The 54,718-nt window shown below is 65.6% G+C and carries 60 protein-coding genes (1 of these 60 cut by a window edge); 24 read left to right on the top strand and 36 right to left on the bottom strand.

Annotated features, from left to right (window positions below):
- Positions 1-253, bottom strand: the start of a protein-coding gene (locus tag AC1DQQ_RS01330) for a polysaccharide deacetylase family protein (protein ID WP_478027755.1). Its footprint begins 692 nt before the window's first position; only the first 253 of its 945 coding nucleotides appear in the window; its start codon is at positions 251-253; its stop codon lies off the left edge, out of view.
- A gap of 203 nt (positions 254-456) precedes the next feature.
- Entirely contained in the window at positions 457-885 is a 429-nt protein-coding gene (locus tag AC1DQQ_RS01325; RefSeq protein ID WP_478044056.1) for an organic hydroperoxide resistance protein, read from the bottom strand.
- 130 nt (positions 886-1,015) lie between these two features.
- Here AC1DQQ_RS01325 and AC1DQQ_RS01320 point away from each other — a divergent pair, with 130 nt between their 5' ends.
- Positions 1,016-1,447, top strand: a complete 432-nt coding sequence (locus tag AC1DQQ_RS01320; RefSeq protein ID WP_478044055.1) for a MarR family winged helix-turn-helix transcriptional regulator — start codon at positions 1,016-1,018, stop codon at positions 1,445-1,447.
- Between the two features lie 6 nt (positions 1,448-1,453).
- On the opposite strand, the gene AC1DQQ_RS01315 is transcribed toward AC1DQQ_RS01320, so the two are convergent.
- Complete coding sequence (locus AC1DQQ_RS01315; RefSeq protein ID WP_478044054.1) at positions 1,454-2,290, bottom strand: helix-turn-helix transcriptional regulator; 837 nt, start codon at positions 2,288-2,290, stop codon at positions 1,454-1,456.
- A 105-nt stretch (positions 2,291-2,395) separates the two neighbouring features.
- On the opposite strand from AC1DQQ_RS01315, the gene AC1DQQ_RS01310 reads away from it, so the two are divergent.
- Positions 2,396-3,301, top strand: a complete 906-nt coding sequence (locus AC1DQQ_RS01310) for an SDR family oxidoreductase (RefSeq protein ID WP_478044053.1) — start codon at positions 2,396-2,398, stop codon at positions 3,299-3,301.
- Positions 3,302-3,323: 22 nt separating this feature from the next.
- On the opposite strand, the gene AC1DQQ_RS01305 is transcribed toward AC1DQQ_RS01310, so the two are convergent.
- The 12 genes from AC1DQQ_RS01305 to AC1DQQ_RS01250 form a co-directional block, all read right to left on the bottom strand.
- A complete protein-coding gene (locus tag AC1DQQ_RS01305; RefSeq protein ID WP_478027750.1) occupies positions 3,324-3,746 on the bottom strand; it encodes an endonuclease domain-containing protein in 423 nt (140 codons plus the stop codon).
- Positions 3,747-3,835: 89 nt separating this feature from the next.
- On the bottom strand, positions 3,836-5,755 hold the full coding sequence (uvrC, locus tag AC1DQQ_RS01300; RefSeq protein WP_478044052.1) for an excinuclease ABC subunit UvrC: 1,920 nt from the start codon (positions 5,753-5,755) through the stop codon (positions 3,836-3,838).
- 44 nt (positions 5,756-5,799) lie between these two features.
- Positions 5,800-6,126 (bottom strand): hypothetical protein, encoded by a 327-nt coding sequence (locus tag AC1DQQ_RS01295; RefSeq protein ID WP_478027748.1) that lies wholly within the window; start codon positions 6,124-6,126, stop codon positions 5,800-5,802.
- A 73-nt stretch (positions 6,127-6,199) separates the two neighbouring features.
- Positions 6,200-6,499 carry a chorismate mutase gene (locus AC1DQQ_RS01290; protein ID WP_478027747.1) on the bottom strand — a complete coding sequence of 100 codons (300 nt, stop codon included), beginning with the start codon at positions 6,497-6,499 and terminating at the stop codon, positions 6,200-6,202.
- Between the two features lie 219 nt (positions 6,500-6,718).
- A complete protein-coding gene (locus tag AC1DQQ_RS01285) occupies positions 6,719-7,273 on the bottom strand; it encodes a F0F1 ATP synthase subunit B family protein (RefSeq protein ID WP_478044051.1) in 555 nt (184 codons plus the stop codon).
- On the bottom strand, positions 7,266-7,760 hold the full coding sequence (locus AC1DQQ_RS01280) for a F0F1 ATP synthase subunit B family protein (RefSeq protein WP_478040022.1): 495 nt from the start codon (positions 7,758-7,760) through the stop codon (positions 7,266-7,268). The genes AC1DQQ_RS01285 and AC1DQQ_RS01280 overlap by 8 nt, the downstream gene beginning before the upstream one ends.
- 21 nt (positions 7,761-7,781) lie before the next feature.
- Positions 7,782-7,994, bottom strand: a complete 213-nt coding sequence (locus AC1DQQ_RS01275) for a F0F1 ATP synthase subunit C (protein WP_066586696.1) — start codon at positions 7,992-7,994, stop codon at positions 7,782-7,784.
- A 58-nt stretch (positions 7,995-8,052) separates the two neighbouring features.
- Entirely contained in the window at positions 8,053-8,838 is a 786-nt protein-coding gene (locus AC1DQQ_RS01270) for a F0F1 ATP synthase subunit A (protein ID WP_478028233.1), read from the bottom strand.
- Positions 8,835-9,119, bottom strand: coding sequence for an AtpZ/AtpI family protein (locus tag AC1DQQ_RS01265; RefSeq protein ID WP_478044050.1), 285 nt, complete (start codon positions 9,117-9,119; stop codon positions 8,835-8,837). The genes AC1DQQ_RS01270 and AC1DQQ_RS01265 overlap by 4 nt, the downstream gene beginning before the upstream one ends.
- 247 nt (positions 9,120-9,366) lie before the next feature.
- Positions 9,367-9,738 (bottom strand): YdbL family probable chaperone protein, encoded by a 372-nt coding sequence (locus tag AC1DQQ_RS01260; RefSeq protein WP_478027743.1) that lies wholly within the window; start codon positions 9,736-9,738, stop codon positions 9,367-9,369.
- A gap of 14 nt (positions 9,739-9,752) precedes the next feature.
- A complete protein-coding gene (locus AC1DQQ_RS01255) occupies positions 9,753-9,935 on the bottom strand; it encodes a YnbE family lipoprotein (protein ID WP_478028232.1) in 183 nt (60 codons plus the stop codon).
- Positions 9,936-9,982: 47 nt separating this feature from the next.
- Positions 9,983-13,120 carry an intermembrane phospholipid transport protein YdbH family protein gene (locus AC1DQQ_RS01250; RefSeq protein ID WP_478044049.1) on the bottom strand — a complete coding sequence of 1,046 codons (3,138 nt, stop codon included), beginning with the start codon at positions 13,118-13,120 and terminating at the stop codon, positions 9,983-9,985.
- 95 nt (positions 13,121-13,215) lie between these two features.
- On the opposite strand from AC1DQQ_RS01250, the gene radC reads away from it, so the two are divergent.
- From radC to AC1DQQ_RS01225, 5 genes are all read left to right on the top strand, one after another.
- Positions 13,216-13,899, top strand: coding sequence for a RadC family protein (gene radC / locus AC1DQQ_RS01245; RefSeq protein ID WP_478040016.1), 684 nt, complete (start codon positions 13,216-13,218; stop codon positions 13,897-13,899).
- A gap of 112 nt (positions 13,900-14,011) precedes the next feature.
- Entirely contained in the window at positions 14,012-14,344 is a 333-nt protein-coding gene (locus AC1DQQ_RS01240) for a hypothetical protein (RefSeq protein WP_478040014.1), read from the top strand.
- 90 nt (positions 14,345-14,434) lie between these two features.
- Complete coding sequence (gene lepB, locus AC1DQQ_RS01235) at positions 14,435-15,289, top strand: signal peptidase I (RefSeq protein WP_478040012.1); 855 nt, start codon at positions 14,435-14,437, stop codon at positions 15,287-15,289.
- 160 nt (positions 15,290-15,449) lie between these two features.
- On the top strand, positions 15,450-17,120 hold the full coding sequence (locus tag AC1DQQ_RS01230; protein WP_478044048.1) for an ankyrin repeat domain-containing protein: 1,671 nt from the start codon (positions 15,450-15,452) through the stop codon (positions 17,118-17,120).
- Complete coding sequence (locus AC1DQQ_RS01225; protein ID WP_478044047.1) at positions 17,110-17,571, top strand: DUF5990 family protein; 462 nt, start codon at positions 17,110-17,112, stop codon at positions 17,569-17,571. Before AC1DQQ_RS01230 ends, AC1DQQ_RS01225 begins: the two co-directional genes overlap by 11 nt.
- On the opposite strand, the gene AC1DQQ_RS01220 is transcribed toward AC1DQQ_RS01225, so the two are convergent.
- The 6 genes from AC1DQQ_RS01220 to AC1DQQ_RS01195 form a co-directional block, all read right to left on the bottom strand.
- On the bottom strand, positions 17,546-17,842 hold the full coding sequence (locus tag AC1DQQ_RS01220) for a hypothetical protein (protein ID WP_478044046.1): 297 nt from the start codon (positions 17,840-17,842) through the stop codon (positions 17,546-17,548). The two genes, AC1DQQ_RS01225 and AC1DQQ_RS01220, sit on opposite strands and share 26 nt — an antisense overlap.
- A 307-nt stretch (positions 17,843-18,149) precedes the next feature.
- Positions 18,150-18,386, bottom strand: coding sequence for a hypothetical protein (locus AC1DQQ_RS01215; RefSeq protein ID WP_478027737.1), 237 nt, complete (start codon positions 18,384-18,386; stop codon positions 18,150-18,152).
- A complete protein-coding gene (locus AC1DQQ_RS01210) occupies positions 18,383-19,144 on the bottom strand; it encodes a DUF899 domain-containing protein (RefSeq protein ID WP_478040004.1) in 762 nt (253 codons plus the stop codon). The genes AC1DQQ_RS01215 and AC1DQQ_RS01210 overlap by 4 nt, the downstream gene beginning before the upstream one ends.
- Before the next feature lie 30 nt (positions 19,145-19,174).
- Positions 19,175-19,657, bottom strand: coding sequence for an SRPBCC family protein (locus tag AC1DQQ_RS01205; RefSeq protein ID WP_478040002.1), 483 nt, complete (start codon positions 19,655-19,657; stop codon positions 19,175-19,177).
- Entirely contained in the window at positions 19,654-19,983 is a 330-nt protein-coding gene (locus AC1DQQ_RS01200; RefSeq protein ID WP_478044045.1) for an ArsR/SmtB family transcription factor, read from the bottom strand. The genes AC1DQQ_RS01205 and AC1DQQ_RS01200 overlap by 4 nt, the downstream gene beginning before the upstream one ends.
- A gap of 142 nt (positions 19,984-20,125) precedes the next feature.
- Positions 20,126-20,692 carry an EF-hand domain-containing protein gene (locus AC1DQQ_RS01195; RefSeq protein WP_478044044.1) on the bottom strand — a complete coding sequence of 189 codons (567 nt, stop codon included), beginning with the start codon at positions 20,690-20,692 and terminating at the stop codon, positions 20,126-20,128.
- 330 nt (positions 20,693-21,022) lie between these two features.
- Here AC1DQQ_RS01195 and purB point away from each other — a divergent pair, with 330 nt between their 5' ends.
- The 4 genes from purB (at position 21,023) to AC1DQQ_RS01175 (ending at position 26,606) form a co-directional block, all read left to right on the top strand.
- Positions 21,023-22,339, top strand: coding sequence for an adenylosuccinate lyase (gene purB, locus AC1DQQ_RS01190; RefSeq protein ID WP_478039996.1), 1,317 nt, complete (start codon positions 21,023-21,025; stop codon positions 22,337-22,339).
- 472 nt (positions 22,340-22,811) lie between these two features.
- Entirely contained in the window at positions 22,812-24,509 is a 1,698-nt protein-coding gene (locus tag AC1DQQ_RS01185; RefSeq protein ID WP_478044043.1) for a DUF1800 domain-containing protein, read from the top strand.
- Positions 24,509-25,894, top strand: coding sequence for a DUF1501 domain-containing protein (locus tag AC1DQQ_RS01180; protein ID WP_478044042.1), 1,386 nt, complete (start codon positions 24,509-24,511; stop codon positions 25,892-25,894). Before AC1DQQ_RS01185 ends, AC1DQQ_RS01180 begins: the two co-directional genes overlap by 1 nt.
- Before the next feature lie 94 nt (positions 25,895-25,988).
- Positions 25,989-26,606 carry a hypothetical protein gene (locus AC1DQQ_RS01175; protein ID WP_478044041.1) on the top strand — a complete coding sequence of 206 codons (618 nt, stop codon included), beginning with the start codon at positions 25,989-25,991 and terminating at the stop codon, positions 26,604-26,606.
- A 167-nt stretch (positions 26,607-26,773) separates the two neighbouring features.
- Here the strand turns inward: AC1DQQ_RS01175 and dnaJ are convergent, their stop codons facing one another.
- A complete protein-coding gene (dnaJ, locus tag AC1DQQ_RS01170; RefSeq protein ID WP_478039989.1) occupies positions 26,774-27,898 on the bottom strand; it encodes a molecular chaperone DnaJ in 1,125 nt (374 codons plus the stop codon).
- A 128-nt stretch (positions 27,899-28,026) separates the two neighbouring features.
- A complete protein-coding gene (gene dnaK / locus AC1DQQ_RS01165; protein WP_478039987.1) occupies positions 28,027-29,952 on the bottom strand; it encodes a molecular chaperone DnaK in 1,926 nt (641 codons plus the stop codon).
- Positions 29,953-30,115: 163 nt separating this feature from the next.
- On the opposite strand from dnaK, the gene AC1DQQ_RS01160 reads away from it, so the two are divergent.
- The 4 genes from AC1DQQ_RS01160 (at position 30,116) to AC1DQQ_RS01145 (ending at position 32,623) form a co-directional block, all read left to right on the top strand.
- A complete protein-coding gene (locus tag AC1DQQ_RS01160) occupies positions 30,116-30,547 on the top strand; it encodes a copper chaperone PCu(A)C (RefSeq protein ID WP_478039985.1) in 432 nt (143 codons plus the stop codon).
- 10 nt (positions 30,548-30,557) lie between these two features.
- The gene (locus tag AC1DQQ_RS01155) at positions 30,558-31,040 is read left to right on the top strand and encodes a vgr related protein (protein WP_478044040.1); all 483 of its coding nucleotides are present in this window, start codon (positions 30,558-30,560) and stop codon (positions 31,038-31,040) included.
- Positions 31,041-31,274: 234 nt separating this feature from the next.
- Complete coding sequence (locus AC1DQQ_RS01150) at positions 31,275-31,775, top strand: PH domain-containing protein (RefSeq protein ID WP_478039981.1); 501 nt, start codon at positions 31,275-31,277, stop codon at positions 31,773-31,775.
- A gap of 74 nt (positions 31,776-31,849) precedes the next feature.
- Positions 31,850-32,623, top strand: a complete 774-nt coding sequence (locus tag AC1DQQ_RS01145) for an energy transducer TonB (RefSeq protein ID WP_478044039.1) — start codon at positions 31,850-31,852, stop codon at positions 32,621-32,623.
- 104 nt (positions 32,624-32,727) lie between these two features.
- Here AC1DQQ_RS01145 and AC1DQQ_RS01140 read toward each other — a convergent pair whose 3' ends face one another.
- The 3 genes from AC1DQQ_RS01140 to hrcA all read right to left on the bottom strand — a co-directional run bounded on the left by AC1DQQ_RS01140 (position 32,728) and on the right by hrcA (position 35,802).
- Positions 32,728-33,951 carry a threonine synthase gene (locus tag AC1DQQ_RS01140; RefSeq protein WP_478044038.1) on the bottom strand — a complete coding sequence of 408 codons (1,224 nt, stop codon included), beginning with the start codon at positions 33,949-33,951 and terminating at the stop codon, positions 32,728-32,730.
- 209 nt (positions 33,952-34,160) lie between these two features.
- Positions 34,161-34,721: a nucleotide exchange factor GrpE gene (gene grpE / locus AC1DQQ_RS01135; RefSeq protein WP_478044037.1), complete on the bottom strand. Its 561-nt coding sequence runs from the start codon at positions 34,719-34,721 to the stop codon at positions 34,161-34,163.
- 37 nt (positions 34,722-34,758) lie between these two features.
- Positions 34,759-35,802, bottom strand: coding sequence for a heat-inducible transcriptional repressor HrcA (gene hrcA / locus AC1DQQ_RS01130; protein ID WP_478039975.1), 1,044 nt, complete (start codon positions 35,800-35,802; stop codon positions 34,759-34,761).
- 128 nt (positions 35,803-35,930) lie between these two features.
- On the opposite strand from hrcA, the gene rph reads away from it, so the two are divergent.
- Together rph and rdgB are read left to right on the top strand one after the other, a co-directional pair.
- Complete coding sequence (gene rph / locus AC1DQQ_RS01125; RefSeq protein WP_478044036.1) at positions 35,931-36,650, top strand: ribonuclease PH; 720 nt, start codon at positions 35,931-35,933, stop codon at positions 36,648-36,650.
- Positions 36,647-37,291, top strand: coding sequence for an RdgB/HAM1 family non-canonical purine NTP pyrophosphatase (gene rdgB / locus AC1DQQ_RS01120; RefSeq protein ID WP_478044035.1), 645 nt, complete (start codon positions 36,647-36,649; stop codon positions 37,289-37,291). The genes rph and rdgB overlap by 4 nt, the downstream gene beginning before the upstream one ends.
- A 7-nt stretch (positions 37,292-37,298) precedes the next feature.
- On the opposite strand, the gene AC1DQQ_RS01115 is transcribed toward rdgB, so the two are convergent.
- Positions 37,299-37,823: a CAP domain-containing protein gene (locus tag AC1DQQ_RS01115; protein ID WP_478044034.1), complete on the bottom strand. Its 525-nt coding sequence runs from the start codon at positions 37,821-37,823 to the stop codon at positions 37,299-37,301.
- A gap of 48 nt (positions 37,824-37,871) precedes the next feature.
- Entirely contained in the window at positions 37,872-38,432 is a 561-nt protein-coding gene (locus AC1DQQ_RS01110) for a CAP domain-containing protein (RefSeq protein ID WP_478044033.1), read from the bottom strand.
- 27 nt (positions 38,433-38,459) lie between these two features.
- On the opposite strand from AC1DQQ_RS01110, the gene hemW reads away from it, so the two are divergent.
- Positions 38,460-39,620 carry a radical SAM family heme chaperone HemW gene (hemW, locus tag AC1DQQ_RS01105; protein WP_478044032.1) on the top strand — a complete coding sequence of 387 codons (1,161 nt, stop codon included), beginning with the start codon at positions 38,460-38,462 and terminating at the stop codon, positions 39,618-39,620.
- 22 nt (positions 39,621-39,642) lie between these two features.
- Here the strand turns inward: hemW and AC1DQQ_RS01100 are convergent, their stop codons facing one another.
- From AC1DQQ_RS01100 to AC1DQQ_RS01090, 3 genes are all read right to left on the bottom strand, one after another.
- Positions 39,643-40,113 carry an SRPBCC family protein gene (locus tag AC1DQQ_RS01100; protein WP_478044031.1) on the bottom strand — a complete coding sequence of 157 codons (471 nt, stop codon included), beginning with the start codon at positions 40,111-40,113 and terminating at the stop codon, positions 39,643-39,645.
- A 2-nt stretch (positions 40,114-40,115) separates the two neighbouring features.
- On the bottom strand, positions 40,116-40,466 hold the full coding sequence (locus AC1DQQ_RS01095) for an ArsR/SmtB family transcription factor (RefSeq protein WP_478027712.1): 351 nt from the start codon (positions 40,464-40,466) through the stop codon (positions 40,116-40,118).
- 176 nt (positions 40,467-40,642) lie between these two features.
- On the bottom strand, positions 40,643-41,833 hold the full coding sequence (locus AC1DQQ_RS01090; RefSeq protein WP_478027711.1) for a penicillin-binding protein activator: 1,191 nt from the start codon (positions 41,831-41,833) through the stop codon (positions 40,643-40,645).
- Between the two features lie 12 nt (positions 41,834-41,845).
- Between AC1DQQ_RS01090 and rsmI the strand changes: the two genes are divergently transcribed.
- The 4 genes from rsmI (at position 41,846) to AC1DQQ_RS01070 (ending at position 44,825) form a co-directional block, all read left to right on the top strand.
- On the top strand, positions 41,846-42,679 hold the full coding sequence (gene rsmI, locus AC1DQQ_RS01085) for a 16S rRNA (cytidine(1402)-2'-O)-methyltransferase (RefSeq protein WP_478044030.1): 834 nt from the start codon (positions 41,846-41,848) through the stop codon (positions 42,677-42,679).
- A gap of 100 nt (positions 42,680-42,779) precedes the next feature.
- On the top strand, positions 42,780-43,151 hold the full coding sequence (locus AC1DQQ_RS01080) for a YraN family protein (RefSeq protein ID WP_478028231.1): 372 nt from the start codon (positions 42,780-42,782) through the stop codon (positions 43,149-43,151).
- A 121-nt stretch (positions 43,152-43,272) separates the two neighbouring features.
- Positions 43,273-44,229, top strand: a complete 957-nt coding sequence (gene gshB, locus AC1DQQ_RS01075; RefSeq protein WP_478044029.1) for a glutathione synthase — start codon at positions 43,273-43,275, stop codon at positions 44,227-44,229.
- Complete coding sequence (locus AC1DQQ_RS01070) at positions 44,226-44,825, top strand: DedA family protein (protein WP_478044028.1); 600 nt, start codon at positions 44,226-44,228, stop codon at positions 44,823-44,825. The genes gshB and AC1DQQ_RS01070 overlap by 4 nt, the downstream gene beginning before the upstream one ends.
- Before the next feature lie 183 nt (positions 44,826-45,008).
- Here AC1DQQ_RS01070 and AC1DQQ_RS01065 read toward each other — a convergent pair whose 3' ends face one another.
- From AC1DQQ_RS01065 to AC1DQQ_RS01050, 4 genes are read right to left on the bottom strand one after another with little or no spacing between them, the layout of a single operon-like run.
- Positions 45,009-45,893 carry a tyrosine recombinase XerC gene (locus AC1DQQ_RS01065; protein WP_478044027.1) on the bottom strand — a complete coding sequence of 295 codons (885 nt, stop codon included), beginning with the start codon at positions 45,891-45,893 and terminating at the stop codon, positions 45,009-45,011.
- A complete protein-coding gene (locus AC1DQQ_RS01060; RefSeq protein ID WP_478039956.1) occupies positions 45,890-46,333 on the bottom strand; it encodes a hypothetical protein in 444 nt (147 codons plus the stop codon). The genes AC1DQQ_RS01065 and AC1DQQ_RS01060 overlap by 4 nt, the downstream gene beginning before the upstream one ends.
- A gap of 19 nt (positions 46,334-46,352) precedes the next feature.
- Positions 46,353-47,135, bottom strand: coding sequence for a hypothetical protein (locus AC1DQQ_RS01055; protein ID WP_478044026.1), 783 nt, complete (start codon positions 47,133-47,135; stop codon positions 46,353-46,355).
- Positions 47,135-49,774, bottom strand: a complete 2,640-nt coding sequence (locus AC1DQQ_RS01050) for a TonB-dependent receptor (RefSeq protein ID WP_478044025.1) — start codon at positions 49,772-49,774, stop codon at positions 47,135-47,137. Before AC1DQQ_RS01050 ends, AC1DQQ_RS01055 begins: the two co-directional genes overlap by 1 nt.
- A 200-nt stretch (positions 49,775-49,974) precedes the next feature.
- On the opposite strand from AC1DQQ_RS01050, the gene AC1DQQ_RS01045 reads away from it, so the two are divergent.
- Positions 49,975-52,143, top strand: coding sequence for a primosomal protein N' (locus AC1DQQ_RS01045; protein WP_478044024.1), 2,169 nt, complete (start codon positions 49,975-49,977; stop codon positions 52,141-52,143).
- A 91-nt stretch (positions 52,144-52,234) separates the two neighbouring features.
- Positions 52,235-53,767, top strand: a complete 1,533-nt coding sequence (locus AC1DQQ_RS01040; protein WP_478044023.1) for a S1C family serine protease — start codon at positions 52,235-52,237, stop codon at positions 53,765-53,767.
- Here AC1DQQ_RS01040 and AC1DQQ_RS01035 read toward each other — a convergent pair.
- Positions 53,743-54,633, bottom strand: coding sequence for a lysostaphin resistance A-like protein (locus AC1DQQ_RS01035; protein WP_478044022.1), 891 nt, complete (start codon positions 54,631-54,633; stop codon positions 53,743-53,745). The two genes, AC1DQQ_RS01040 and AC1DQQ_RS01035, sit on opposite strands and share 25 nt — an antisense overlap.
- Positions 54,634-54,718: the final 85 nt, after the last annotated feature.

Below are 54,718 nucleotides of genomic sequence, written 5' to 3'. Positions count from 1 at the left end.
GCATGTGCAGTTGCACCTCCTGCCCCGCCGCGAGGATCGTTTCAACCACTGGGCGGATCGCGTCGAGCCCGAACACCATGGTCGGCATCGGGTCGACGAAGAACGTGCCCTTGAGGCCGTGGCGGCCAAGCATATCGAGCTGATAGCGGATGCCCACGCCGGCGGGTTCGAGCGAGCGCGCGATTTGGGTCGCAAGGTCGCAGCCAGCGGCGTGATGGCGCCACATCAGCTCGGTATCGATGGTGAGGAACACGGCTGTCACGCCGCCGGGGATTAGCGGCAGACGGTGAAGATTTTGCCAATCCGCCAGGCGGCGGCTGTTACTAGCCCCTCCCCTTCAGGGGAGGGGTTGGGGGTGGGGGATGCCTCGCAGAGAGTGTCGCCTGCCGCACTACCCCACCCCAACCCCTCCCCTGAAGGGGAGGGGCTGACCGAGCTTCACCCTCATTCGCAGCCTCAGGCGTGCTCGACGACCGAAAGCCGGACCGCGAGATTGCCGCGAGTCGCTTCCGAATAGGGGCAGACGATGTGCGCGGCGTCGACCAATTCCCGCGCGGTGTCGGCATCGATCCCCGGCAGGTCGACCGCGAGCGCCACGTCGAGCCCGAAGCCGCGGCCATCGTCGCGCTTGCCGATGCCGACATTGGCGGTGACCTTGGCGTCATCGGCGATACGGATCTTGCGCTGCCCGGCGACGAAGCGGACCGCGCCGAGGAAGCAGGCGGCATAGCCGACGCCGAACAATTGCTCCGGATTGGTGCCGCCACCGGCCCCGCCGAGTTCCTTGGCGGTCTGCAACTCGACGTCGAGCAAGCCGTCTTCGCTGCGGCCATGACCCGTGCGGCCACCGGTGACAGTGGCGCTGGTGCGATAGAGAATGTCCATGACTGAGGCTCCTTACATATATCGCGATAACTATTGTCGCGATGGCCGAAATAGCGTCGAGTCTGCCCTTGTCAAGATAAAACTTATCGCGATATACGTCTGCAAAGAAATTTAACGGCGGACGCGACCGATGGATGTGATGAAGCTCGACGACCAGCTCTGCTACGCGCTCTATTCGGCGAGCATGGCGGTGCAGCGTGCGTACAAGCCGCTGCTCGACCGCATGGGGATTACCTATCCGCAATTCCTGGTGCTAAACCTGTTATGGCATGACGGGCGGCAGAATGTCGGCGGATTGGCCGACAAGCTCGCGCTCGAATCGAGCACGCTGACCCCGTTGCTCAAGCGGCTGGAGGCGGCCGGGCTGGTGACGCGGACCCGCAACCCCAAGAACGAGCGCGAAGTGCTGATCGAGACCACGCCCGAGGGCGAAAAACTCAGATCGGAAGCGGGGTGTCTGGCCGAACGGCTGGTCGAGGCATCGGGTGCACCGGTCGCCGGGATCATCGACCTGAACGCGCGCGTGAAGGATTTTCGCGATCGGGTCTATGCCGGGCTGTGACCCTGGCTACGCATCACCCGATCGAGCGGCCATCAGCGATCGGATGCGGTCCGCACTCTCGGACGTGACGGGATTGTAGACGATCATCCCCAGATCGGGGCGCCCATCCACCGCGAAGATCGAGAATTCCAGTTCGATCAGCCCGATTTTGGGATGCCGGATGCGCTTCACGCCTTCCGCATGGCCGACGACGTCGTTGGCCCGCCAAAGAGCCGCGAATTGGGGGCTGGTCTGCGACAGCTCGTCGACCAACTGCGCGATCTCCGCGCCCGCCCCGGCGCGCATCGCGTCGGCGCGGAACGACGCCACCACGAACCGCGCGACGGCCAGCCAATCGTCCTGCGCCGCCTGCACCCGTTCGTCGGAAAACATCATCCGTAGGATATTGCGCCGATCCGGGGGTAGCTTGGCATAATCGGTCAGCAACGCGGCCGCCGCGTCGTTCCATGCCACGACGTCCCAGGTCGCGGTCTTGATCAGCGTGGGGCTGGGCGACAAGGCATCGAGCACGCGTTGCAACCGCGGCGTCACACCCTCGGCGCCGCGGTATCGCGCCTCCGGCGGGCGGCCGAGGCCGAGGATGAACAGATGCTCGCGCTCGGGCTCGGTCAGCATCAATCCGGCAGCGATGCGGTTGAGCACGTCGGCGGACGGCGCGCCGCCCCTGCCCTGTTCGAGCCAGGTGTACCAGGTCGGGCTGATATTGGCGCGCTGCGCGACTTCCTCACGGCGCAGACCCGGAGTGCGGCGGCGCCCTCCACCCAATCCAAACGCCGCCGGATCGAGCCGGGTACGACGATCGCGCAGGAAGGTGCCGAGCGGATTGGCGGGTTCGGCGGGCATGAGCTGGGCGATCCTGTTGATGATTATACCATGATAAGATCACTACTTTTACAGGATGGAGGATAACCCGACATAGCCCGTCGAACAATATCGAAAGGCTGTTCCATGCGTGTCTTCCTCACGGGCGCCACCGGCTTCATCGGCTCTCGCATCGTCCCCGAACTGCTGGCGGCAGGGCATGAGGTGCTCGGCCTGACGCGGTCCGACGCCGGCGCGCGCGCGCTCGAAGCGGCTGGTGCGCAGGTCCATCGCGGAGATCTGGAACAGCCCGACACGCTGCGCGCCGGCGCGGACCAGGCCGATGCCGTGATCCACACCGCGTTCGATCACGATTTCTCGAATTTCGTGGCGAATTGCGACAAGGACCGCCGCGTCATCGAGGCGATGGGCGCCGCGCTCAAGGGATCGAACCGACCGCTATTGATCACCTCGGGCACCGGCATCGGCAATCCCGAGTCGGGCGGACCCGCGACCGAGGATGTGCTGAACAGAAACCACCCCAACCCGCGCGCCGCGTCGGAACTGGCGGGTCAGGCATTGCTCGACGCGGGCGTGAACATCGTCTCGATGCGCCTGCCGCAGGTCCATGACACCGTGAAACAGGGTCTGGTTTCGCCCTTCATCGACCTTTCGAAGGCGAAGGGTGTTGTCGCCTATATCGGCGAGGGTACCAACCGCTGGCCCGCGGCGCATGTGCTCGATGTGGCAAAGCTCTATGTCCTCGCGGTCGAGCGGTCGGCGCCCGGCGCGCGCTATAACGCCGTGGCCGAAGAAGGCATCCCGGTCCGCGACATCGCCGAGGTCGTTGGCGCGGGCCTGAACCTGCCCGTCATTTCGCTGACTCCCGAAGAAGCGCCGACGCATTTCGGCTGGCTCGCGATGTTCGCCGGACTCGACCTTCCTGCGTCCAGCGCCAAAACGCGCGAGCTGCTCGGGTGGGCGCCGACCGGGCCCGGACTGATCGAGGACCTGAAGCGGATGGATTATTCTAAGGTTGCGACGGCCGGCTGAGACAGGACAAACTGCTTCACACTCATCGTTCAGCACTACGCGTACGTGGCACCCGGATTCTCCCCTCCCTGCAAGGGAGGGGCTGGGGGTGGGTGCCGCCGAGGCACTCGGCGGCCTGCAACAGAATATACTCGGCGGCTCCGTCGGGATTAGCCAGCACGTCGGAATTCCACAGGCGAATGACGGTCCAGCCTCGGCGCCTGAGATATACCGACCGCCTCTCATCATAAGGCACGCGATCGATGTGCTGACTGCCGTCGAACTCGACGGCCAACCGAGCGCCACGGCACGCCAGATCGATGATGAACGGCGCAACGACGAGTTGCCGGGTCAAAGCCGGCCGGTGCCGCGAAACGCGATGCCAGATCGCGAATTCAGCCGGCGTGGGATTGTTGCGCAATTCGCGCGCTCTTCGCGTCAGCTCTGGATCGATACGGCGGCGCATGTGGCAAGCGTATCGTGGCGCGCTGCGCGCGCCAACCCACCCCCATCCCCWCCCTTTCAGGGAGGGGAGTTTAGTAGGGCGAGCCGCCTCTACCGCGAATGGTAAAAGTCGTAGACCTGTTGCGCGACGGCGGCCGACACGCCTGGCGTCTTCTTGAGGTCATCGAGACTCGCCCCCCGCACCGATCGCGCAGTGCCGAAATGCATCAGGAGTGCCTTCTTGCGCGCCGGGCCGATGCCGGGAACCTCGTCGAGCGGTGATGCGCCAATCGCCTTGGCGCGTTTCGCGCGATGCGCGCCGATCGCGAAGCGGTGGACCTCGTCGCGTAGCCGCTGGAGGTAGAACAGGACGGGCGAATTGACCGGCAGCATCAGCTCGCGGCCGTCCATCAGATGGAACACCTCGCGCCCATCGCGGCCGTGATGCGGCCCCTTGGCGACGCCGACCAGGCAGACGTCCTCGATGCCCATTTCCTCGAGCACGCCCTTGGCCGCGTTCAATTGCCCGCGGCCGCCGTCGATCAACACGAGATCGGGCCAGTCGCCTGCGTCGCGGTCGGGATCCTCGGCCTGGGCACGCGCGAAGCGGCGGCCGAACACCTCGCGCATCATGGCGAAATCGTCGTCAGTCGCAGCATGTTTGATATTGAACTTGCGATACTGGCCCTTGCGGAAGCCCTCCGGCCCCGCGACGACCATCGCGCCGAGCGCGTTGGTCCCCTGGATATGGCTGTTGTCGTAGATTTCGATGCGGTTGGGCGGCTCGGCCAGCTCGAACAGGTCGGCGACTTCGCGCAGCAATTTCGCCTGGGTCGTGCTTTCCGCCAGCCGCCGATCGAGCGCTTCCACCGCGTTGCGCTTGGCCTGTTCCATCAGTCGGCGGCGGTCGCCACGTTGCGGTACCGACAGGGCGACCTTGTAGCCCGCGCGCTCGGCGAGCGCCTCGCTCAGCAGCGCGCCTTCAACCAGTTCGCGGTCGAGCAGCACGTTCCGCGCAGGCGGCACTTCTTCGTAGAATTGGGTGAGGAAACTGGTCAGCACCTCGTCCTCGGGCACCTCGTTGGTATGCGCGGGGAAAAAGCTGCGATGCCCCCAATTCTGCCCGCCGCGGATGAAGAAGGCCTGGATGCCCATCACCCCGTCGCGGCAGGCGAGCGCGAAGACATCGGCGTCTCCGACCCCTTCAGCGTTGATTGCCTGCGTCCCTTGGATGAAGGTCAGCGCCTTCAACCGGTCGCGCAGCACCGCGGCGAGCTCGAAGTCCATCGCTTCGGCCGCGGCGGTCATCTGCGCGCCGAGCTTGGTCTGCACCTTGGTCGACTTGCCCGCGAGGAAGTCCTTCGCGTCGCCGACCAGCTCGGCATAGTCATCGACCCCGATCCGCCCGACGCACGGCGCCGAGCAACGCTTGATCTGATAGAGCAGGCACGGCCGGTCGCGCGTCTTGAAGAAGCCGTCGGTGCACGAGCGTAGCAGGAACAGTTTCTGCAGCGCGTTGAGCGTGTTGTTGACCGATCCGGCGCTGGCGAAGGGGCCGTAGTAATTGCCCTTGGCGCGGCGCGCACCGCGATGCTTCTGGATGCGCGGAAAGTCGTGGTCGGCGCGCAGCAGGATGAACGGGAAGCTTTTGTCGTCGCGCAACAGCACATTGTAGGCGGGACGGAAACGCTTGATCAGCTGCGCTTCGAGCAGCAACGCCTCGGCCTCGTTGTTGGTCGTGACGATCGTCATCGACCGCGTCTGCGCGACCATCCGCTGCAGGCGCTTGGGCAGCCGGTCGACCTGGGTGTAATTGGTGACGCGGTTCTTGAGCGCGCGCGCCTTGCCGACATAGAGCACGTCGCCGCGCGCATCCTGCATGCGATAGACGCCCGGGCGAGCCGGCAGGGTCTTCAACACATTGCGGATCGCCGCCACGCCGGCGGCAAGGTCGGGCACCTCACCACCGCCGCGGACGGTGTAGGTGGCTTTGTCTTCGTTGAATCGGGTCGGCGAATTGGGGTCGGACATGCCCGGCGAATCTAGGGACTCGCCGGGCGTGAAGCTACCCCATGTTACTGGATCGCGGCGAGGTCGGTGGCGATCTTCTTGAGCACGTCGTCGGTGATCTTGCCACCCGACATCGGCGCGACCTGGTTGAGGCTCATCGACTTGAAGCTCTCATACATCGGATGCTGCGAGACGTCGCCGCCGAGATCGGCAGTGAGCACTTCCTTGGCCTTGGCGTCGGCTTCGATCGTCTCGATCGGAGTGTCGAGGGTGAACTTGCCGGCGGCGGCCGGAGCAGCGGCCGCGGGCGCGACCGGCGCGGGCGCGGGCGTAGCGGTAGGAGCCGGCGCGGTCTGACCGGCGAGCAGAGCGATAGCGATCAGCGACATCATGTTTTCGTTCTCCCCTAAAGGTTGGGCCGGTGTGGCGGCGATTGGCGTCGGAATTATGGCAGCCACCCTGCCATCAGGCGCGATGCTGATCCCAGCGATCGAATTCATAGGCGATCGAGCCTTCGACCAGCCGTTCCCACAAGTCGCCGACGAGCTGGGACGGCACGCCCGCGGTTTCGGCGGCGGCTTTGGCGTTGGCGATGACTTGCGCCTTGCGGCCTTCGTCGCGGACCGTGCCGCGATCTTGCTTGATCCGCGCGGCAGCGGTCATGAAGCGGAACCGGATCGCCAGCAGGTCGACGATCTGTCGGTCCACCGCATCGACGCCGGCACGGACGTCGGTCATCGTCTGGCAGTCTTCGGGGGAAATCATGACGGCGTCCCCTAAGGGGTAAGGCAGTCAGCGGCAATGGTTCGGGATGACCGCGCCTCTCTTCCTCCGTCATCCCGGCCTTGTGCCGGGATCCAACGGGCCGCGAGCTGGAAGCTGGAGCCTCTCGTCCAGGGCTTGCGRCACCTTGGATCCCGGCACAAGGCCGGGATGACGACGGAGGTGGAAGTATCGCAGCCCGTCTTAACGGGCCGGGAAAGCTCAGTTGAGCCGCGACAGTCCGGCGATGGTCTTGTCGACCAGCTTGGCGTCGGCGGCGGCGCCATGGCTGTCGGCGATGATCGACGTGGCGGCGCGGGTCGCGACATCGGCGGCCTTGGCACGAACCTCGGCGACCGCGGCGCGCTCGGCGGCGCCGATCTTGTCCTCGGCCATCTTGCCGCGGCGCGCGACCAATTCGGTCGCGTCGGTTTGCGCCTTGGCGACTAGAGCGGCGGCTTCCTGTTCGGCATGGGCGACGATCGCCGCGGCATCGGACGCCGACGACGCATCGCGCTTCTTCGCTTCGACAAGCAATGCCTCGGCCTCGGCGCGCAACGCGGCGGCCTCATCGAGTTGCTGGCGGATCGTCGCGATCTTGCCGTCCAGGATGCGGCCGATCAGCGCCGGCACTTTCTGCCAGAGCATGATGCCGATCACGCACAGCATCGCCAGCGCCACCCAGGCCGGCGGGGTCAAGCCCAATGCCGACGGCTCATGGTGAAGCTCGGTGGTGCCGGTTTCCTTGGCCAGCGTGGTCGCCTGGAGATTAGCCATTGGCCAGTTCCGCTTTCACTCGTGCCGCCACCGTCGCGCGGTCGGGCGTGACGCCCGACAGCTTGGCGACGATCGCCTCGACCGCATCCACCGTGGCATCCTCGATCCCGGCGAACGCGGTCGCCTTGGCCGTATTGATGCGCGCGGTGGCCTCGGCCAGCGCCTTTTCCTGGTCGGCATTGCCCGCCTTGATCGCCTGTTCGGTCGATGCGGTGGCTTTCGCCTTGGCCTCGCCGACCAGCTTCAGGGCCTGGCTGCGCGCGCCGTCGAGGCTGGCGGTATAGCCTTCCTCGGCTGCGCGCGCGGTGTCGCGCGCTTCCTCCGCCGCGGCGATGTCGGCCGAGACGCGAGCGTTACGATCGTCGATCGTCCGCTCGATCTTCGGCACCATCGCCCGGCCGATCCCGAAATAGACCGCCGCGAACACGATCGCGAGCCAGAACAGCTGCGACGCGTAGATGGAGGCTGCTTGGGATATCTGAGGCATCGGAAGCGCTCGTTTTGCTGCTTACTTGACGACGAACAGGATCAGGATCGCGACGACGAACGCGATCAGACCCAGAAGCTCGGCGGCCGCGAAGCCGATGAACAGGCGCCCCTGCTGGCCGTCGGCGGCCGACGGGTTGCGCAGCGCGCCTTCGAGGAACGAGCCGAACACGTTGCCCACGCCGAGCGCGGCCGCGCCGACGCCGATCGCCGCGAGACCGGCACCGATGTACATCAAACCATGATCAGTCATTTTAAACTCCCAGAATAATCTACAGCATTGAAAACGGGACTTAGTGCAGGTGCACCGCGTCGTGGAGATACAGCGAGGTGAGCAGCGCGAACACATAGGCCTGGATCGCGCAGACCAGCAGTTCGAGCGCCGAAACGCCCAGGATCATCAGGAAGCTGCCGATCCACACGACGAAGCCGATCGGGCTGCCGCTGAGGCCGGCATTGAGCCCCTGGACCGCGAAACTGCCGAACACTTCGAGCAGGATGTGCCCCGCGGTCATCGCGACGAACAGCCGCAGACCCAGCGAGAACGGGCGCACCAGGAACGAGATCAGCTCGACCGGGACGATCACCGGCAGCAGCACCAAAGGCGCGCCGTGCGGCACGAACAGCGAGAAGAATTTCAGGCCATGCTTCCAGAAGCCGACCGCCAGCACGATCCCGAACGAGAAGAACGCCAGCACCGCGGTCACCGTGATGTGGCTGGTGACGGCGAAGGTATGGAGGTGCGGAATGATCGCCAGCGGCAGCACGCCGACCAGATTGGCGAACAGGATGAAGAAGAACAGCGAGAACACGTACGGCGCGAACTTCTTGCCGCCCTTGCCGATGTTCACATTGACCATCGAATCGATGAACGACACCGCGCTTTCGGCCGCGACTTGCCAACGGCCGGGGATCAGCTGACGCTTCAGCCCGCCTGCCATGAAGACGGCCAGCAGCACGAACACGACGACCATGAACAGCGCCGAGTTGGTGAACGAGACGTCGTAGCCGAAAAGCTTGAGATCGATCAGGTGACCGACCTCGAACTGTTCCATCGGGTTGATGTCGCCGGCCATTATTCGGCTCGCTCCTTAGAAATGCGGTAGATGTTGCGGAACGCGACGATGATCGCGAGCGCGAGGAAGGTCAGCAGCAGCCAGGGGCTGGCCCCGAGCCAGTAATCGAGCGCCCAGCCGACGATGCCGCCGCCGAGCGGGGCGCCGATCAGTTCCATCAGGACGCGCGAGCCCTGGCCGTACCCCTTGGAGGGTTGCGGCCCGGCGCCCGAACGCGCCTCTTCAGCGGCGCGCGCTGCGGCGATCCGGCTGTCGAGGTCAGTATTCTGGCGATCGTCGGCCAAGGCGCTGAAACATCCTGATAAAGAAACGCCGCCACGCTCTGGCAAGCGGGCGACGATCGGGGCAGCGGAAAGGCCACAGCCCCCGTTTGCTGAGCGCGCGTTTAGGAAAGCGGCCGGACCGAGTCAACCGTCCGAAGGGATAAGCAAAAGCGGAGTGCCTGATTTCTGAATCAGGCACTCCGCTCTAGTTATTTGTGATCGCATCGCTGTTTGCGGAAAACCGGCACCCACTTTTCCGCGCGATACTCTAGATGCAGCGCGGATCGCGCTTCGGCGCGGCGGCAGTGCGCGTCTGCCAATTACCCGCGGGATCGCGATATTTCTCGCCCGGCGCGGTCTTGAGGATCAGGTTGCACCCGGTGGTGAAGGCCATTTCCTCGACCGTCGAGCCGCTCGCCGCGCTCTTCTGGGTATAGACCGCCTTGCGCTGGATGTTGATCTTGTTGACCAGCGCGGACAGGTCCTTGGTCGGGGCACCGACCGCGCCGATATAGCCATCGGGCAGTTCGCCGATCTGTCCCGCGGCGCGCGCCGCGGCATAAGCGGGGTCGCGCTCCTGCGCCGTCGCCGGCAGCGCGATCGCGATCAGGGTGCCCAGCAGCAGGGCGGAAGCAGTCATGGTCCGTTTCATCGTCAGAATATCCCCGGATTCTCGTCGATCAGCGCCTTGGCCTGGCCGTCCAGTTTATACACCACTTGCTGAGTGATGTTGATGTTCAGATTGATCTCGATCGGCTTGTCCGGCGCGGTCACGTTGACGCAACCGCCCAGCAATCCGGTGGCGCAGGTCGCGCCGATCAATACCATCCGTCGCATCTTCCTGGTGGTCAGGCTCAATCGCTCCATCGTCAATCCTGTTCGTATCATGGCTTGGTCTCGCTTGCGGGAGGCTGAACGGGTCGCACACCCGGCTGGATCTTGTTCTGCTCGCGGATCAGCGCGGGCAGGTTGCGCTTTATCAGCAGCGTGGGGTCGTAGAAGCTCTGCGCCGAATCGAGCAGCGAGCGGAAAGGCGCGCGGATCTTGACGTTGAACACGAATGGCAGCCGCTGCAACCGGCGGATCAGGAAGTTGGACTTGGTCCCTTCCCCCTGACTGACCCCGGCGAAATGCGCCTCGGTGATGACTTCGCCCGCCAGCGGGCCGTTCAAGGTCAAATCGAGGTTGCGATAGCGCAGCGACTTCAGGGCCTGGAACGCCAGATTGCCCCACACGCCGACATCCTCCTTGGTGACCTGACCGACATAAGCCAAAGTGCCGCCGCCGGGACGCACGTGCAATTCGCCCTTTTCGATCCGCCCGCCGGTGATGTCGAAAGTCATCGGCAGCGTGCCGTCGAACACGCCGGTCGCGTTCAGATTCTTGAAGTTGAATTGCTGCAGGAATTGCGCGGCATCGACCGCGGTCAGGCGGAAGGTCAAATGCCGGCCGCCGGGATCCGCGAAATCGAGCAAGGTCGGGGCGAGATCGAGCCGCCCGCCGGCAAACGGCCAGCGCGCGTCGGTGACCTGGATGCGCTGCGGGCCGAGCAACTGATAATGGACCACTCCGTCACTGACGGTGATGCCGGTATCGATCGTCTTGACCGTCGCGACCTGATCGGGCGCGGACACCATCCCCAGCAAATCGGTGAAGCGGATTTCGCCCGACAAGCCGGCGACCGGGCCGAACGCGGCGGCAAGATTGGCGTTCTGCGTGCGGAACACGCCATTGCTGGTCACCGCCTGCGGGATCCAGGCGATATGGCCGTGGCCGGTCACCGTGCCCGCGACATCGGCGATTACGCCTTCTGTCACTGGCGTCAGCGCTTCGGGCTGGAATCCTTTGGTGAAGGTCAGGCCGGTGACGTCGATATCGGCCGAGCCCGAGCCGCTCGACAAATCGTGGGCGATCGCGACGTCGGCGACCTTCACCGCGCCGTTGGTCGTGGTCAGCTTGCCGGTCGCGGCGAGGCGATTGTCGGCGAGCGTCAGCGACACGTCGCGGCCAGCCAACTGCCTGAAGCGCCGATCGTGCGCGGCATCCGCCACCGTCAGCGCGCCGCCGACCAGCAACCGCCCGTTCTCCATCCGCCACGTCCCCGCCGCTTGCGACAGGATCAGCGGCACCGCGCCGATTTGGCCGCCGGCATCGTCGAACTTGCCGCCGATCGATTGGCCGAAGCTGCCGTCGAGCGTCGCGATATCGAGCCGGGTCAGTCGCTCAGGCGCGCCGAGCCGCACCGCCAGGCGATCGAGGACGAAATGGCGGTCGCCGAGCCGCAAGGTCGCCTGTGCTACAGCGAGCGCAAGCGGGCTGCTGCCAAGTGCACCGTTGAGCCGAAGGTCGCGCGCCACCGCGCCGCCGCCGATCCGCCCGCCCGCGATCCGCAGCATCGCGCCGTCGACCGGGCAAAGCTGCGTCCGGAACCCGCGCGCATCCAATCCGGAGAGGCGCAGCCGCGCGATCGCCACCGGCGCGCAGGCCGGGTTGACCGCGAGGCTCCCGCGCCCATCCCATTGCGCGAGCAGCGGCAGCCGCAGCCCGTCCACCGCGCCGCCGGGGAGCGGGCCGGACACTGTCGCTTCGCTCTCGATCCGCGTCCGCCCGTCGAGCCCGGCGCTGAACCGGACCGGCGCGAGCGCGAGGCGCGCATTGCCGGCCTCGTAGGGCTCCATCGTCGCGGTGCCGGTGATCGGCGCGCCGGCGCGCTGCTGATCGAGATGCGCGCTGAGATCGGGCAATCCGCCGCCGCCGGCGACGAGATCGCCGCGCAGGATGACGCCACCGTTGGGCCAGACGATCTGCGCGCCGTCGCGGCTGGTCAGCGTGATGCTCGCGCCGCTATCGGCGACCGCGAGCAGACGCGACAGCTTGACCGCGCCCCGCCCGCCATCGGTTGCCGCCGACAGTTCGGCGGACAAGGCGAACTCGCGCGCCGCATCGTCCAGCGCGCGGGCAAGCTGGGCGCCCAGCGGCGCGAGCGGCGTGCCCGCGCCGGACGATCCCCATGACCGGAAGTTGGCACGGATCGCGTCGGGCAAGGCGGCACGTCCCAGCTGCGCCTTGCCGGTGAACGCGCTTTTTGCATCGGCATAGCGATAAGCGCCGTCGATCGCCGCCGCCTGACCGGCAATGCCGCCGCCGGTCAACCGGTCGGCAGTGAGCCGGGCCGTGCCCTGGATTCCATGCGCAGTGCCGGCAAAGCCGAGCGATCCGGCGATCGCTTCGGCGTTCAGCGACGGCGCGGTCACCCGATCGGCGACGAGATTGGCATGGCCGTTCCAGCGATCGAACGTCTGCGCGACCGCCGCGTCGATATCGGCGCGAAACCGGGTCGCGCCGTTGCCATTGCAGCCCGCTTCGCCCGCGCGCACCGGACCGCGGAGATGGATCGCGTCCGAGCGGATATCGATCCTGAGCGCGGCGACTGCCTTGTCGGCCGCGCAGGCGCCGCTCGCGATCCGCGCGCTGATCGCCGCCACTTGCCCCTGGAACCCGCCGTCGAGCCGACCGCTGCCTGACGCCTTCAGGCCCACCACGCCCTGCGGCGCCTCCAATCGCATGCGGCCGTCCTGAAGGTCGAGCTGGATCGCGGGCAATCGAAAGGCGCCGCCTGCCCCCTTGGGAATCAGCCGGTCGAGCGCCCCCAGCGACAGCGCGCCGTCAACGATCCGCGCGCGCGTCCGCACATGCCCGGCGCGGACCCCGGTGACATGCGCGCCGCCGAAATCGACCGAGGTCTGCACTTCCACCCAATCGGCGATGAGGTCGGGATGCGCGGGATCGCCGATGACGATATTGGTGAGGCGCTGATGGCCGAGCGCAAGGTCCTCGATCGTATAGCGCGCCGGGACCTTTGCCTGCGACAAGACATCGTCAATGAAATGCTCGGCGACCGGCTTGCGCGCCAGCCACAGTCCGGCGAGCACGACCAGCAGCAGCCCGAGCGCGACGCCGAGCCGAAACCGGATACGACGGGCGCGCGACGGGCGGGCAATATCCGGCTCGCTCTCGGTCATCGGGCCCTTGCTTGTTGTCATTAACCACCACGCTACACGCCGCAACGGCACCGGGGCAATTGCGTCGCCCCGGATCGCCGATTAACCCGTGACAGATGGGGGACGTTCCGGAACCGGATCATCTTGGTCACCGCGCGCGGTTGCGGCAACGGCTGCTCGCCGATGCCGACGGCCTGCTCGACCACGAATTGATCGAATATCTGCTCGCGCTCGCCATCCCGCGGCGCGACACCAAGCCGCTGGCTTATGCCTTGCTGCGCGAGTTCGGCGGGATCGCCGGCCTGCTGACCGCCGCGCCCGAGGAACTGGCGCGGGTCAAGGGCATGGGCGAGACGTCGGTCGCCGCGCTCAAGATCGTGCAGGCGACCGCGTTGCGCCTGCTGAGAGCGGAAGTGGCGGAGAAGCCCTTACTGTCCAATTGGCAAGCGGTGCTCGATTACCTCCGCGCCGACATGGCGCATCACGGCAACGAGCGGGTCCGCGTGCTGCACCTGAACACGCGCAACATGCTGATCCGCGACGAGCTGATGAACGAAGGCTCGATCGACGAGGCCCCGGTCTATGTCCGCGAAGTCATCCGCCGCGCGATCGACCTCAAGTCCGCGTCGATCATCCTGGTGCACAACCACCCCTCGGGCGATCCATCCCCGAGCCGTGCCGATATCGACCTGACGCGTGCGGTGGTCGAGGCGGGCAAGAAGATGGGGATCGCAGTGCACGATCATATCATCGTCGGGACGAAGGGATTTGTGAGTCTGCGGGGTCAGGGGTTGATTTAGGAGCGGCGACCATTCCGTTGCGCAGTCGCAGCGGCGTGTTCGATATGCTAGGCTGTAAGAAGCTGCAGACCCGCAAGGGCCATCGCGCAACGGAGCATGCAAGGTGACGGATATGCGGACGCCGAAAAAGAGCGAGACGATCGAAATCCGGCTGTCTTACGACGCCAAATCCGCCTTTGTCCGCCGCTGCCACGAGGATGGGGTTTCGGCCAGCGAAGCGATCAGGACGATGATCGACGGCAGGATGGCGGATCGCGACGATAGGACGGTCGTACGCCGGGCGCATCGGCGCACCATCGCCGCGATCATCGCCGGGATGGTGCTTGGCGCGGGTGTGGCTGTCCCTGCCCTGGCGCATGGAAACCAGACCAGCCATGCCGCTTTCGATCAGCTTGATCGCAACCATGACGGGGTGTTGAATTACGGCGAATTCAGCGCCCGTTGAGGCACTGAGCTTTCTGTCCGGACCATAATTCGGGCGTGTCCGGACACGACATTGCTGGAGCTGAGGGCCATCTTGCGGCCTTCTCGGGGCATGACAAAAGCCGCCTCCGCACAGTCCCGCCGCATCCACTGGTTCAGGGAAATCCGCAGCCTCGCAGGCCTGGTGCTCCTTGTTGCGGCCGTTCAGAGCCTCATCGCCAAGCCCTTTTATATCCCTTCCGAATCCATGATGCCCACCCTGCTGGTCGGAGATCGGCTCGTGGTCAGCAAATGGCCATATGGCTGGTCCTACACCTCTCCGATCCTGCACCTGCTCCCGTTCGTGCATGGGCGGCTTCTGGGCGGGCTGCCCGGTCGCGGCGACGTCGTCATCGTGACGCCGCCGGACGCTGGTCGACGCGGGGAGGACTTGATCAAACGGGTGATCGGCCTGCCTGGAGACGTCGTCCGGGTAACCGGTGGTCGCCTTTGGCTCAATGGACAGCCGGTCGCCGTTCGCGATGAAGGCTATCTACTGATGCCCGTCGACGGAAACTTTCGCTGCGATGCGCACGATGCGGATCCGGAGCGAGCGTTCCCCGGCTTCGCGATGGCGCGGATCACCGGCGCCGACGGACAGCCCTATTGCCGGCTCCATATCATCCGGGAAACGCTGCCCAATCGCCGATCCTATGACACAATCGATTTTGGACCCAGCGCCGGAGACGATTTCCCGGCCTATAAAGTACCGGAGGGACACGTCTTTCTGATGGGCGACAACCGGGACATGAGCGCGGACAGCCGAGTGCCGACCGAGCTGAACGGTCTGGGCGGCGCCGTGCCGATCGAGAATATCGGAGGAAGAGCCGAGTTCGTCACCTACTCGCTCAATGGACGCGCAACGTGGAATCCCCCGAGCTGGTTTTCGATGTTCCGCGGCGGCCGGGCCGGCACATCGCTCCGTTGACAGTCCCAACCGTATCCCCGATACTCCCGCCCAGAGCGCATCTGGAGCGCCACCTGTCCGCGGCAAGGGAGCTTCTCCCATCCAGCTAAAAACGATACTTACGAACCCTTCTTCCGGCCTTTCGTAAGCGGACGTCTGGCATTTGGAAGGAAGGTTTCCGATGCGTCGTACGCTCACGCCCAAGACCAATCTCGATACCCTGCGCAAGGACGCCAAACGCTGGCTGAAAGCCATTCGCGCGGGCGATGTCGCCGCGATCGCGCGGCTGCGCGACGCCGGCGCGAAACCGTCCGGCGATCCCGGACTGCGCGACGTGCACCAAGCGCTCGCGCTCGAATATGGCTACGAAAGCTGGGTCGCGCTCAAGGCGGCGATCGCCGATCTCGCGCTCGATCGCCAAAGCTATGCCGAACGACTCGACCAGGTGTTGCTGCACGGCTGGGACGGCGATCCCGCCGTCGCTCGGCGGATCGTCGATCGCCATCCGGTCATCGCGCGCGACAGCGTGTTCACTGCTGCTACGTGCGGCGATATCGGCGAGGTCGAGCGGCGATTGGCGCGCGACCCCGGTGCCGCGCTCGCAGTGGGCGGCCCGAAGAATTGGACCGCGCTCGCTTATGTCGCTTACGGCCGGCTCGATCCCACGAACGGCATGGCGATTGCGCGGCTGTTGCTGGCGGCGGGCGCGAATCCGAACTTCTCGTTCAACGATGGCTGGGACAATTCCTTCACCCTGGTGACCGGCGCGATCGGCCTGGGCGAAGGCGCCAAATCGAGCCATCCCCAGGCGACCGAGTTGGTCGACCTGCTGGTCGCCGCCGGCGCGTCGCCGTTCGATACCCAGGCGCTCTACAACATCTCGATCGTCGGCCACGACGTCTATTGGTACGATCTGCTGTGGCGGCATTGCGAGGCGCAAGGGGTGACCGAGCGCTGGCGCGATGCGGTCAGCTATCGCATCGGCGGGAACCGGCCGCTCAACCCGCTCGACTATCTGCTAGGCAATGCGGTCGGGCAGAACCATCTGGAGCGCGCCGAATGGCTGCTGGAGCGGGGCGCCAACGCCGATACGCCGCATGCCTATACCGGCCAGCCGGTCCATGCGCTGGCGCAGCTTTCCGGGTTCGTCGACATGGCCGCCTTGCTCGAGCGCCACGGCGCCACGCCGGTGGCACTGAGCGGCGCGCAGGCGTTCCGAGCGGCGTGCCTGCGCGGCGACGAAGCGAGCGCGCGGGCACTGCTCGCGGGCAATCCGCAATTGGTGACCAATCCCGCCCTGCTGCTGGCGGCCGCGGAGTTCGGCAATGCGCCCGCCATTGCTTTGTTGCTATCGTTGGGTGCCGATGTCGGCGGAGGCGATCATGAGGGGATCAGCCCGCTACACCGCGCGGTGCAGTCGGGATCGCTGGAGGCGGCGAATCCGTTGATCGCCGCGGGTGCCGAGATCGATCGCCGCGAGCGCAAATGGAACGGGACGCCGCTCAGTTGGGCAGTCGTGCTCGGGCAACCGCAGATGGTGGATCTGCTCGCACCGTTGAGCCGCGATATGTGGCCGCTGGTGCATCTCGGCCTGACCGAGCAGCTCGCTGCCGTGCTGAGCGCCGATCCCGATCTCGCCAATCGAGCGCGGGTGAACAAAGATACCCCGACGCCGCTTTTCTTCCTGCCCGACGACGAGGACAAAGCGGTCGACGTCGCGCGCATCCTGTTGCGCCATGGCGCCGATCCGCGGATGCGCAACAAGAGCGGCCAGACCGCGATCGAGGCGGCGCGGTGGCGCGATCTCGACGAAGCGGCGGATTTGATGGAGGGCTGGCGCCATGACGGCTGAACGATCGGCGCTGCCGCTGCGTATCGTGGTCGACCGACCCGTGCCGGGTGTCGCGCTGGCGCTTCAACGCGGCGCCAGCGGCAAGGCGACGCTAATCGGGCCGGTTGATCGCTCGGCCGACGCGCTCGTGTTCGAGCTCGACGTCACGCTGGACGGCAGCACTGCCACCGGCGGGCCGCGCTTGCTCGGGCCGTTCGTCCAGGGGCCGCCGACCGCGCGGTTCGTCTATCTCAGTATCGGTGCAAGCGCCGGCCAGATCGGCTCGCCTTGGCAGCGCCGCGCCAAGGTGCCGCTTGGCGCGATCGACTGGCAAAAGATCGAGGCGCTGGCGCCGGGCGAGCGCCTGACCGCGCATTTCAACGGCACCGCGCGCGACGGCAGTCCCGCCTGCGCCACCGTGCCGATCCTGCCGCCGGGCTGGGTGGCTAGGCGATCTTCTGCGCCCGGATGACGTTGAATTTGTCCTTGCTGATGGTCAGACGCAGCACTGGTCCTGGTCTTGGTGGGGGTTCGACTTCGACCACCCAGGTGTCCGCGGTATCCTTGATCGAATAATGTTCGCGGGGTCCGGGCGTTAGGCAGTCACCGGCCATCCCGATCTTGCGTGCGAACAATTGGGCCGACGCCAGCGCCTTTCGAGTCTCCGGCCCCAGCGATGCCGTGGGCTGGGGCTGCGAACATGCCGTTGCAGCGAGCACGACAAGGAGGAGGACGCGCCTCATGCAGATATGAGATCACATTACATTTCATTACGCAAGCTGGCTCGTGCCCCGGGGTTCGATGCAGCAAGCCGAAGGCCGATGAATCGCTATTTCCCTCTCCCGCTTGCGGGAGAGGGAGGGGCCCGCCGCCGGTGGCGGTGGGAAGGTGAGGGTCTTCTTTCTTCTCCCAAGCGGAAGGGCCAAAAAAAGAAGAAAGAAGACCCTCACCCAACCCTCTCCCGCAAGCGGGAGAGGGCAATCAACGAAGCACAGACAACGCCCCGCGCTCGGACTCGCAACCAAAGCCCGTGACCGCGCGACGTAAGGTCTAACCCGCCACCGATCGCCCGGCGATCACCTTCAGCCAGGGCGCCGCATGGAAGACGCTCATCAGCAGGTACATTGGCACCATGCCGCCCAGGGGAAAGCCCGTCGTGCCCGAGCATAACACCATCGGGCCGCTGCCCAGGCTCGTCAGCACGGCCATCGCCGCGAAGGTCGGCGATGCCGCCAGGCCCAGCCATTTGGCGAGCCCCGCGCTGCCGGCTGCGCCCGCGGTGATCATGCCTTATCCCCGTTGCGGAGCGCGGCCTCGCCGGAATCGGACACTTCGACCCATTTGGGATCGGGCGCGGCTTGCTCGGCCTCGTAATTGTCGTGCCAGTTCCACCATTTATAGGGCGGCGTCTGGGGATAGCCCTCGGGCGAATCCTCCCACGCTTCCTGGCGACCGAGCGGGGTGATGTCGAGAAAGTTCCAGGTCGAGCCCATCGCCTCGTCGCCGCGATTGTTGATGTAATAGGTGCGATAGATCTGCCCGTCCTCCCGGATGAAGACGTTATGGCCATGCCATTCGTCCACCCCGAAATCGGCATCGAAGCTGTCGGTGATCGTGTACCAGGGCATGTCCCAGCCCATCCGCGCCTTCAGCCGCGCGATATCGGCTTGCGGCGCGCGCGAGGCGTAGGCCAGCGTGGTGTCGCGGGCATTGAGATGCGCGAGATGCGCGACCTGATCGGCACCGAACGAGCAGCCGCGACAACCATGATCGGGCCAGCCGAACACGCCGGGTTCGAAAAAGGCGCGATAGACGATGAGCTGGCGCCGGCCCTCGAACAGGTCGAGCAGGCTCACTGCGCCATCCGGCCCCTCGAACCGATAGTCCTTGTCGACCAGCATCCACGGCATCCGCCGACGCTCGGCGGCGAGCGCGTCGCGGGCGCGGGAGAAGACCTTCTCCTTGACCAGCATGCGCTCCCACGCCGCGGTCCAGTCGGATGCCGGCACCGTCGGTGGGCGGTTCTCGAGTTTGCTGTCTTGCATGACATTCCTCCTGATCAGAAAGGCTTGCGATCACTGCGTCTTGGTCGACGCCTCTTCCTCGGTCACCGCGCCGATCCGGCCAATGACTTGGGTCCAACCGCCGCTCATGTTGCGATAGGCAGTCTCGTTCTTCGGCAGGACGAAGCCCGAATGGACGACGCGCAGCCGGGTGCCGCCAGCGACTTCCTCCAGCGTGAAGGTCACGATCGTGTCGAGCCGCGATCCGTAGCCGACATTGGCCTCGTCGCCGCCCTTCCACGAATAGGATAGGCGCTCGCCCGGCACGACCTCGATCACTTCACACTGGATCGTCCCGTCCCAGGCGCCCGCGGGCGAGGTCTTGTAGGTGAAACGATTGCCGACCACCGGCTCGTAGCCATTGGGCGTCATGTTGAGCCAGCGCCCCATCAGGTCGCTGGTGGCCAGCGTCTTCCACACCGTGGCCGGCGCATGCGGGAACACTTCGTCGATCACGATGTCTCGCGTGTCGGCGTGCAAGATGGCGTCGGTCACGAATCGATCTCCTTGAGCAAATCACGCAGATTGGCGAAGCGGTTGCGCCAGAAGGCGTCGTAATGGCTCAGCCAGTCGAACAGCGGCGCGAGCCCATCGGGCGTCGCGCGATAGAAGACGTTCCGCCCTTGCGGGCGTTCGGCGACGAGCCCGGCCAGCTTCAGCGATTTGAGGTGTTGCGAAATCGCGCCCTGGGTGACGCCGCTCGCGCGGGTCAGTTCGGCGACATTGACCTCTCCGCCGCGCGCGAGTTGCTCGAACACGGCCCGGCGGGTCGGGTCGGCCAGGGCGCGCATGACGGCGTCGACGGGCAAGGCAGGAAGCATGCGAATCGATTAGCCAATACTAATCAATTAGTCAATACTAATGTTTTATCCGCTCGCGGCGGAGATAGATGCGCACGAAAAAGGGCCGCCGCGCCAAGGGGAAAACGCGGCGGCCCTCTGCGTGGGCGTCGTGGGAGTTAGATTACGACGCCTTTTGACCCGAAGCCTGTGAGAGGAAATTGGTCAGCTCATCCTTCGATACCGACTTGGACTTGTCGGTGTCGGCCTGGGTAAAGGCCTGGGCGACCCAGCCCTTGTTCGCGGCATCGTCCTTCACCGACGGATCGGCCTTGGTGCGCAGCGCGGTCATCCACGCGCCGAACTCGGTCTTGCTCAGCGAGCCGTTCTTGTTCCTGTCGTAGGTGCCGAACTCGCCGTTGACGACATCGGCGACCTGCGCGCCCTGGCCGGACGGCGCCGGATTGGCCGCCTGAGCGTCGGCTGGGGGCGCAGTCGGCGCGGGTGCCGTTTGCGGCTGAGCATCGGCAGTGGTCGGCGCCGGCGGCGTCGTCGGAGCCGCGGTGGTTGGTGCCGACGTGGTCTGTGGCGCCGGATTGGTCGCGGTCGGTGTCTCCGGCACCGGCGCGGTCTGCGGCTGCGCAGGTGCAGCGTTAGTATCCGGCTGCGGTGTTGCAGTCTGCGGCTGGTTCTGCGCCAATACAGGCGTAGAAATCAGAAAGGCACTAGCTAATAATACATGCTTCAGCATGGCAAATCTCCTTGCAATTTGGACCTGTTTCTGCGAAGCGGTTGTTCACCACCCCATGCGAATTGCTCTAGTAGAACATTCGACTTTCGATATGGGTCCGAAATTTCCAATATGGAAGGCCGATTTGTCCCGCGATTGGCGCAGGTCGTCGTGGACTTGTGCTTTGGTTGCGACGAGCTGACTCACGATTTTAGGGAACCGTCACTTCGGCACCACAGTGGGCAACCGGGAACCCCTTTCCCCGGTTGGCCCGTAAAGGCGATTGAGGGTCGGGACCGCGCTTGCTATCGGCGCGGACATTCCCGGCATCCCGTTTTCGAAAGGCCCTTCATGGTCCCGCGCTATTCCCGTCCCGACATGACCGCGATCTGGGCCCCGGAGGAGCGCTTCAAGATCTGGTTCGAGATCGAGGCGCACGCCACCGACGCGCTGGCCGAGCTCGGCGTGGTACCCAAGCAAGCCGCCGCCGCTCTATGGGCGTGGTGGGCAACCAATCCCAAGATCGACGTCGCAGCGATCGATGCGATCGAAGCAGTGACCAAGCACGACGTCATCGCCTTCCTGACCTGGGTCGCCGAGAATGTCGGCGATGAGGCGCGGTTCATGCACCAGGGCATGACCTCGTCCGACGTGCTCGACACCTGCCTGGCGGTGCAATTGGCGCGCGCGTCGGATATCCTGCTGACCGATATCGATGCGCTGCTGGTGGTGCTCAAGCGCCGTGCCGAGGAGCACAAGCTGACCCCGACGATCGGGCGCAGCCACGGCATCCATGCCGAGCCGGTGACGTTCGGGCTCAAGCTGGCAGAGGCTTATGCCGAATTCGCGCGCAATCGCGAGCGGCTGGTCGCGGCGCGCAAGGATATCGCCACCTGCGCGATTTCAGGCGCGGTCGGCACCTTCGCCAATATCGACCCGCGCGTCGAAGCGCATGTCGCCGAGAAGCTCGGCCTGGCGGTCGAGCCGGTCTCGACCCAGGTGATCCCGCGCGACCGCCATGCGATGTTCTTCGCGACCCTGGGCGTGATCGCCTCGTCGATCGAGCGACTGGCGGTCGAGATCCGTCACCTCCAGCGCACCGAAGTGCTCGAGGCGGAGGAATATTTCTCGCCCGGGCAAAAGGGCTCGTCGGCAATGCCGCACAAGCGCAACCCGGTGCTGACCGAGAATCTGACCGGGCTCGCCCGCATGGTGCGCAGCGCGGCGATCCCGGCGATGGAGAATGTCGCCCTGTGGCACGAGCGCGATATCAGCCATTCCTCGGTCGAGCGCTATATCGCCCCCGACGCCACGATCACGCTCGACTTCGCGCTGGCACGGCTGACCGGGGTGATCGACAAATTGCTGATCTATCCGGCGCGGATGGAGAAGAACCTCAACAAAATGGGTGGCCTGGTCCATTCGCAGCGAGTGCTGCTGGCGCTGACCCAGGCTGGGGTCAGCCGCGAGGATTCGTACCGGCTGGTCCAGCGCAACGCGATGAAAGTGTGGGAATCGGACGGCGAGCTCTCGTTGCTCGAATTGCTCAAGGCCGATCCCGAAGTGACCGCGGCGCTGTCGCCGGCCGAGATCGAGGAGAAGTTCGACCTCGATTACCACCTCAAGCATGTCGACACGATCTTCGCGCGGGTGTTCGCGGACGCCTGAGCATGGGCCGACTGTGCCCTTTTAGGCACATCCGGATGCAACATGGCAACACAAGTGCAAATGCTGCAACTGCGAAGGATTGAAACAATATTGCGTGTTAGCGCAACTATTTCCATATGCCTCCCAGCCGGACTGATCCGGCTCTAAGGAGAAGCAACCATGCGTATCATGGAAATGCTGGCCACCGCGATGGTGAGTGTCGGCAGCCTGGCGCTGGTGGCGGGGGTCCTTTCCCTCTAAACCATCGGCCCAACCGCACCCCGTGAAAGTCGGGGGCGGTCAGGGCGGGTTGGGTGGACGACCCACCTCACATCCCTACCGAAATTTTAGCCTACCGAAATTTTAGCGACGTCTGTTGCGACTCCGGTACGTCGTACCGGGTATTCCTGGCGGCAGGGCGATCGCAGCGACGATTGGCGAAGGGAATCCCGCCGATCTACGTTGTGACCCTAAAGGGGCACGGCGGGGACCAGTGGACAATATCGATTTTGACGGGCGTGCTACGCCCGAACCGGAGCGGTCGAGCGCGACCGGCCCCGCTTTGCCGACCATCACGGTGGTCGGTTCGGCGCTGGCGCTCGCCGCCTGCGGTGGCGGCAGCGATGGCGGCGGCGCCTCCGGCGGTTCGCCGCCCCCGCCCGCCCCGCCCCCGGTCATTCCGCTGAGCGACATCCAGGCGAGCCGTTTCCTCGGCCAGGCCACGATGGGCGCGACGCGCAGCACGATCAACGCACTGGTCACCCGTGGCATCACTGGTTGGCTGAACGATCAGTTCGCGATGCCGCGTGCGACCACGCATTGGGACTGGCTGGTCGCCAACGGCTATTCGGCCGCGACCAATATCAACAACGAAGCAGGGTTCGACGCGACGATGTGGCGTCAGATGATCGTCGAGCCCGATCAATTGCGCCAGCGCGTCGGCATGGCGCTGCTCGACATGTTGGTGGTCGGGATCGACGGGCTCAACCTCAATTGGAAACAATTCGCGATGGCCGCCTATGTCGACGTGCTGCTCGACAATGCGTTCGGCAATTTCCGCGACATCCTCGACAAGATCACCACCAACGCGGCGATGGCGTCGTTCCTGACTTTCCTGGGCAACCGCAAGGCGAACGCCTCGACCGGCGCCCAACCCGACGAGAATTACGCGCGCGAGCTGATGCAGCTGTTCACTTTGGGCCTCTACCGGCTCAACACCGACGGCACCTTGGTCGGCGGCGCGACCCCGACCGAAACCTATACTCAGCTCGACGTCACCGGCCTGGCGCGCGTGTTCACCGGCCTGGTGCTGGCGAACAATACGAGCACGACGCCCGATCGCTACCGCCTGCGGCTGGTGATCAATGCGGCGATCAACGAGACCGGACCGTCGAGCTTTCTCAACGCGAGCACGACCGGGGGCGGCATGGCGGCGATCAAGACCGCGCTGGACGCCATCTTCGCGCACCCCAACGTACCGCCCTTCGTCTCGAAGCAATTGATCCAGCGGATGGTCACCAGCAACCCGACCCCCGGTTATGTCGGCCGCGTCGCCAGCGCATTCGCCGATAACGGCGCGGGTATACGCGGCGACATGAAGGCGGTGATCCGCGCGATCCTAACCGACAGCGAAGCGCGCGCCGACAGCATGATGGCCGATGCGACCTTCGGCAAATTGCGCGAACCGGTGATGCGGCTGACCGGCTGGGCGCGCGCGTTCAACATGACCTCGCCCGCCAACACCTGGCCGATCGGCGACACCAGCAGCCCGTCGACCCGGCTGGGCCAGTCGATGGGCCGCGCTCCCTCGGTGTTCAATTTCTTCCGGCCCGGCTACACGCCGCCAAGCACTGCGATTTCCAATGCCGGACTGGTCGCCCCCGAATTCCAGATCACCAACGAGCAATCGGTGGTCGGCTATGTCAATTTCATCAACGCCCTGGTCAACAATGGCAGCGGCGATGCAAAGCCCGATTATACCGACATCCTGACCAAGGCAGCGGACAGCGCCGCTCTGGTCGACGAAGTGAACGTCGTGCTGGCCGCCGGCCAGCTGTCGACCGCGACGTTGTCATCGATCCGCGCCGCCGTCGACAGCGTGTCGGCGACGGCGACCAACGGCCCCACCAATCGCGCGAAGATCGCCATCCTGCTGACGCTGGCGTCGCCCGACTATTTGACGGTGAAGTGATGAGCTGTTTCGAGCACGATCAATCGCGCCGCGCCTTCCTGAAGCGGAGTGCCGCGCTCGGCATGGCCGGCGTCGCGGCGCCCTTCGTCACCAGCCTGGCCGCGATCGGCGAGGCGGCCGCCGCGGTCTCGAGCGATTACAAGGCGCTGGTGTGCGTGTTCCTGTACGGCGGCAACGATTACGCCAACACGCTGCCGCCTTACGATGCCGCCAGCTACGCGCTCTATCAGGCGGCGCGGTCGAACATCGCCTTGCCGCGCGACGCTCTGACCGCCACCGCGCTCAACCCGGCCAACAGCCTCGGCGGACGGCAATATGCGCTTGCTCCCGCCATGGCATCGCTGCTGCCGGTGTTCGACGCCGGGCGGATGGCGGTGGTGCTCAACGTCGGCACCTTGGTGATGCCGACGACCAAGGCGCAATATCAGTCGAACGCGGTGCGGCTGCCGCCCAAATTGTTCAGCCACAACGACCAGCAAAGCTATTTCCAGGCGTCGAATCCCGAAGGCGCGACGAGCGGCTGGGGCGGCCGGATCGGCGATCTGTTCCAGAGCGGCAACGGATCGGCGACACTGACCTGCGTCAACGCCAGCGGCAATGCGGTCTACCTCACCGGGCGCAGCGCGGTGCAATATGCGGTCGGTTCGGGCGGCCCGATCGCGTTGCTCAACAATGCGGCGTCGCTCTATTCGTCCTCGACCGCGATGGCGACGCTCAAGGCGCTGATGACTGGCGGCAGCGCCAACATCCTGGCCAACGAACATGCCCGGGTCAGCCAGCGGTCGCTCGACACCTATACCCAGCTGAGTGCCGCGCTGGCGGGAGCTCCGGCGGCCAATTTTCCCTTATTCCCCAGCGGCAACAGCCTGGCCGACCAGTTGAAGATCGTGGCGCGGATGATCTCGGTCTCGGCCACGCTCGGGGCGCGGCGGCAGGTGTTCTTCGTCTCGCTCGGCGGGTTCGACATGCACGACAATCTCGCGACCGATCATCCGCGCCAGATCGGGCTGGTCGCCGACGCGCTGAAGGCGTTTTACGACACGACCGGCGCGATGGGCGTCGCCGACAAGGTGACGACGTTCACCGCGTCCGATTTCGGCCGCACGCTGACGTCGAACAGCGATGGCGCCGACCATGGCTGGGGATCGATGCATTTCGTGATCGGCGGCGCGGTGCGCGGCCGGACGATCTACGGCACGCCGCCCGCTATCGGCAGCAACACGCCCGACGATGTCGGCCAGGGCCGCCTGCTCCCGACGATCGCGGTCGACCAATATGCGGCGACCTTGGCGAACTGGTTCGGCGTCAGCGGTGGCGACATGGCGACCGTGCTCCCCAATATCGGCAATTATGCGCCATCGAGCTGGAATATCGGCTTCGTTTAAGACGAGCCGGACTCCTCCGGAGACTATCCCCAATTCGGATATATTTCCGCATACGCGCCGGCGAGCTATGCCGGTCTTTTCGTGGGAGGCACGCGTGAAGAAACCGCAAACGGTCGCCAAGCTGACCGAACTGGGCCGTGTCCAGTTGTCGCGAACCTTTTTCATGCGCGATTTCCTCTATTCGGACATTGCCGAGATCCATGGCCTGTCGAACATTCCCGACGATCCCGATCTGGCGATCGCGGCAGGAACGCGGCTATGCGAGGATTTGCTCGAGCCGCTGCAGGACGTATTCGGGCGGATCGCGATCCGATCGGCCTATCGCTCGGCCGAGGTCAATCGGCTGGGCAACGTCAAAGGCTATAATTGCGCGTCGAACGAACGCAGCGCCGCCGGCCATATCTGGGACCAGCGTGACGCCCAGGGCCAGATGGGCGCCACCGCGTGCATCGTCGTCCCGCGCTTCGCCAACGAATGGACCGGCCCCGACGACTGGAAGCGCATCGCCTGGTGGGTGCACGACCATTTGCCTTATTCGACGATGGAATTCTTCCCCATCCGCTGGGCGTTCAACCTGCAATGGCACGAGCGGCCGCTACGGATGATCTACAGCCATATCCCGGACGCGCGCGGGTATCTGACCAAGGCGGGGATGCCGGGGTTCGATGAGGATCACAGCGAACTATGGGGGCCGATCGTTCCCCAACTCTAATCCCTTCTCCCGGTGGGAGAAGGATAGCGTAGCTTGGCGGCGTGCCGCCTAGCGAAGCTTGGATGAGGGTAGTTTGAGAGGCGGACGACGCGAGCAACGCGCGTCTGCCCTCACCCTTCCGCGCCTTTGGCGCTCCCTCCCTCTCCCTAAGGGAGAGGGATTGGAACTCACCCCCCGACCGCCTTCTTCACCTTCTGGAAGAAACCCTGCGTCTGGGGACATTCATCTCCGGTCTCGGTGCAGCGGAATTCCTCGAGCAGTTCGCGCTGCTTGGCGGTCAGCCTGGTCGGCGTCTCGACCGAGATGCGGACCACCAGGTCGCCACGGCCCTTGCCCTGGAGCACCGGCATGCCGGCGCCGCGCTGGCGGACTTCGCGGCCCGATTGCGTCCCGGCGGCGACCTTGACGTCGTGCTGCTCGCCATCGAGCCCGGGAATGGTGATCGATCCGCCGAGCGCCGCGGTGGTGAAGCTGATCGGCGCGTGCGCGAACAGGGTCGTCCCCTCGCGCTCGAAGATCGCGTGCCGTTTCACATGGAGGAAGATGTAGAGGTCGCCCGCGGGCGCGCCGCGCGGTCCGGCCTCGCCTTCGCCGGTCAGGCGCACGCGCGTGCCTTCGTCGACCCCGGCGGGAATGTTGACGGTCAGCGTCTTCGTCTTTTCGACGCGGCCTTCGCCGCGGCATGACGAGCACGGATCGGCGATCACCTGGCCGGCGCCGTGGCAGGACGGACAGGTGCGTTCTACAACGAAGAAGCCCTGTTGCGCGCGCACCTTGCCATGGCCGGCGCACGTGCCGCAGGTCTTGGCCGAGGTACCGGGCTTGGCGCCCGAACCGTCGCACGCCTCGCACAAAGCGGCGACGTCGATGGTGATCGGCTCGGACTTGCCGTGAAAGGCTTCCTCCAGGCTGATTTCCATATCGTAGCGCAGATCGGCGCCGCGCTGCGGCCGGCGCTGGCCGCCACGGCCACCGCCCATGAACTCGCCGAACACACTTTCGAAAATGTCGGAAAAGCCCGAGAAATCGTTACCCCCGCCGAACCCGCCGGGTCCGCCGCCCTGCTGGAACGCGGCATGGCCGAAGCGATCGTACGCGGCACGCTTCTGCGGGTCCTTCAGGCATTCATACGCCTGACTGACCGCCTTGAACTTCGCTTCGTGGTCTTTGCAGCCCCCGTTCTTGTCGGGGTGGTATTTCATCGCGAGCTTGCGGTACGCCGACTTGATCGTCGCGTCGTCGGCGTCGCGCTCGACTTCGAGCAGCTCGTAAAAATCAACTTCGGTGGTCATTTACCCGGCCCCCGCCGACTTTCCCCGCCACCCCCACCAAGGCGGGAGCCCATCTCCTGATCCTGCCTCGGTCGAAGCGAGGGAGATGGGTTCCCGCTTTCGCGGGAATGACGGGTAAAGTCCATCACTTACGCCTTGTGGTCGTCCACTTCGGAGAATTCGGCGTCGACCACATCCTCGCCGCCGGCTTCGCTGCCCGCGGCAGCACCATCGGCAGCGGGCGAGGCTTCGGACGCCGCCTGCTTCTCGTAGATCGCCTGGCCGAGCTTCATCGCGACCTGGGCAAGCGCGCTGGCCTTTTCCTTCATTGCCTCGGGATCGCCGCCCTCGACCGCGGTCTTGGCCTCGGCGATCGCCGCCTCGATCTCGGACTTCAGGGCCTCGTCGACCTTGTCGCCATTATCGGCCAGCTGACGCTCGGTGGTGTGGATCAGGCTCTCGGCATTGTTCTTCGCCTCGGCGCCTTCACGCCGCTTCTTGTCCTCGTCGGCGAAGCGCTCGGCGTCCTTGACCATCTGTTCGATGTCGGCGTCCGACAGGCCGCCCGAGGCCTGGATGCGGATCTGCTGCTCCTTGCCGGTGCCCTTGTCCTTGGCACTGACATTGACCAGGCCGTTGGCGTCGATGTCGAACGTGACCTCGATCTGCGGCACGCCGCGCGGCGCCGGCGGAATGCCGACCAGGTCGAACTGACCCAGCAGCTTGTTGTCCGCCGCCATTTCGCGCTCGCCCTGGAACACGCGGATCGTCACCGCCTGCTGATTGTCGTCGGCAGTCGAATAGGTCTGCGCCTTCTTGGTCGGGATCGTGGTGTTGCGGTCGATCATCCGGGTGAACACGCCACCCAAAGTCTCGATGCCAAGCGACAGCGGAGTCACGTCGAGCAGCAGCACGTCCTTGACGTCGCCTTGCAGCACGCCGGCCTGGATCGCGGCGCCCATCGCGACAACCTCGTCCGGGTTGACGCCGGTGTGCGGCTCCTTGCCGAAAAAGTCCTTCACGACCTCACGGACGCGCGGCATGCGGGTCATGCCGCCGACCAGCACGACTTCGCTGATGTCCGACGCCTTGACGCCGGCATCGGCCAGCGCCTTCTTGCACGGATCGAGCGTGCGCTTGATCAAATCCTCGACCAGCTTTTCGAGATCGGCGCGAGTGATCGTCTCCACCAGATGCAGCGGGGTCGACGAACCGCCTTCCATGCGCGCGGTGATGAAGGGCAGGTTGACCTCGGTCGTCGCGGCCGACGACAGCTCGATCTTCGCCTTCTCGGCGGCTTCCTTCAGCCGCTGCAGCGCGAGCTTGTCGGTGCGGAGGTCGAGACCTTCCTTCTTCTTGAACTGGTTGGCCAGGAATTCGACCAGCTTGTTGTCGAAATCCTCACCGCCCAGGAAAGTGTCGCCATTGGTCGCCTTCACTTCGAACACGCCGTCGCCGATCTCGAGGACCGAAATGTCGAACGTGCCGCCGCCAAGGTCATAGACCGCGATCGTCTTGCCGTCCTGCTTCTCCAGGCCATAGGCCAGGGCGGCCGCGGTCGGCTCGTTGATGATACGCAGCACTTCGAGACCCGCAATCTGGCCGGCGTCCTTGGTCGCCTGGCGCTGCGCGTCGTTGAAATAGGCCGGCACGGTGATGACCGCCTGGGTCACCGTCTCACCGAGATACGATTCGGCGGTTTCCTTCATCTTCTGCAGGATGAAGGCCGAAATCTGCGAGGGGCTGTAATCCTGGCCGCCGGCCTGGACCCAAGCGTCGCCATTGGCGCCCTTGACGATATGATACGGGACCAGTTCGGTGTCCTTCTTGGTCACCGGGTCGTCGAAGCGGCGGCCGATCAGGCGCTTCACCGCGAATACCGTATTGTCGGGATTGGTCACCGCCTGGCGCTTGGCCGGCTGGCCGATCAGGCGCTCGCCATCCTTGGCGAAGGCGACGATGGAGGGCGTGGTACGCGCGCCTTCCGCATTTTCGATCACCTTGGGCTTGCCGCCTTCCATTACGGCAACGCAGCTGTTGGTCGTACCCAGGTCGATACCGATTACTTTTGCCATTGGTCCTCTGTGGCCCCTCAATCAAAATAAAACCCAGCCCGCGCCCCTCACGAGAGGCGACGCAAGCACCAAATACCCCGGCGATATAGGGGGGGATTCGCTTGCCGCAAGATTGCGTCGTGCCTAGGGATTTCAAGTGTTCCCAAAGTGGGAAGGAGAAGGAATGAAGTCCGCGCTGCTGCTGGTTCCCGCGATCGTCGCTTTGTCGGCCTGCCAACAGCCCAAGGAGGTGTCCGTCGGCAAGGCCTGGATCCGGCTCGCCGCGGTGCCATCGAACCCGTCCGCGGCCTATTTCACGCTGAAAGGCGGTCCCAAGGACGCAACGCTGACCGGCGTCTCGACGACCGCCGCGGTCCGCAGCGAGATGCACGAGAGCATGAACGCCGGGGGCATGATGTCGATGGCCCCGCTCAAGCTCGTCGCGCTGCGCGCCGCCGGCGAGGTCACGTTCGCACCCGGCGGCAAGCACGTCATGCTCTATGGTCTCAAGGCGACCGCCGGCGGAACCGTGCCGCTGACCTTCACTTTCGCCGACGGCCATAGCCTGACCGCACCCGCAAAGGTGGTTGGCGCGGGCGACCCAGCGCCGGAATGAGTAACTTGGCGTGAGGCAGGAACTCCGCCCGCTGACCACCGGCGAGATCGATCTGGCACGGTCGGTGTTTGGCGACGCGATCGACTTCACGCCGGTACGCGTGGTGCTTGGCAAATGGGCGTTCTTCCAGCCCAGGAGCGTGGTGATGAGCCCGCGCGGCCGGATCCATTTCCATCCGCACGGCACGGCCTATCGCGACGATTTCAGCCATACCGAATTGGGCGAACAAGGGCTGTTCGTGCACGAAATGGTGCATATCTGGCAGCACCAATCGGGCATCTTCCTGCCACTCCGCCGCGTGCCGTGGGCAAGGTACGACTACGCCGTGAAGCCCGGCTGGGAGCTGCGCAAATACGGAATCGAGCAACAAGCCGAGATCGTGCGGCACGCGTTTCTGTTGGGCCATAACGCACTGATCCCGGGCGCGCCGCCGTTGCAGCAGTTGAAGACGATCTTGCCGTTTCGGGCGGTGCATGAGGATGCGCACCACTGATACTCCGTCACCCCGGCCTGGTGCCCGTTCGAGCTTTGGCTTGCCCCCGGCAAGCCAAGATCGTGTCCGGGGGACACGATCTCGCTCGAACGCCACCGGGAGGCACGTCCGAAGCAAGAGACTCCATAGACTGGGCTCGACGCCCGGTGGATGCCGGCACAAGGCCGGCATGACGTCGGTGGGTCTGGCCTATCCCTTCGGCTGCGCTAAACTACTCCGCCCAGGGAGATGCCAATGTCACAGACGCTTGATCGTTTCCGTTCTTCGACCTGGGGCTGGCTGCGCGGCACGCTGGCTGGTTGGGGAACGCTGTTGCTCGTGCCGATCGGCGTGGTGGGTACCCTGGTGACGGGCACGCCATTTCCGCTCGGCTTCGTCGCCCTAGCGGCGCTGATCGCAGCGGCGAAATGGGTCCAGAATCTCGCCACCACGTACGAAGTGACCGAAGACCGGCTGATCCTGCACCGCGGCATCCTCCGAAAATCGATCGACGAGATCGAGCTCTATCGAATCAAGGATATCCGGATCGACTTTTCGCTGATCAACCAATGGGCGGGGATCGGTACCGTTACCTTGCTGTCGAGCGACGAGACCACCGCCGGCCGCCCGTTCGTGATCCGCTATGTCGAACAGGCGCAGCCGCGGCGCGAGAAATTGCGCGACCTCGTCAATGCCGCCCGGCGCGCGCGGGGCGTGCGCGAGTTCGACATGGTGCAAGAAGCAACCATGCCCTGACAGGCGCACGCATTCAGGCAACCGGGAGCGGACAGCGCGCGTTCAGTTGGTCGCGTGCATAGGCCCGCTCGATAATGACGACAGCGATAACTCCCGAACGCCTCAAGGGCCTGATCGGCGCCGCTCTGGTGCAGGCGGCGATCCTGTATCTGTTAGTCGCGGGGCTGGTCGTGAACCTGCCGACGATCGGGGCGGTCGAAAACGACTTGCTTGCGTTCGTGCCGCCACCGCCTCCGCCCGAGATCAAGGTCGAGACCCAGCCCAAGCCAAGCCACAAGACCGAAGGCAAGGCCGCGCCGCCCAATATCAAGTCGAAGGCGACCGAAGTCACCGCGCCGCCGGTGCCGACGCCCACCGTCCCTCCCCCGCCGCTACCAGCGGCGACCAAGCCGTTCCAGGGCAACCAATCGACCCAGGGCGCAGCACCGATCGCGGGGCCAGGCACCGGCGCGGGCGGGATCGGCAACGGCACCGGGAGCGGCGGCGCGGGCGACGGCGACGGGGGCGGCGATGGCGACGGTCGCGAGATCGCGCCGCGCTACAAGAGCGGCCGCCTCAAATCGTCGGATATCCCCGAATCGGCCTGGGAATCCGGCGTCGAAGGCCGGGTATCGGTGCGCTATTTCGTCAATGTCGACGGCAGCGTCAGCGACTGCCGAGTAACGCGATCGAGCGGCTATGCGCTGCTCGACACCACCACCTGCCGGCTGATCGAGCAACGCTTCCGCTACCGGCCCTCGCTCGACGAGAACGGGACGCCGATCCGCTCGATCATCGTCGAGAACCACACCTGGGTGAACCCGCTCAAGGACGATCCTGAGGATCGGGACGATCGCGAGCGTCGATAGGCGTCGACGTAAGATTCAGTGCTCCTGCGAAAGCAGGAGCCTAGGGCCACAGGCGATTTCCCTTGGGACTCTGGGCTCCCGCTTTCGCGGGAGCACTGGTCATCTCACAACGCCGCCAGATCGATAGCCCCGTTCTTGTCGAGCGTCTCGGCGGCGTCGGGCATCGGATATTTGAGGCCGGTCGCGCAATTGAACAGCACCACCTCGTCCTCCTCGTCGACCAGCCCGTCGGCGAGCGCCTGACGATAGGCGGCGAGCGTCGCGCCGCCTTCGGGGCAGAGCAGCAGGCCGTCCTTCTTCGCGCAATCGTCGGCCGCGCGCAGGATCGCCGGGTCGCCCACCGCAACTGCCTTGCCGCCGCTCTGACGCACGGCGCGCAGGATCAGGAAATCGCCGATCGCCTTGGGAACACGGATACCGGCGGCGATAGTGTGCGCATCCTCCCAGCGTTCGGCATGCACTTCGCCCGCTTCGAACGCGCGCACGATCGGAGCGCAGCCCGAGGCCTGGACCGCGAACATCTTGGGCCGCTCGGGGCCGATCCAGCCGAGTTGCTCGAGTTCGTCGAACGCTTTCCACATGCCGATCAAACCGGTGCCGCCGCCGGTCGGATAGAAGATCGCCTTGGGCAGCCGCCAGCCCAATTGGGCGGCGAGCTCAAGGCCCATCGTCTTCTTGCCCTCGATCCGATACGGCTCCTTGAGCGTCGAGAAATCGAACCAGAGGCCCTCGGCAGCGCCCTTGCCGACGATCGCGCCGCATTCGTCGATCAGCCCGTTGACGCGATAGACCCGCGCACCCTGAGCCGCGATCTCGCGCACGTTGATCTCGGGCGTGTCGTCAGGGCACAGCACGATCGTCTCGATGCCGACGCGACTGGCATAGGCCGCCAGCGCGGCGCCGGCATTGCCATTGGTCGGCATCGCGATCCTGGTGACGCCCAATTCCTTAGCCATCGCCACCGCCATCACCAGCCCGCGCGCCTTGAACGATCCGGTCGGCAACCGGCCTTCGTCCTTGACCAGCACGTTAGGGCCGCCCGATTTAGGGATCGAAACCAGGGGTGTTTCGATCTCGCCCAAACTCACAATGTTCTCGGTATGGCGGACGGGCAGCAGCTCACGCCAACGCCACAGATCGGTCGGCCGCGCCTCGATCATCGCGCGCGGCACGAACCCGCGCACCGCGCCGAGATCGTAGCGCACCAGCAGCGGTCGCCCGGCGCGCGACAGGCCGTGCAACTGGTCCGCCTCATATTGCTCGCCGGTCAGCGAGCATTCGAGATGCGTGACGAAGGTCGGACGCTCGGCGGTGAGATTTGGGTTCATTCTCATGCCATATCAACCCGATCCCTCTTGCGGGAGGGGTTGAAGCGGGAGCGGCGGAAATTCCTGTAAATTCCTCCCCGGCACGGGGAGGGGGACCAAGACGCGAAGCGGCTTGGTGGAGGGGGCGGGCCCCAAGCGACGTAGGCGTGGAGGGCCCCCTCCACCACTCGCTACGCGAGCGGTCCCCCTCCCCGTACCGGGGAGGATTTTTAATCCGGCTTCTTCGCGACGCCCACCAGCGACGGACGCAGCAATCGGTCGCGGAGCATGTATCCCGCCTGCATTTCCTGGACGATCGTGCCGGGCGACTGGTCCGACGGGATTTCGAGCATCGCCTGGTGCTGGTTGGGATCGAGCGGCAGGCCCATCGCGGCGATCTTGGTGACGCCGTTGCGCTGGAATACCGCGTCGAGCTCGCGCTGGGTCGCTTCGAGCCCGGCGATCAGGCCTTTCAGCCGGTCGTCGTCGCGCAGGTCCGCGGGGATCGCCGACAGGCCGCGCGCCAGATTGTCGGCAACCGACAAAATTTCGCGCGCGAAACTGGTCACGGCATAGGCACGCGTGTCGGCGGCTTCCTTTTCGGCACGGCGGCGGACGTTCTGTGCCTCGGCATGCGCGTACATTACCGCGGCCTTGGCCTCGGCGAGTTCGGCTTCCAATTGGGCGACACGGTCGTGCTCGGCCAGTTCGGGTGCGGCCTCCGCGGTTTCGGCGCGAAGGTCCTCGGCGCTGTTGGCGGTCGCGGTGTCGATTTTTTCGTCTTCGGTCATCATTCTCTTCGTCTTGGCCCCGGAAAATTGCTGCCTCTCAACCGATCAAACGGGAGAGGGTTGCGGCGGTGAAATCCACCATGGGCACGACTCGCGCATAGTTCAACCGGGTCGGCCCGATAACCCCCACCACGCCGACCACCCGCCCGTCGATCCCGCGGAACGGTCGCGCGATGACCGACGAACCCGACAGCGCGAACAATTTGTTCTCCGCGCCAATGAAGATTCGGGTCGATTCGGCAGTGCGCGCGCTGTCGAGCAGCCCGGCGATTTCCTGCTTGCCCTCGAGATCGTCGAGCAGGTCACGGATGCGCTCGAGATCCTCGGCCGCGGCGGCATCGATCAGCCGCCCCTGCCCGCGCACGATCAGCACCGGCCGGCGATCCGAATCCTCGCTCCACACCGCGATGCCCTGTTCGACCAAGGTCGCCGCGGCCTTGTCGAGCGCGGCGCGGTCAGCAGCGAGCTGGCGGTCGAGCCGGATGCGCGCCTCGGCCAGGGTCAACCCGGCCAGGGTCGCCGACATGTAATTGCCGGCCTCGACCAAGGCCGCCTGGCTGGTGCCGGGCGCGAGATCGACGACGCGGTTCTCGACCTGGCCGTCATCGCCGACGATCACCGCGAGCGCACGATCCGGCGACAGCGGCACGAAGCTGATCTGGCGCAGCACCAATTCGCTCCGCGGCACCAGCACCAATCCAGCGCAAGCCGACAGGCCACTGAGCGCCGCCGTGGTCGCGGCCAGCGCCTCTTCGACCGGGCCTGAGCGCACTGCCCTGCCTTCGATCGCCGCGCGTTCCTCCAGGCTCGGCTCGGCAACGCGCATCATCCCGTCGACGAACAGGCGTAGCCCGGTATCGGTCGGCATGCGCCCGGCGCTGGTATGCGGATGGCTGAGCAGCCCAAGCGCTTCGAGCTCGGCCATGACGTTGCGGATCGACGCCGGCGACAGGCTGAATGCCCCGGCATCGGCAAGCGTGCGCGACCCCACCGGCTGGCCGGTGTCGAGATAGCCTTCCACCACCGCGCGAAAGATGTCGCGCGCGCGATCGGACAATTCGGTGACGGCGGGAGCGGTCATCCTGTTGATCTAGGCGGGGTGGGCCCGCGGCTCAATCCCACCCCTCGCCGCAAACGCTCCGCATCGAGGTGATTGCCGCCCGTGGTTTGAGGCCCTAGGGCCATCGCCACCAGTTTCAGGAGACTTTCATGCGCCCCAGCGGCCGCGCCCCCGATCAAATGCGTACGATCACCATCGAGCCCCATTTCACCAAGCATGCCGAGGGATCGGTGCTGGTCGGGTTCGGCGACACCAAGGTGCTGGTCACCGCCTCGGTCGAGGACCGCCTGCCACCCTGGCTGCGCGGCAAGGGATCGGGTTGGGTCACCGCCGAATATGGCATGCTGCCGCGCGCGACGCACACTCGCGGCGCGCGCGAGGCGGCGCGCGGCAAGCAATCGGGACGGACGCAGGAAATCCAGCGGTTGATCGGGCGCAGCTTGCGCGCGGTGACCGACCTGTCGCTGCTCGGCGAGCACCAGATCACGCTCGATTGCGACGTCATCCAGGCTGATGGCGGCACGCGCACCGCTTCCATCTCGGGCGCCTGGGTGGCGCTCAGGCTGGCGATCAACGGACTGATGCGCGACGGCAAGCTGACCAGCGATCCGCTGACCCAGAAAGTCGCGGCGGTCAGCTGCGGCATCTTTCAGGGTACGCCGGTGCTCGACCTCGATTATGACGAGGATTCGAACGCCGATGCCGACGCCAATTTCGTCCTGCTCGAAAACGGCCATATCGCCGAGGCGCAAGCGACCGCCGAACATGCAACCTATGACGAGGAAGCGTTGTTGAGGCTGCTTCGGCTCGCGCGGATCGGCTGTAACGAGATTTTCGCGGCACAGGCAAAAGCGGTTGGATCGGCATGAGCGGACCGGACGAGGGAATTGGCGGCGACGCGCCCCAGGCGATCCGCAAGCTGGCGCCGGGCAAATTGGTCATCGCCAGCCACAATGAAGGCAAGGTGCGCGAGATCGAGGCGCTGCTCGGGCCCTACGGAATCCAGCCCGTCTCGGCGAAGTCGCTCGACCTGCCCGAGCCTGAGGAAACCGGCACGACCTTCGTCGCCAATGCCGAATTGAAAGCGCTGCAAGCGGCCGATCTGTCGGGCTTGCCGGCGCTGGCCGACGATAGCGGGCTGTGCGTCGAGGCGCTGAACGGCGATCCGGGCATCTTCTCGGCACGCTGGGCGGGGCCGGGCAAGGATTTCGGCCTGGCGATGAAGCTGGTCGAAGACAAGCTCGCGGCGGCCGGACCCGATGCGGTTCGCGATGCCCATTTCGTCTGCGCGCTGGCGCTCGCCTGGCCCGATGGTCATGTCGAATGGTTCGAGGGGCGCGTCGATGGCTTGCTGGTCTGGCCGCCGCGCGGCGAGCATGGCTTTGGCTACGATCCGATGTTCGTGCCTAACGGCCATGACCGTACGTTCGGCGAGATGCCGCACGACGAGAAGACCCCGCTGACGCACCGCGCGGCGGCGTTCGGGCAGTTGGTCGACGCGGTTCTCTAAGTCGGGGTCAGCGCGGGCTCTCGCCGTAGAAATTGCCCGGTTCGGAATAGCGGCAGACGAGATAATCGTCCTCGCCATTGTTCGCGAGCGCGCAGCCGACGCGGCGGGTCGAGCTCCAGATGATCTGGGTGTAATGCCCGACATCGTCCCAATTCCCGGTGGTCGAGAGGTTGGGCATCACGCCGTCGCGATAGAACTTCTTCTCATCGACCCACATACCGACCATCTGCTGATAGCTGTACGCGTCCTGCGTGCCCATGAAGAGGTTCTCACCCTCTCCGTCGGGGTCGCTGCCGCGATCATTGTCCGAATGATAGAAGCTGCTGGTGCCGGCGAGATGGTCGGCCCATTGCTGCGCATCGACGGCGAGATTGTCGTCCCAACTGATCTCGGGCACGCCCGCGGCGCGGCGCGCCTCGTTCTGGCTGTCGAGCATCGCGCGGATGAAGGCGACGCCACCCGGACGCGGCATCGGCGCGTTCGCGGTCAGCGGCAGCAGCGCGATCGCGGCGAGGATACGATAGCGGATCATTGCCGCACTATCGCGCGCGCGACGTTAACGAACGCTCGGCGCGAAGGCTTAAAGCGCCCTCAACCCTATCACGTTGCCCGGCGGCGCGTAGCGGCAGACGAGGTAATCGTCGCGATCGTTGCTCGCGACCGCGCAGCCGACCCGCGTCGTCGTGCGCCAGATGATCTGGGTGTAATGCGCCACCGCCTCGCCGTTGCCGGTGGTGCTGAAATCGGGCGCGGGGGCGTTCACGAACCACTTCCGCTCGTCGATCCAGTACTGGATCATCTCGGCAAAGGAATAAGCGTCGCGCGTGCCGGTGAAGAGGTTCTCGCCCTCGCGCCCCGGCCCCATCGGCTGCGGCGCGTGCTGAAAGCGGCGGGTACGGGCGAGTTCGCGGGCATAATCGAGCGCGTGCGCGGCGAGGCCATCGTCCCAGGCGAGCGGCGGGGCGCCAACCGCGCGGCGCGCGTCGTTGTGCCTGGCGAGCATGATCTGGCGAAGCAAGGCGCCGCCGCGCTGCGCGGGCGCGGCACCGTTGCGCGGCTCGACCACGCGCTCCGGGCCGCTTTGCGCCCCGCACGCGGTCAGCGCCATCGCCAGTAGCGCGATCCCTGCTTTCCTGATCATGCGCGCGTCTCCATATGCTCGGGTCTGATGTCCGAGCCCCTCGCCTTATACGTCCATTGGCCGTTCTGCGTGTCGAAATGTCCCTATTGCGACTTCAACAGCCATGTCCGCGAGAGCGTCGACCAGGAGAGGTGGCGCGACGCGTTGCTCGCCGACCTGGCGCACGAGGCGTCGGTGTTGCCCGGGCGGCGACTGGGATCGATCTTCTTTGGCGGCGGCACGCCGTCGCTGATGCCCCCGGCGACGGTGGCGGCAGTGCTCGATGCCGCCGAACGCGCCTGGGGATTCGAGCCGGGGATCGAAATCACACTGGAGGCCAACCCATCGTCAGTCGAGGCGGCACGGTTCGCCGATCTTGCCGCGGCTGGCGTCAACCGGGTGAGCCTGGGGCTGCAGGCGCTCGACAATAAGACCTTGGCCTTTCTGGGCCGCGCCCATGACGTGACAGAAGGGCTGGCCGCGCTCGACACCGCACAGCGCGTGTTCGACCGGGTCAGCTTCGACCTGATCTATGCGCGGCCCGACCAGGGATTGGCCGACTGGCACGCCGAACTCGCGCGCGCGCTGTCGTTCGGCACCGAGCATCTGTCGCTCTATCAGCTGACGATCGAGCCGGGCACACGGTTCCAGACCGAGGCGCTGGCCGGGCGGCTGGTGCTGCCCGACGATGACCGCGCCGCCGATCTGTTCGAACTGACCCGCGCCTTGACCGCGAGCGCTGGAATGCCCGCGTACGAGATTTCCAACCATGCGCGGGCAGGCGCGGAAAGCCGCCACAACCTGACCTATTGGCGCTACCAGGATTATGCCGGGATCGGACCGGGCGCGCATGGCCGGCGCACCGGCGTCGCGACGCAGCGGCGGCGCAAACCGGAGAATTGGATCGAGGCGGTCGCGCGCAATGGCCACGGCATCGAGCAGGAAGAACCACTCACACCGCGAGAACGTGCGGTCGAAGCGACGCTGATGGGCCTGCGGCTGGCCGAAGGGATCGACCTGGCGCGCATTTCGGCGCTCGGCGAGCGTTCGATCGGCGCGCTTGCCGACCTGGCCGCGATCGAACGACTGGTCGCGCAGGGCCTGCTGGCACGCGATGCATCGCGCCTCGCCGCCACCGACGCGGGTATGCCGGTACTTAATGCCATCCTGGGCGAGATCGTACGGTCGCCGGAGAATCTGACGGCCTAACGCAGGCGACGACTCGGGCTGCTCAGGCGTGGCCCGCGACGAAAGCCGCGAGTTGACCGATCGCCGTTCCCCAGCCTTCCTCGAATCCCATCTCCTCATGCTTGCGCGCATCGCCCGCAGTCTTGTGCAGCACCCGGGAAGCGTAGCGGGTGCCGTCGCCTTCCGCTTCGAAGGTGATGATCGCGGTCAGCGCGAGCCACGGCTCGAGCGGATGCCAGCCTTCCCTGAGCACGGTGGTGAAGACCAGGCGTGATTTGGGAACGACCTCCAGGAAACAGGCTTCGACATGCGGCTGGAAATCCCCGTCGCCTTCGCGCATTAGCGTCTCGAACCCGCCGCCGGGGCGCAAGTCTAGCTTGACCACCTGGCATTCGATCGGCGCCGGTATCCACCATTTCGCCAGATGATCGGGCGTGCTCCACGCTTTCCACACCCGGGCGGGCGGTGCCGCGATGAAGCGATCGATCGTGAGTTCGGACGAGTCGATGGGCATGGTCATTGCTCCTCGGGCAGTTGGGTTTCGACAAAGTCGGCGAGACGATCGGCTCTGGATCGCCAGATCTCGCGTTGCTCGGAAAGCCAGGATTCAGCGGCGGCGAGCCGCTCGGCATTGATCCGGCAGGTGCGGACGCGGCCGATCTTCTCGGAGCGGATCAGCCCGTCTTTTTCCAGCACGCGCAGGTGCTTCATGAACGACGGCAGCGCCATGGCGAAGGGCGAAGCCAACTCCGTCACCGCCGCCGGCCCCCTGACGAGCCGGCCGACGACCGCCCTTCTGGTCGGATCGGCGAGCGCATGAAAAGCGGAGTCGAGCGCGAGTTGATGGTTATCCATATGGATAACCATGGGCAAAACTTAGCCGTTTGGCAAACTAAAAATCCTCCCCCACTTGTGGGAGGGGGACCGCGCGATAGCGCGGTGGAGGGAGTGGTGGGCCGCGAGCGATGACATATGTGGCCCACCCCTCCACCGCCGCTGCGCGTCGGTCCCCCTCCCCGTAAACGGGGAGGATTTTCTAGCTGTTAGAACCCCGCTGGCGCGGGCGAGATCGTCACCGTCGTGCCACCACGAATTTCCTGCACCTCCAACGCACGTTCGGCGATGCCGTCGCGGCTGAACCGGAACGCGCCGTCAATGCCCGAAAAGCCGTCCTTGTCGCGCAAGCGGTCCTCCGGGAACGACGCGCCGATCCGCCAGTCGCGCGCGATGCGGATGGTCAGCAATACCGCGTCATAGCCCATGCTCGACAGGCGATAGGGAGCGGCGCCGAACCGTGCGCGGTATTTGACCGCATATTGGCGGTAGAGAGTGTCGGGCACGCTGGCGAACCACGCGCCGTTGAGCGCCGGCTTGGCGGCGATCGATGCCTCGGTGTTCCAGCGTTCGGTGCCGAGCACGCGCGCGCCGGCCTCTCCGTTGCGCCGCAGCAGCGGGACGATCCCCGCCGCCGTCGCCCCGTCATCGACGACCAGGACCGCGCCGACCGAACCGGCCTTGCCGAGGCGCAACGTCGCGCCGGTGATCGACGGGTTGGTGTGATCGTAATTCTGCAGCGAGATCACCTGGCCCTTGGCGGATTCGACCGCGCGCAGAAACGCGGTCGAAGCGCGCTGGCCATAGACGCCGTTGGCGACCAGGCCGCCATAAGTAGTGATCCCCTGATCGCGGGCATAATCGACGACTCGCTCGATCGACTGGCCCGGCGAATAGCCCATCAGATATGCGCCCGATCCGGCCAGACTCGAATCGTTGGAGAAACTGATCACCGGAACCCCGGCGCGCTTGGCGATCGGACCGACCGCGCGAACGTCTTCGGCGAGCAAGGGCCCGAGAATTACCCGCGCGCCGTCATCGATCGCGCGCTGCGCCGCCGCGGCCGCGCCGGTCGCGGTGTCGTAAGTGGTGATGCGCAGCGAGCTGTTGTTGGTATCGAGCAGAGCGAGCTGGGTCGCATTGGCGATGCTCTTGCCGACGCCGGCATTGTTGCCGGTCAGCGGGACCAGCAAGGCCACCATGTGATGCTCGTTATCGGTCGGCAGGCCGGGCATCACCGGCGGGGCGACCGGCGGGGCGACGACCGCAGGACCGCGCTCTACCGGCGGTCCGGAGCGCGGCACGACGGTCGAACAGGCGCTGAGCACCAGCAGTCCGAACAGGAAAACCGCCCGCTTTAATTGCGTCAGTCGTTGCGGTGCGGTTGCTGCCTCTGCCATGACGGTCCCCTGATGTCTGATGTTCTTATGCCCGGTCTCTATATCGTCGCCACCCCGATCGGCAATCTCGGTGACCTGTCGCCGCGCGCGGCGCACGTACTGTCGAATGCCGCCTTGGTCGCGGTCGAGGATACGCGCGTGACGGCGGGACTGTTCCGCCACATCGGCATAAAACGGCCGATGATCGCCTATCACGACCATAATGCCGACCGCGTTCGCCCCGGACTGATCGAGCGGATGGGGCGTGAGGCGGTAGCGTTGGTCAGCGACGCGGGGACGCCGCTGATTTCCGACCCCGGCTATAAACTGGTCCGCGACGCGCGGGCGGCTGGGCACGCAGTGGTGACGATCCCCGGGCCGTGCGCGGCGATCGCAGCGCTGACCCTGGCCGGGCTGCCGACCGACCGGTTCCTGTTCATCGGCTTCCTGCCGGCCAAAGCAGGGGCCAAGGCGGAAGCGATCGCCGAAGTGGCGGCGATTCGCGCGACTTTGGTGCTGTACGAATCAGGCCCGCGGCTGGCGGCGACTTTGGCGCTGCTGGCGGAGAAGCTCGGCGACCGCGAAGCGGCGGTGACGCGCGAAATCACCAAGAAGTTCGAGGAAGCGGTGACGGGAACATTGTCGATGCTCGCCGCGCGTTATGCCGAAGCGGCGCCCAAGGGGGAGATCGTCGTGGTCGTGGCGCCGCCGGGCGAGGCGGCACCGGCGAGCGTGGAGGATGCGGATAGCGCGCTGGCCGAGGCGTTGACGCGGCTGCCCGCGAGCAAGGCGGCGGGGGAAGTGGCCAAGCGGCTGAACCTGGATCGCCGCGAACTCTACGCGCGGGCGATGGAGATGAAGAAGTGAGTGTGGAGCTCATCAATAGCCCCTCCCCTTCGGGGGAGGGGTCGGGGTGGGGGAGGCTTGGCTGAGCGCCGGAGACCCCACCCCACCCCCAACCCCTCCCCTGAAGGGGAGGGGCTTTAAGAGGGATCGCCGCGCCGCCGAGGCCTCGGGCCGGCGCGGGGAACGGATCGCTGCCTGGTGGCTTCGGCTCAAGGGCTGGCGCATCCTCGACAAGCGCGTCCGCACGCCGGCGGGCGAAGTCGACCTCGTCGCGCGCAAGGGCAATTTGATCGCGTTCGTCGAAGTGAAGATGCGCGCGACCGCGGCCGAACTCGATTTCGCGATCGACGAACGGCGGCTCGCTCGGGTAGCGGCGGCAGCCGAAGTATTGATGCCGCGTTATGCCGGGCCGGGCGACGATATCCGTGTCGACGTTATCCTGCTGGCGCCCGGCACCAGGCCTCGCCATATCGAGAATGCGTGGATCGGGTGACATAGCCGACTAATACGCTAAAGCATCAACCGTCATGCCAGCGAAAGCTGGCATCTCTGGCGGTAAAAGCCCGACGAGACCCCAGCGTTCGCTGGGGTGACGAGTAAGGAAAGAGAATCGCATGCCGCTGAATGTCGCCGTCCAGATGGATCCCATGGAGTCGATCAACATCGCCGGCGATTCGAGCTTTGCGCTGATGCTGACGGCGCAGGCGCGCGGGCACCGGCTATTCCATTATACCGCCGATGCGCTCAATTATCGCGACGGCCGTGTCTGGGCGAAGGCGCATCCGGTCACCGTCGAGCGCGTGGCCGGCAAGCATTTCAGCTTTGGCGAGCCGGTGAACCTGGATTTGGGCGACGAGGCCGATGTCGTGCTGATGCGCCAGGATCCCCCGTTCGACCTGGGCTATATCACCGCGACCCACCTGCTCGAGCGGATCGCGGACAAGACGCTGGTGGTCAACGATCCCGCCAACGTCCGCAACGCGCCGGAAAAGGTGTTCGTACTCGATTTCGCGCGCTTCATGCCGCCGACCTTGGTCACGCGCAGCCTGGAGGAAGCGCGCAAATTCCTCCACGAACATGGCGAGATCGTCGTCAAGCCGATCCATGGCAATGGCGGCAAGGCGGTGTTCAAGGTCGACCGCGAGGGCACCAATTTGTCGGCGCTGATCGAGGTGTTCAACATGACCTGGCGCGAGCCGCACATGCTCCAGGCGTTCCTGCCCGGCGTGGCCAGCGGCGACAAGCGCATCGTGTTGGTCGATGGCGAGATCGCCGGCGCGATCAACCGCATTCCGGGCGAAGGCGAATTCCGCTCCAACCTCGCGGTCGGCGGGTCGGCGGCGAAGACCGAATTGACCGCGAAGGAACGCGAGATTTGCGCGGCGCTCGGTCCCGAGCTCCAGAAGCGCGGGCTGCTGTTCGTCGGAATCGACGTGATCGGCGGCGAATGGCTGACCGAGATCAACGTCACCTCCCCCACCGGCATCGTCGCTATCGAGCGGCTCGACGGCGTGGATGTCTCGGCAATGATCTGGGACGCGATCGAGAAGAAGGTCGCGGCAACAGGATGACCGAGTGGTTTCTCGATGGCCTCGAACAATGGGGCTATGCGGCGATCTTCCTGTGGATGGCGCTGGAGAATATCATCCCGCCGATCCCGTCCGAGGTCATCATGGGCTTCGCCGGGATCGCGGTCGCGCATGGCAAGCTCAGCTTCGCCGGGGTGATGATCGCCGGCACCCTGGGCTCCACGATGGGCAATTATTTCTGGTACTGGATCGGCCGCAACGTGCCGTTGCAGAAGCTCAAGCCATTCGTCGACCGCAACGGGCGCTGGCTGACGGTCAGTTGGTCGGACGTCGAGCGAATCGACAATTTCTTCTTTCGCCACGGCCAATGGCTGGTGTTCGCGCTCCGCTTCGCACCGTTCGGACGGTCGATCGTGTCGCTGCCGGCCGGCATCTCGAAAATGCCGCGGTGGAAGTTCATCGTCTGGACATTGGCCGGAACGACGATCTGGAACGCGTTTCTGACCGGGGCGGGCTGGTATCTCGGCGCCAATTTCCGCGAAGCCGAAGGCTGGACCGGGCCGGCGGCGATCGCGATCTGCGCGGCAATTGCGGTCTGGTATGCGTGGCGCGTCGTGACGTGGAAGCCGCGGGCTTAGACTCGCGACGCCTGAAATTCCCCTCCCTGATAGGGAGGGGCTAGGGGTGGGTGCGCGCGTCTGCGCGCCTATAAAGACTCACTCATCGCTCACCAAAAAGCGCCGGACGAGGCATCGAGCCTCGCCCGGCGCAACACCCACCCCTTGATCCCCTCCCTTGCAGGGAGGGGAAAACTGCTTCCCTCAAGCCCGCGGATGCGCGTTCCGGTACACGTCGAGCAAATGCGCGGCGTCGACTGCGGTGTAGATCTGGGTCGAGCTCAGGCTGGCATGACCGAGCAATTCCTGAAGCTGGCGGAGGTCGGCACCGCGCCCCAACAGATGCGTCGCGAAGCTGTGCCGCAGCGCGTGTGGCGTCGTGCGGTCGGCCAGCCCGAGCCGGATCCGCGCCGCCTGAACGGATTTCCTGACCACGCCGGCCGATAGCGGCCCGCCCTTTGCCCCTCGAAACAGCGCTTCGGTCCGCACCACCGGCCAGGGCGACGCCGCGACATAGGCATGGATCGCCTCGCGCACCTGGGGCAACAGCGGCACGATCCGCGTCTTGTCGCGCTTGCCGGTGACCGCCATCGCCTCGCCCAGCGGCAATATCGCGCCGGTCAGCCCGACCGCCTCGCCGATGCGCAGCCCTGCGCCATAAAGCAGCAGCAGCACCGCCCAATCGCGCGCGGCAATCCAGGGTTCGGCGGCGTCCTCGGCGACTTCTTCGGCCAATGCGATTGCATCGGCGGGCGAGACCGGACGCGGCACGCCTTTCTTGGCGCGCGGCCCGCGCATCCGCGGCGACGCCTCGTCCCCCGCCGCCCATTTGAGGAAGGTCTTGACCGCCGACAGCTCGCGGGCAGCCGAGGAATTGCCCAGGCCCTGTCCACGCCGCCGCGCGAGATAGGCGCGCAAATCGGCCGCCGTCACGCGGCCGAGCGCCGCGCGATCCGCCTCCTCGCCCCAATGTTCGCCAAGAAACTGAACCAGGCGGACAGCGGTCGCCTCGTAGGCGCGGACGGTATGCGCCGAGCGCCGCCGGTCGCGCGACAAATGCTGGCCGAACTCGAGCGGCAGCGCCGTCACGGGCGCCGCGCTCGTTGCTTGGCCGAGACCGATTTGATCACCAGCCGCCCCTCGCCCGCCGGATCGATCGGCGTGGCAACGCTGGCTAGGGCGGCATCGATCAGCGCGGCGACCGCCGGGCTGTTCATGCGGTCGCCGACCAGCTTGACGTGGCGAACGGTATTGCCCTCGCCTTCCAGCAGTGCTTCGGGATCGGGCAATGTCGGGCCGTTGGACAGGAACAGGCTGACCCAACGCGGATAGCCAGCGACCGAGCAAATGATCGACTGGCGCTTCTCGCTCGCCCCAAACGCGATCGCGAGCGCGTTGTAATTGTCATAGACCAGGATCGTCGCGCCCGGCAGCCGCGCCGACACCATCGCCACCGCGCGCCGGATCGTCATCGCGATATCGGGCGTGAACTTGTCGATGAAACCGTCGAGTTGTTCCTGCGGGGTCACCCCGCTGTTCTAGCGCGACCTACTGGATGCGAACAGGTGGAACGCGGCTGCCAACGACTTGTCCGGTGCCGCGACCGATCGACCATAGCAAGCGCGGCTCGCGACGGTCCCAGCCGATCGCCTGGCCACCGGTCGGCATCGCGATCGTCGCGACGAGTTCGAGCACGCCACCGTTGGGCGGAACGCGAAAGGCGTAGAGTTCGGGGCGGTCGTGCCCCGACACGTAGAGCAGCCCGTCTCTGCCCCAGTCGCCTCCCGAGGCGCTCTTGGGAGTCATGCGCGCGATCACCCCTGCCGGGAACGACCAATGGCCGGTCTCGCGCCATCGCCGGTCATAGCGCACCAACGTGGTGAAGCTGCTGTCGCGTCCGGGCTCGCCGCCCTTGCCGCCGTAATTGGCGAAGCATGCCCAATAGTGCCTGCCATGCGGGACGACCCAGGTCAGTGAGCCATAACCATGCCCCAGCGATTTCGATCGCGTCAGGGTCATCGTGCGCGTATCGAACCAGTGGATCTGGCTCGACATCGGGACGCGAGGGTAATTGGAGGCAGCGCACATCAATTCACGGCCGATCGCGGTGCACGAATTGATGTGTTTGAACACCGCCTTGTCGCCATGCCAGGCGCCGATCTTGCGTCCGGTCGCGCGGTCGTATTTGCCGATATCGGCATTGGAGATCGCATAGACCGCATCGCGGTCGGCGGCGGCGCCCTGCGTCGCCTCCACCGCCTCGATCCGGCGCACCGGCTGGGCGACGAGATCGGACGCAGCGCCCAGCCAGAAGAGCAATGGCATCAACATCAGAACTTGACCGACACGCCGCCGTAGAAGGTGCGGCCATAGCGCTCGTTCTGGATCAGCCAATCGGTATTCCCGCCCTGATATTGGCGGGTCGGTTCGTCGGTCAGGTTCTGCGCCTCGAAGAAGAGGCGGGCGAATTTTGTCAGCTGCAAGCTCGCTTTGGCGTCGAGGCGGCGAAGGTCGTCATTATATTGGTCGTTATACGCCGGATCGCCGACCGCGATCAGCGCTTTGCCGGTATTGTGGAACGCCACCGACGCCTCGAACGGGCCCTTCTGATAGAATAGTTCGGCACCGTAGAGATATTTGGACTGGCTCGGGAAGCTCGAGGTGCGGCCGCTCGGGAGTGTCAGCGTCGAGTCGGTCAGCGTGCCGTTGATCGAGATCCCGAAGCCCGAGAGGAAGCCCGGCAGGAACGTCAGTTGCTGCTGATATTGCGCCTCGATGCCGATGATGTCGCCTTTGTCGGCATTGAACGGCTGGCTGACGCCGAACGTCGGATAGGTCACGCCGTTGAACGTGTAGTTGGTCAGCAATGTCGCCTTGCTGAAGATCGGGTCCTTGATGACCTTGGCGAATACGCCGACGCTCAACAGGCCGCCCTTGGCGAAATACCATTCGCCGGTCGCATCGAAATTGTGTGCGACGTACGGCTTCAGGTCGGGGTTGCCGAGCGACATCGACGGCGGCAGATTGATCGTGTCGACCGAACCGCCGGGCGACAGCAATGAATATTCGGGGCGGCCGATGCTCTTGGTATAGGCCAGGCGAAATACGGTCTTGGGCGACGGATCGATCCGTACGATCAGCGAAGGCAGCCAATCGCCGTACGAACTGCTGCGGCTCGCCGGAATCACCGTCGCGTTGTTCTGCAGCTGGAAGCCGAGGATATCGAGGTCGGTGCGTTCGTAGCGCAAGCCGGGGGTCACGGTGATCGCGCCGAACTTGAGGCTCGCCATGACATAGCCGCCCCACACTTTTTCGCTCAGGCTGAAATCGGCGGCGGTGTTGTTGATCAGCGTGGTCGTGGCATCGAGCGGCATCAATGCGTCGCCAAGATGCTGGTTGGTGAAGGCGTTCAGCGCGGCGATGTCGAACACCGGGCTGTTGCGGAAGCATTGGTTGGTGTCGGCGCTGTTCGGATAGACGCAGATTCCCGGCGCGCCGAGATTATACTGGCCGAGCGTCCAGCGGTTGGCGCTGGCCGACGCGCGGACATAGGTCGGGTTGTTCTGGTCGAAATCGCGATCGCTGTTGCGATATTTGGCGCCGAACTTGACGAAACCGCGATCGCCCAGGTCCCAGGTACCGTCGATCTTGCCCTGCCAGATCTTCTCGGTATTGAGCTGATGCGAGTAGGTGTACTGGCGGAACTGCATCTGGTTCGCCGTGCATTCGGTCGCAGGCGTCGCGGTGTAGATCTTGTCCGAAAAATCGAAATTGACCGTGCCGGGATTGCAGCGAAACTGCCAGATCGGGAACTGGTCCAGCGTCTCGTTCTTCGAATAGGCCGCGACGTAATCGAGCTTGAGCCGGCCGAACTCGCTGGCCCCGCCGGCCATGGTGGTGAACAGCCATTTCGCCTTATAGTCGAGCCGCAAATCCTCGCGCCGCTCGGCACCCGACCCGGTGACCGTGCCGGTTTCGCCGTCGGGGTTCAGCGTGAAGGCCGGACTGTTGACCAGCGCGGCGGTGGCGAAGTCGAGGCGGTAGCGCGGACGGATCTCGTTCTCGGTGAACTTGGAATAGACGCCGCGGATATAGAAGCTTTGATGCTCGCTGGGCCGCCAGTCGAACGATCCGGTCGCACCGGTGCGACGGCGGTCGAGCGAATATTCGGTATATTTGATATTGTCCGGCACCCCGCCGCGGGCGAAATTCTTGCCGTTGAGGGCCGAATTGGGCTTCCAATTGTCCGGATAGAAGCCCTCGGAATTGAAGTCGCGATCCGAATAGCTGATCCCGAGCGCGAGGCCGAACTGCCCATCGGCGCCGAACCGGCCGGCGACCGAGAGATCGCCGGCAATCGGTACCTTCTTGTTGAGCGTCTGATACCCGCCCTTGAAGCTGCCGACGACGTTGAACGCCTTCTTGAAGTCGAACGCGGTCTGCGGAACCAGGTTGATCGTGCCGCCAATCCCCTGCCCGTCCATATCGGCGGTCTTGACCTTGGCGACCTCGACCCGATTGAGCAACTGGCCCGACAGGATGTCGAGCGGAAGCGAGCGCGTGGTGCCGTCAGGATTGCCGACCTCGAGGCCGTTCAGCGTGTAGTGGTTGAGGTTCGACGGCACGCCGCGGATCGCGACATAGCGCCCTTCGCCCTGGTCGTAGGTGACGCCGACACCGGCAAGATGCTCGACCACTTCGGCGACGTTGCGATCAGGCAAGCGACCGATCTCGTCGGCCGCCGAGACGTCGACCACGCCGATCGCGTTGCGCTTGGCCTCGATCGAACGGATCTGCTGCGCGCGCTGTCCGGTGACGACGATATCATTTGGCGTCTCGGCGGATGCGGTTTCCGACCCCGTCCTCGGTGACGCCGGCGTGTCGTCCGGAGCCGATTGCGCATGCGCGGCAGTGGCGGTTCCTATGGCGATGGCAGCGGTAGCGGCGAGCAGGATCGGCTTCACGAGCATTTCCCCCAAAATGGATCGAGTCTCGTGGCCGATGGCCCTGATTTGGGTCAGACGCGGGTCATTCCGGCGTCGGATCAGGGACTCCATGATGACAAAGCGATGAAATCGCCGCATCGCGGCAACCTGCTGGAAATACATGCGGCCGTCGCGAGCCGAGCATGAGGTTTCCCCACGCCGACGGAATCGCCATATGAGCGGCAATGTCCCGCGCTCGCGTCCTCGTCATGAACTCCGCTCTGGGTCCGCTCGATTATCGCGTGCCGCATGGCATGACGGTCGAGCCGGGGTCGCTGGTGGTCGCGCCTTTGGGTCCGCGCCAGCTGCTCGGCGTGGTGTGGGAGCCCGAGCGGATGCCGTCGGACGCCGAGGTCGGCGACAATCGGTTACGCAACCTGATCGACGTGCTGCCGGTACCGCCGCTGACCGATGCGATGCGGCGGCTGATCGAGTGGACGGCGGATTATTATCTCGCTTCCCCGGTCTCGGTGGCGCGGATGGCGCTGCCCTCCTCCTCCGCGCTCGAAGGCGCGCGGACCGTTACCGAATATCGCCCGACCGGGCATGTCCCCGACCGGCTGACGCCGCAACGCGCCCAGGCATTGGAGCGGATCGGCGACCGCCAGGGTCTCGTCCGCGAGCTGGCGACGATCGCCGACGTGTCCGACGGCGTGATTCGAGGCCTGGTCAAGGTCGGCGCGATCGAGGCGGTTGAGGTCGATATCGACAGCCCCTTTCCGCTCCCCAATCCCGGCCACGACGTCCCGGTTCTGTCCGAAGAGCAGCAGCGCGCCGCCGACGCGCTGACCGCCGACGTCGCCGCGCATGCCTTCAAGCCGACTTTGCTCGACGGGGTGACCGGATCGGGCAAGACCGAGGTCTATTTCGAGGCGATCGCCTCCGCGATCCGCGCCGGGCGCCAGACCCTGGTGTTGCTCCCCGAGATCGCGTTGACCGAACCGTTCCTGCAGCGCTTCACCGCGCGCTTCGGGTGCGAGCCGGTGGCGTGGCATTCGGGGCTGCGCCAGTCGCAACGGCGGCGCGCCTGGCGCGCAATCGCTACCGGCCAGGCGCTGGTCACGGTCGGCGCGCGCTCGGCATTGTTCCTGCCTTATTCCAATCTCGGCCTGATCGTCGTCGACGAGGCGCACGAGACCAGCTTCAAGCAGGAAGAGGGCGTGCATTACCATGCGCGCGATGTCGCGGTGATGCGCGGCAAGTTCGAGGACATTCCGGTCGTGCTCGCCACTGCCACCCCGGCGATCGAGACGCGCCAGCAGGTCGAGATCGGCAATTATGCCGAAGTGAAGCTGCCCGGCCGCTATGGCGCCGCGGAAATGCCCGATATCGAGGCGATCGATCTGTTGCTGGACCCGCCGGAGCGCGGCCGCTGGATCGCGCCCAAATTGGTTAAGGCGATCGACGAGACCCTGGCGCGCGGCGAGCAGGCGCTGATGTTCCTCAACCGCCGCGGCTACGCGCCGCTGACCTTGTGCCGCGCCTGCGGGCATCGCTTCCAATGCCCCAATTGTACGGCCTGGATGGTTGAGCACCGGCTGGTCCGGCGGCTGAGCTGCCACCATTGCGGCCACGTCATGCCGACGCCGCGCGCATGCCCTGAATGCAAGGAAGAGGATTCGCTGGTCGCCTGCGGGCCAGGCGTGGAACGCATCGCCGATGAAGTGGCGGCGCTATGGCCCGAAGCGCGTACCGCCATCGTCACCAGCGACACGATCTGGTCCCCGGCCAAGGCGGCTGAGTTCGTCAACCGAATGGAAGCGGGCGAGATCGACATCGTCATCGGGACCCAGCTCGTCACCAAGGGCTATCATTTCCCCAATCTGACCCTGGTCGGGGTGATCGACGCCGATCTTGGCCTCGGCGGTGGCGATTTGCGCGCGGCGGAGCGCACCTTCCAACAAATCATGCAGGTGGCGGGGCGCGCCGGCCGCGGCGAGAAACCCGGCCATGTCTTCATCCAGACGCACGACCCCAAGGCGCCGGTGATGGAAGCGTTGGTGTCGGGTGACGCCGACGCGTTCACCGCAGCCGAGACCGAGGCGCGGCGCGAGGCCGGCGCCCCGCCGTTCGGCCGCTACGCCGCGATCGTGGTCAGTTCGGAAGATCAATCCGCCGCTTATGACATCGCCAAGCTGGTGGGCCGAACCGCCCCGCGGGTCGACGGGATGGAAGTCTACGGCCCCGCCCCGGCCCCGCTGGCGATGCTGCGCGGCCGCCATCGCTATCGCCTGCTGATCCACGCGCGGCGCGGACTCGACGTCCAGGACGTGATCCGCGCCTGGCTCGGCGGGCTCGATTGGCCGTCCAAGGTTCGCGTCATTGTGGACGTTGATCCCTATAGCTTTGTTTGAGCTGCAAAAGGCCAGGTAGACGCGCAGGAAAATAACCCGCCGACCGATCGCGCATTGAAGCGCGGCGCGTTTCGTGGAAGGGCTCTGCGCCATGGCGCGTTTCTTTCGCTTGCTGGCGATTCTATCGGCTTTCGCCTGGGTGGCGACGCCCTCTCTTGCCGCCGCCGACGACATCGCCGCGGCGTCGCGTAGCGTCGTCCGGGTCGTGACGATCGCGATCGTCGATCAGGAAGTGGTTGGATTCGGCCATGGTTCGGGCTTCGCGGTCGGACCCAATCGGATCGTCACCAACGCGCATGTCGTCGAGCTCGCACAGAAATATCCCGACAATGTCGTCATCGGTGTGGTGCCCTCTGAGGGATCCAAATCGTACCAGGGCCGCGTCGTCGCGATCGATGCCAAGCGCGACCTGGCGCTGATCGAAATCACCGGCGCCGCCCTGCCGGTGGCGACGCTGTACACCGGTGCGCCCGACGACAGCATGGGGCTCGTCTCGCTCGGCTATCCGGGCAATGTCGACCTGGCGACCGCGCAATCGGCGGCGGATTATATCAAGCCGCTGGCGCCGGTGCGTTCCGAAGGGTCCTTGTCGGCCAGCCGCAATATCGACGGCATCAACGTGCTGCTCCACAGCGCGAGCATCTCGCGCGGCAATTCGGGCGGCCCGCTGCTCGACCGCTGCGGACGCGTGATGGGAGTCAATTCGGCGATCACTCGCGGCGAAGATGGCGATGCCAATTTCGCCTTCGCGATCGCCGAGAGCGAGCTTGCCGGCTTCCTGCGCGAGCACCGGCAGGCGTTCAACACGGTCGACATTCCCTGCATGAGCCTCGAAGCGCGGCTGAGCGCCGATGAGGCGGCGGACTCCGCGGCGCGCGAGGCGGCCGATGCGTCGCGGCGTGATTCCGCCGCGCGCGACCAGGCCAGCCGCCAACAGGCGGTCGAAGCGGCGCGGCTCAATGCCCAGCGCGCCAGCGAGAACGTCATGGCGATCTCGGCCTTGCTGCTCGTACTCGGCGCGTTGACCGTCGGCGGCGGCGGTCTGCTCTATTCGCGCGGACGCCAGCGCGAGGCGATCTGGGCGGGATCGGCCGGCGGCGTGCTGATCGTCGCGGCGGTCATCGTCTTCCTGTTGCGGCCGAGCGAGGAGCCGATGCTGCCCCCGGGCTTTGCGGTACCCGTCGCGACGCCGACTCCGTCGGCGGCGGGCGCGAGCTCGCTGGGCAAGATGGCATGCAAGTTCCAGCCCGACCGCAGCCGCGTGACGGTGTCGGCCACCGCCGACGTCAATCTCGATTGGGGGCAGGACGGGTGCTTGAACGGCAAGACGCAATATGCCGATGACAACGGCAAATGGACGCGCGTGCTGGTGCCGAACGACGAGCAGACCGTATCGGTACTGCAATTCGACCCCGAGACGCGGACCTACACCGCCTATCGCTATTTCCTGAGCGCGGTGCAGATGGACGCCGCGCGTAAGGTGCGCGCGCAGAGCCCGCTCAAGCAATGCAGCGCCGATGCCGGCGCGCGCAACAATCTGATGGTGCAACAGCAGTCGATCCGCGCCGCCTTGCCGACGACCTATAGCGAGAAATTGGTTTACGCCTGTTCGACCACGCCCTGACGGCGACGGACCCAAAGCGGGGTCATGAACCGACCGCGCCGCCACGCGACATAGAGCAGCACGAGTCCGAAGGCGGTCGCGACGACGATCGCGGGAAGCGACGCTTCGGCGCCGAACGCACCGCCGGTCAACAGGTCGGAGCCGCGAATATCGGGCCGCAGCACGCCGTCCATATTTTCCCCGGAAACCGGGATGCCATACAGACCGCCCTGAGCCAGGTTCCACGCCGCATGGAGGCCGATCACTGCCCACAGCCTGCGGGTGATCATGTAGATCGCCGCCAGCATGATTCCGGCTTCGAACATGATCGCGATACCCGCGAGCAGCGTCGCATTCGGATTATGCAGATGCAGCGCGCCGAATAGGACCGCCGACAGGACCAACGCTGCCCAGCTTCCGAGCCAGCGCTCGACCAGTCGAAAGAACCAGCCGCGGAACATGATTTCCTCGGTCACACCCGACAGGATCGCGATCGCCAGCGCCGGGACGAGCACGCTCCAGGGATGCGTACCGATCACGCGATATCCGCCAAACACGGCAATCACACCGACGATGATCGAAAAGAGGATCAGGCCGGTCAAAAACCCCGCCCCCAATTCGGACGCCGCGCCCGGCATCGCAAACTCGCGCGCCGGTTGCCCCTCCACCCAGTAGCGAAAGGCGGCATAGACGGCGATGAACAGCACTGCGACGGTGACGGCAGCGGCTAGCATACCCGCCGGACCGCTCACGGTCCCGCTGATCACCTTTCCGATCTCGCCGGTCACGATGATTGCGCAGAATGCCGTCAAGACCGCGAGAACGAGCAGCATCGCCGGGTGGCGCAGGATCCTGAGCGTCGGCGTCGATTGATCGTCTTCGTCCATGCCACCTCCGTCCGCCGCGAGCCTAGATCAACAGGTGTCTTGCGCAAGCAATTCGGATATCCGGGAATGAAAGGGAATCGGCTGG

The organism is Sphingomonas sp. P4_G3 (genome assembly GCF_056401105.1).
Note: the sequence above shows the minus strand (reverse complement) of the source record. Positions and strands in the feature narration are given on the sequence as shown.

Coding starts and splice junctions, on each gene's coding strand:
- AC1DQQ_RS01275 (WP_066586696.1), bottom strand. CDS start 7,994: ATGTACATCGGTGCCGGTCTCGCGGCGATCGGCGTCGGCGCGGCCGCG.
- AC1DQQ_RS01035 (WP_478044022.1), bottom strand. CDS start 54,633: ATGGACGAAGACGATCAATCGACGCCGACGCTCAGGATCCTGCGCCAC.
- AC1DQQ_RS01040 (WP_478044023.1), top strand. CDS start 52,235: ATGGCGCGTTTCTTTCGCTTGCTGGCGATTCTATCGGCTTTCGCCTGG.
- AC1DQQ_RS01295 (WP_478027748.1), bottom strand. CDS start 6,126: ATGATGTCGCTGATCGCTATCGCTCTGCTCGCCGGTCAGACCGCGCCG.
- AC1DQQ_RS01200 (WP_478044045.1), bottom strand. CDS start 19,983: ATGCTTCCTGCCTTGCCCGTCGACGCCGTCATGCGCGCCCTGGCCGAC.
- AC1DQQ_RS01140 (WP_478044038.1), bottom strand. CDS start 33,951: ATGAACCCAAATCTCACCGCCGAGCGTCCGACCTTCGTCACGCATCTC.
- dnaJ (WP_478039989.1), bottom strand. CDS start 27,898: ATGACCACCGAAGTTGATTTTTACGAGCTGCTCGAAGTCGAGCGCGAC.
- rsmI (WP_478044030.1), top strand. CDS start 41,846: ATGTCTGATGTTCTTATGCCCGGTCTCTATATCGTCGCCACCCCGATC.
- AC1DQQ_RS01145 (WP_478044039.1), top strand. CDS start 31,850: ATGACGACAGCGATAACTCCCGAACGCCTCAAGGGCCTGATCGGCGCC.
- AC1DQQ_RS01045 (WP_478044024.1), top strand. CDS start 49,975: ATGTCCCGCGCTCGCGTCCTCGTCATGAACTCCGCTCTGGGTCCGCTC.
- AC1DQQ_RS01090 (WP_478027711.1), bottom strand. CDS start 41,833: ATGGCAGAGGCAGCAACCGCACCGCAACGACTGACGCAATTAAAGCGG.
- rph (WP_478044036.1), top strand. CDS start 35,931: ATGCGCCCCAGCGGCCGCGCCCCCGATCAAATGCGTACGATCACCATC.
- AC1DQQ_RS01240 (WP_478040014.1), top strand. CDS start 14,012: ATGCGGACGCCGAAAAAGAGCGAGACGATCGAAATCCGGCTGTCTTAC.
- AC1DQQ_RS01220 (WP_478044046.1), bottom strand. CDS start 17,842: ATGAGGCGCGTCCTCCTCCTTGTCGTGCTCGCTGCAACGGCATGTTCG.
- AC1DQQ_RS01070 (WP_478044028.1), top strand. CDS start 44,226: ATGACCGAGTGGTTTCTCGATGGCCTCGAACAATGGGGCTATGCGGCG.
- AC1DQQ_RS01280 (WP_478040022.1), bottom strand. CDS start 7,760: ATGCCTCAGATATCCCAAGCAGCCTCCATCTACGCGTCGCAGCTGTTC.
- AC1DQQ_RS01225 (WP_478044047.1), top strand. CDS start 17,110: ATGACGGCTGAACGATCGGCGCTGCCGCTGCGTATCGTGGTCGACCGA.
- AC1DQQ_RS01315 (WP_478044054.1), bottom strand. CDS start 2,290: ATGCCCGCCGAACCCGCCAATCCGCTCGGCACCTTCCTGCGCGATCGT.
- radC (WP_478040016.1), top strand. CDS start 13,216: ATGGGGGACGTTCCGGAACCGGATCATCTTGGTCACCGCGCGCGGTTG.
- AC1DQQ_RS01160 (WP_478039985.1), top strand. CDS start 30,116: ATGAAGTCCGCGCTGCTGCTGGTTCCCGCGATCGTCGCTTTGTCGGCC.
- AC1DQQ_RS01100 (WP_478044031.1), bottom strand. CDS start 40,113: ATGCCCATCGACTCGTCCGAACTCACGATCGATCGCTTCATCGCGGCA.
- AC1DQQ_RS01095 (WP_478027712.1), bottom strand. CDS start 40,466: ATGGTTATCCATATGGATAACCATCAACTCGCGCTCGACTCCGCTTTT.
- AC1DQQ_RS01115 (WP_478044034.1), bottom strand. CDS start 37,823: ATGATCCGCTATCGTATCCTCGCCGCGATCGCGCTGCTGCCGCTGACC.
- AC1DQQ_RS01230 (WP_478044048.1), top strand. CDS start 15,450: ATGCGTCGTACGCTCACGCCCAAGACCAATCTCGATACCCTGCGCAAG.
- purB (WP_478039996.1), top strand. CDS start 21,023: ATGGTCCCGCGCTATTCCCGTCCCGACATGACCGCGATCTGGGCCCCG.
- AC1DQQ_RS01110 (WP_478044033.1), bottom strand. CDS start 38,432: ATGATCAGGAAAGCAGGGATCGCGCTACTGGCGATGGCGCTGACCGCG.
- AC1DQQ_RS01290 (WP_478027747.1), bottom strand. CDS start 6,499: ATGATTTCCCCCGAAGACTGCCAGACGATGACCGACGTCCGTGCCGGC.
- hrcA (WP_478039975.1), bottom strand. CDS start 35,802: ATGACCGCTCCCGCCGTCACCGAATTGTCCGATCGCGCGCGCGACATC.
- AC1DQQ_RS01215 (WP_478027737.1), bottom strand. CDS start 18,386: ATGATCACCGCGGGCGCAGCCGGCAGCGCGGGGCTCGCCAAATGGCTG.
- AC1DQQ_RS01310 (WP_478044053.1), top strand. CDS start 2,396: ATGCGTGTCTTCCTCACGGGCGCCACCGGCTTCATCGGCTCTCGCATC.
- AC1DQQ_RS01325 (WP_478044056.1), bottom strand. CDS start 885: ATGGACATTCTCTATCGCACCAGCGCCACTGTCACCGGTGGCCGCACG.
- AC1DQQ_RS01050 (WP_478044025.1), bottom strand. CDS start 49,774: ATGCTCGTGAAGCCGATCCTGCTCGCCGCTACCGCTGCCATCGCCATA.
- AC1DQQ_RS01320 (WP_478044055.1), top strand. CDS start 1,016: ATGGATGTGATGAAGCTCGACGACCAGCTCTGCTACGCGCTCTATTCG.
- AC1DQQ_RS01210 (WP_478040004.1), bottom strand. CDS start 19,144: ATGCAAGACAGCAAACTCGAGAACCGCCCACCGACGGTGCCGGCATCC.
- AC1DQQ_RS01055 (WP_478044026.1), bottom strand. CDS start 47,135: ATGTTGATGCCATTGCTCTTCTGGCTGGGCGCTGCGTCCGATCTCGTC.
- AC1DQQ_RS01250 (WP_478044049.1), bottom strand. CDS start 13,120: ATGACCGAGAGCGAGCCGGATATTGCCCGCCCGTCGCGCGCCCGTCGT.
- AC1DQQ_RS01260 (WP_478027743.1), bottom strand. CDS start 9,738: ATGACTGCTTCCGCCCTGCTGCTGGGCACCCTGATCGCGATCGCGCTG.
- AC1DQQ_RS01305 (WP_478027750.1), bottom strand. CDS start 3,746: ATGCGCCGCCGTATCGATCCAGAGCTGACGCGAAGAGCGCGCGAATTG.
- lepB (WP_478040012.1), top strand. CDS start 14,435: ATGACAAAAGCCGCCTCCGCACAGTCCCGCCGCATCCACTGGTTCAGG.
- uvrC (WP_478044052.1), bottom strand. CDS start 5,755: ATGTCCGACCCCAATTCGCCGACCCGATTCAACGAAGACAAAGCCACC.
- hemW (WP_478044032.1), top strand. CDS start 38,460: ATGTCCGAGCCCCTCGCCTTATACGTCCATTGGCCGTTCTGCGTGTCG.
- gshB (WP_478044029.1), top strand. CDS start 43,273: ATGCCGCTGAATGTCGCCGTCCAGATGGATCCCATGGAGTCGATCAAC.
- dnaK (WP_478039987.1), bottom strand. CDS start 29,952: ATGGCAAAAGTAATCGGTATCGACCTGGGTACGACCAACAGCTGCGTT.
- grpE (WP_478044037.1), bottom strand. CDS start 34,721: ATGACCGAAGACGAAAAAATCGACACCGCGACCGCCAACAGCGCCGAG.
- rdgB (WP_478044035.1), top strand. CDS start 36,647: ATGAGCGGACCGGACGAGGGAATTGGCGGCGACGCGCCCCAGGCGATC.
- AC1DQQ_RS01285 (WP_478044051.1), bottom strand. CDS start 7,273: ATGGCTAATCTCCAGGCGACCACGCTGGCCAAGGAAACCGGCACCACC.
- AC1DQQ_RS01255 (WP_478028232.1), bottom strand. CDS start 9,935: ATGCGACGGATGGTATTGATCGGCGCGACCTGCGCCACCGGATTGCTG.
- AC1DQQ_RS01150 (WP_478039981.1), top strand. CDS start 31,275: ATGTCACAGACGCTTGATCGTTTCCGTTCTTCGACCTGGGGCTGGCTG.
- AC1DQQ_RS01195 (WP_478044044.1), bottom strand. CDS start 20,692: ATGCTGAAGCATGTATTATTAGCTAGTGCCTTTCTGATTTCTACGCCT.
- AC1DQQ_RS01180 (WP_478044042.1), top strand. CDS start 24,509: ATGAGCTGTTTCGAGCACGATCAATCGCGCCGCGCCTTCCTGAAGCGG.